This is a genomic window from Paenibacillus sp. YYML68, assembly GCF_027923405.1.
Classification (GTDB): Bacteria; Bacillota; Bacilli; order Paenibacillales; family NBRC-103111; genus Paenibacillus_G.
On the sequence record NZ_BQYI01000001.1, the window covers coordinates 1032501 to 1090171 of the forward strand.

Consider the following 57671-nt stretch of genomic DNA (forward strand, 5'->3'; position numbering starts at 1 on the left):
GTGGACTGCATACAAGTGAGAATGCCGGTATGAGTAACGAAAAGATCAGTGAGAATCTGATCCGCCGTAAGCCTAAGGGTTCCTGAGGAAGGCTCGTCCGCTCAGGGTAAGTCGGGACCTAAGGCGAGGCCGAAAGGCGTAGTCGAAGGACAACAGGTTGAAATTCCTGTACCACCGTGAACCGTTATGAGCAATGGGGTGACGCAGAAGGATAGTGACGCGGACTGATGGATGTCCGTCCAAGCAGCGAGGCTGGTTAGTAGGCAAATCCGCTAACCGTAAGGCTGAGCTGTGATGGGGAGGGAAATATAAGTACCGAAGGTCATGAGTTCAAGCTGCCAAGAAAAGCCTCTAGCCAGGGAGAAGGTGCCCGTACCGCAAACCGACACAGGTAGGCGAGCAGAGCATGCTAAGGCGCGCGGAAGAACTCTCGTTAAGGAACTCGGCAAAATGACCCCGTAACTTCGGGAGAAGGGGTGCCTCGGTAGGGTGAATAGCCCGAGGGGGCCGCAGTGAAAAGGCCCAAGCGACTGTTTAGCAAAAACACAGGTCTGTGCGAAGCCGCAAGGCGAAGTATACGGGCTGACGCCTGCCCGGTGCTGGAAGGTTAAGGGGAGCGGTTAGGAGCAATCCGAAGCTGTGAACCGAAGCCCCAGTAAACGGCGGCCGTAACTATAACGGTCCTAAGGTAGCGAAATTCCTTGTCAGGTAAATTCTGACCCGCACGAATGGCGTAACGACTTGGGCGCTGTCTCGACGAGAGATCCGGTGAAATTTTAATACCTGTGAAGATGCAGGTTACCCGCGACAAGACGGAAAGACCCCATGGAGCTTTACTGCAGCTTGATATTGGACTTTGGTACGATCTGTACAGGATAGGTGGGAGCCTGAGAAGCCGGAGCGCCAGCTTCGGTGGAGGCGCCGTTGGGATACCACCCTGATCGTATCGGAGTTCTAACCTGGTACCGTAATCCGGTATGGGGACAGTGTCAGGTGGGCAGTTTGACTGGGGCGGTCGCCTCCTAAAATGTAACGGAGGCGCCCTAAGGTTCCCTCAGAATGGTTGGAAATCATTCGCAGAGTGCAAAGGCATAAGGGAGCTTGACTGCGAGACAAACAGGTCGAGCAGGGACGAAAGTCGGGCTTAGTGATCCGGTGGTACCGTATGGAAGGGCCATCGCTCAACGGATAAAAGCTACCCTGGGGATAACAGGCTTATCTCCCCCAAGAGTCCACATCGACGGGGAGGTTTGGCACCTCGATGTCGGCTCATCGCATCCTGGGGCTGAAGTAGGTCCCAAGGGTTGGGCTGTTCGCCCATTAAAGCGGTACGCGAGCTGGGTTCAGAACGTCGTGAGACAGTTCGGTCCCTATCTGTCGCGGGCGTAGGAAATTTGAGAGGAGCTGTCCTTAGTACGAGAGGACCGGGATGGACGTACCGCTGGTGTACCAGTTGTTCCGCCAGGAGCACGGCTGGATAGCCAAGTACGGACGGGATAAGCGCTGAAAGCATCTAAGCGTGAAGCCCCCCTCAAGATGAGATTTCCCAGTATGTAAGACCCCTTGTAGACGACGAGGTTGATAGGTTCGGGGTGTAAGTGCGGTAACGTGTGTAGCTGACGAATACTAATCGGTCGAGGGCTTATCCTAAAAAATTATGGGATGTACATCTCATAAAGCTAATATAGAGCATCAGCGTGCTTGAGTTTCGTATCCAGTTTTCAAGGTGCAATAGCCTTGAGTTTTAAGCTGCATGTCCTTTTCAAGGTTGGATATTTTATTGTCGAATCTCGAAGAAGTGATGTCAGCATAAAAATCTAATGCTTTCGAAGTAGTTTTGCTTTGCAAAACTTTGAGGTTTGGTGATGATGGCGGAAGGGAACCACGCGTACCCATCCCGAACACGACCGTTAAGCCTTCCAGCGCCGATGGTACTTGGACCGCAGGGTCCCGGGAGAGTAGGACGTCGCCAAGCAAAAAAAAGAGTCTTTTTGGATAAAACCAAAAAGACTCTTTTTTGTATCTCATTCGAGCTATACCTCTGAAGCGAGTTGATGGACGTTATTTCGTCACCAGCTCAGTTCATGAAGCTTGTGAGCGTTCTAGCCTTTTGCAGCTAATGGGCTCGTTTGTGGAGACCAGTTTGTTAATTGATTCAGCTCATTAATAATGTCCTCCAGCTGCTTGGAGCTGGCCACCAGCTTATTAACCTGATCTTTCTGGAAGTTAATGTCCTTTGTCATATCAGACAGCTGACCGCTTGATTTCTCTGTAATCATAGATATGGACATAATCTTATGATAGATAGCGCTGAAGCTAGATTCAACATCATAGAAGAGCTCGTCAATTTCCTTCGTTTGAGTGGCAGCTTTAGACGTTTCGACCAATATGGTTTTGAATTTACCGCCTGCATCTTGACCGATGGATTTCCCTTGAAGGGCGGTTTTTTGCCCAATTCTAACTTGCTCCGTTACAAGCTCTGTCTGTTCCTGAATGAACTCGAGTATAGCCGTAATTTCGGCTGAGGATTGCTGGGAGCGGTTAGCCAGCTTGCGTATTTCGTGGGCGACAACCGCGAAGCCCGTTCCATGTTCACCTGCGCGAGCTGCTTCAATCGATGCATTAAGAGATAAGAGATTCGTCTGCTCGGAGATATCGCGAATGGTAGAGATCATGTGACTGATCTTATCATTTTGCTCGTCAAGCATTTCCAGAAGCTTAACAGTGCTCGTAATCATTTGAGCCAGCTCGTCGATTTCACTGAGCAATTGATTGACTTTGACATCGCCTTCATCGGTAACATTTGAGATTTCGACGGAAAGCTCACGAATGGTCTTGAATCGGTCTGCGACTAGCTGCACATTGTGATTGGTCGATTCAATGGATTGATTCGTTTCAATAATCTCCGTAGCCTGCCTGTTGAAGGCGCCAGACATAACCCCGAATCGATCCGCAATATGTGCGGAGGACTCGTCTGTTTTACGTACCGTATCTTGAAGCAAACTATAAAATTGGGTGAGGATTTCGAGCGATTTTTTAACTTGATGTAAAATTTCATTGCTCTTACGTTGATTGTCTTGAGCGAGCTTCTCGCTATTCAATACATCCTTAATAATCTTCCGTCCGATCAAGCAAACGGAGATGCCACTTAAGCCACACATTAGATACAGGCAGTTGATGACAATCAGGTCTATGAGCTCATACGTAAGAAAATAAGGATTGTACGTAAAGTGGATGGCCATACCAGCCATGCCGTACACGATAGAGAAGCACATGATTCTTGTGTGAAGATAGGGCAATGAAAATAACAACGTCATAAAAAAGGTCAGCCAAGCCATAGTTGAAGGAATGAACCAGATGACGATAAAGCTGAGTACAAAGGAAAACGCATTAAGTAAAAACTTGCCGACGGGCTTCTGATGGACGAGCCTGAAAAGGATATAGGTCATGACGCTCAAGGTGATCATCGTAATGTAGAAAGAAATGAACTGCTGCAGGTCCACCAGCTCAAGCATGTAGAAGATCACAAAGATAGGAAAGCAGCTCATGACCCCCATGCCGATCAGAGTGTAGGTCAGCAGCTTGGAGCTGAGACGTTCATAGATGTCGAGCAGCGTAGTTGGTACATTGGAACTGGCTATAGTGGCTGTGGTCATGAAGGACCTCCCGGTGTGATAATTAACGTAGGGCGTATTCTTTGGTTAACGAAATATTACGCTCTTGGAAAAACTTCATCGCTACGGCAAGCGCTCCGCAGCCCTTAGGGAATCCGGCATACGCGGTACAGTGCATAATGACCTCGACAATCTCTTCTGGAGTCAATCCCACATTCAATGCCGCATTCAGATGGAAGGGCAGCTGCCCCTCGGCTCCTTGTGTAATCAAGGAAGACAGAGTCAGCAGATTCCTCTGCTTCAGATCAAGCTGGGTACGAGAGTACACATCGCCAAAGCCGAATTCAATGATCATATGATAGAAATCGGGACTGAAGCGCTTGATGCTATCCAGAGGGTCTGTTCCTTGTCCGCCCGATAATTTGCGCAACGTCTCCATTCCACGGTCAAAACGTGTGTTCATATTCGTATACTCCCTCCTTATTTCAGCTGCACGACTCTGGACAGTGTTGGCGGAACCTCCTTGGGATCCACAATGGCCTCAATAACGACAGGACCATCGGCATTCAAGGAGGATGTGATCGCTTCTGCCAGTTCATGCTCTGTTGTGCAGCGGAACGATGGGACGCCCATGGATGCGGCAAATTGAGCTACGTCGAGCCTGGTCTCATAGATAGTTCCTACGGACCGGCCTGTAGAATAAGACATGCCCTTCTCGACCATATCGAGCTGACCGTTGTTCAGAACGATGAAGATAACGGGAATGTGATGATTCCTTGCTGTGGAAAACTCAGTGCCGTGCATAAATGTACAGCCATCCCCTGTTAAGCATACGATCGTCCGGTCAGGAGCACCGATCTTCGCTCCGATCGCGAACCCGATCGCATGTCCCATCGCACCAAACACGTCATCGAAGAAGAAGGTGCCTGGCTCGTAAATATCAAAATGACGAACTGCATAGAACGTATGACTTCCATCATCCCCGAACAGAATCGAATCTTGGGGTAAGAGGGCGCGCATGGTTTTGACCGTTTGTTTGGCTGTAAGAGCTGTTGTAATTGGAGCTTCGCTGGAATCTGGCTCGGTTAATGTCGCTGCGACTTCCGAGAAGGTTGTACAGTATGGAGGGGTGGCCACTTGGAGTAGTTTCTGTAGGTTGGCTTTTGCATCGCCAAGAACAACCTTGCTAGGAACGGGAATCGATTTGCCTGTAAAGGTTACATCACAATCGAAGTGCAGAACAGAGTGTGGGTACATCTCAGGAGTAAAGCCGGCTAGAGACATATCGCTGAGCTTCGTACCAATGACGATCATGAGGTCCGTACCGGATCTTAAATAGTGGGACGCATCCTCGGTCCCTCCAAGGCCAAAACCGCCTAAGCTTAGCGGATGAGTAGAAGGGAAGGCGCCTTTGCCACATGGAGTAGTGATAACAGGAATGTTCCAGCCTTCGGCGACTTGTCGCACTTCTTCATAAGCACCTGCAATGCCGACGCCCTTGCCTATAAAAAGAACCGGCTTCTTGGCATTGTTGATCAATGGTACGACGTTCTCAATATCGGACGACACGACAGAAGGAATATCCGTGGGCAGCGGAATATAGAACGATTCGACCTCTTCCATATAGACATCGTAAGGGATTGAGAGATGAACAGGTCCTCGCTTGCCAGTCATAGCCTGCTCAATCGCGTGCCTTAAGTATAGCATAAGTTGCTCCTTACGCTCTATACGTGCGCTGAACAAGGTCACAGGCTCGAACATTCGTGTCAGGTCCGTACCGAATTGGCTCGAATCTTGCCCTTGGGCTTTGCCTGTAGCTTCAATGGGCTGATGACCCGTAATGAATAGAACCGGCAGATGATATGCTTTGGCCTGCGCGGCTGCTGTGAGTAGGTTCGTACCGCCTGGACCAGTCGTGCCTACAGCTACACCCAGTGATTGGTGTGTGAGTGCATAGCCGGAAGCCTGATAACCTGCACCAGCTTCATGTCGGCTGAGGACGAAGGTCACATTTTCGTTTTCGAGCTCGAACAACAACGGACATACCGCTTTACCCGGTACGCCGAACACATGTGTAATTCCCCAACGATTGAAATGCTCTGCTAATAAAGCGGACACTTTCTTCTTCACTTTACATTCCTCCTTGGTGGTCGTACATATGCATCTTGGGGATTCGCGATGAACCGACAAAATATGAAGTTCCCCCGCCTAGATAAATGGTATTTCAGCACTACGTCTATATTATACTTCAGGAGTATGTCGAATAAGTTTATATGTTTTGTCGAATCCATATAAGATATTGTTGTAGTCGTGCATCGTTCGGCTTATATATGTATACATTGGAAATATTAAGGTGTTATTGCTTCTATATCCTGTATCTGAATACAACGGCTAGTCGGGTGGCATATTACACGCAAAAACAAGAAGGAGCCTGACATGAAAGCCGTTACGTATCAAGGGATTCAAAAAATAATGGTCAAGGACGTACAGGACCCGATGATCGAGAAGCGCGATGACCTAATCATTAGACTGACGAGCACGGCCATATGCGGCTCTGACCTGCACCTGTATCACGGGATGGTTCCCAATATGCCCAAGAACTTCGTTATAGGCCATGAGCCGATGGGCATTGTGGAGGAAGTCGGACCTGATGTTACCCATGTGAAAAAAGGTGATCGGGTCATTATTCCGTTCAATATTGCGTGCGGCCAATGCTTCTACTGCCAGCATCAGCAGGAGAGTCAATGCGATAATGCGAATCCGAACGGAGAGGTCGGTGCGTACTTCGGTTATTCGGATACGTTCGGTGGCTATGCTGGGGGGCAGGCTGAATACTTAAGAGTGCCATATGGCAACTTCGTGCCGTTCAAGGTTCCAGAGAGCTGTGAGCTTGAGGATGAGAAGCTGCTGTTCCTCTCTGACATTATTCCGACCGCCTACTGGGGAGTGGATAACGCAGGCGTCAAGCCGGGGGATACGGTTATTGTGCTCGGCTGTGGTCCTGTCGGTCTGCTGACACAGAAGTTCGCTTGGATGAAGGGGGCGAAGCGCGTCATCGCGGTCGATTACATCAACTATCGGCTGGAGCATGCGAAGCGCGTGAACGGGGTTGAGATTGTTAACTTCGAGAAGGAAGCGAACATCGGAAGCTACCTGAAGGAGCTAACAGGCGGCGGCGCCGAGGTCGTGATCGATTGTGTCGGGATGGATGGGAAGATGACGTTGGTGGAGAAGATCGAGACAGCGCTCATGCTTCAAGGCGGTTCGATGGGAGCGATCCAAATTGCGTCGCAGGCTGTGAGGAAGACCGGTACGATCCAGCTCATCGGCGTATATGGGCTGCGGTATAATGCGTTTCCGCTAGGAGACTTGTTCGCACGCAACATCGTATTGAAGATGGGCCAAGCTCCGGTCATTCACTACATGCCGCACTTGTATGAGCTTATCACGACGAACAAGCTGGACCCGACGGACATTATTACACATCGGGCGAGCTTGTCGGATGCGCCGCGGATGTATGAGCTTTTTGACGGGAAGAAGGATGGATGTATTAAGGTTGTATTGAAGCCGTGATAGGTACCTGGTCTAGCTAAAAAAGCAGGCTAGCTGTTATCAGCTAATCTGCTTCACTTCACTTAACAAGTTTAAGGAGCTAATACGTAAACCTTCACATCTTGAATGCCGAAGCGCCAAGCTTGATCTCTGGACTGTGGGACGAAGATGTCGACCTTGTTGCCCTTAATCGCACCACCGGTATCGGTAGCTGTACCGAACATGCCGCCGACCGGTAGCCCTTCATGCGTATAGCCTTCGATATATACTTGACTGCCGAGCGGAATGACAGACGGATCGACAGCGACGGTGCCTAGACTCAACGTGTTACCCATATAATCAAGCGCTGCATAACCGCCGTTCTCTAATGGAGTAGCGGTGTAAGCGGACGCCTTAGCTTTGATTACCTTCGTAAACGTGCGGTTATTGATTAGTGGTCGGTACCACGCCGGAGCGTAATAGCGTCCGTCTGTGCCAAGAATCGCGATTCGGTTCGTCGCATCCCATTGCGTCGTCGCTCCGAAGGTGTCGGAGATGAGTCGGAAAGGGACATAGACGCGTCCGTCGACGAGGCGCGGCGCACTCTCGACTTCGGTGGTCTGCTCGTTGACAGAGATGACCTTCTCGCCGGTTGTCAGCGTCAAGCTTGTCTCTTCGTTCTGAATGGTGACGGTTATTTGTTGACCGTCCATTTGCCATTCAAGGCTATAGCCGAGCTCGTCCACAATTGTACGTGCTGGCACCTGCAGCTTCGAATTGTCGACGACAACAGGCTTGGCGTCCTGGAATTGAACGAGCTTGTCGTTGATCTGTACTTTAATATCCGTCTGTACTGCTGCATAGGTGCCAGATGGTGAATATAGAGCAGCAGGCAGCACCAATAAAGCTGCGAGCAGCATTTTTTTCACAGAAGTATGCAATTGTATCCCTCCTATATAAGCCTCCGAGGTTAGTTGTCGGGTTCGGGAAGAGGATTTCCCTAGGCCGTCTTGTGCGCAAGGAAGATTCAAGCGCATGTCAACTGCCATTCACCCCAAGTAAAGAGTCCCCCGTACGAGCAGCATGAAGAAGCCTGTGCGATTCGGCTTAAATGAATTTATCATAAGCGTTCCTTATGAAGCAATACGCAAAAATATCCATGGGTTGAAAATGGAAATGATTATGCCCGTTTATGCTGAAAGACGTGCCTACCTTTACCTGTAATGGTACAATATATAGAAGCAGATCCGCGGAAGCTCGTGATGGATTAGCAGCATATTTCGCTCAACAGGTGCGGTGAGGAGGTCCAGGGGTGCCATTTACAGTCGATAGCTCGATCTTACTTTTCTCTACATTATTAATTGTGGGCGTCATCACCACGAAGTTCTCATCTCGGCTCGGCGTGCCGTCTCTTGTGTTCTTTATTGCAGTGGGCATGGTGCTGAGTAAGTTTATTTACTATGACAGCGCCTACCTGACGCAATTGTTCGGAATTGTGGCGTTGATCGTCATTTTGTTCGAAGGCGGACTTCAGACGAAATGGAGCAATGTGAAGCAGGTGATCGGTCCCTCAGCTACGCTAGCGACAGTGGGCGTGTTGATTACGACCGTCATTATCGGCGTGCTTGCCAAGTACATACTTGGATTGTCTTGGCTGGAAGGGCTGCTCTTCGGTGCAATCGTCGGGTCCACCGATGCCGCGGCAATATTCGCTGTCCTCGGGAACAAGAACATTCGTCCGAAGCTGACGGCGACGCTGGAGGCCGAGTCGGGAACGAATGACCCGATGGCGATCTTCTTGACCATCTCGCTGATCGAATTGATTCAGTACCCGGATGCCAGCTTGATGTCGCTCATCTGGGGCTTCGTGTGGCAGATGGGCTTAGGACTTGTGATGGGTGTACTCTTAGGTAAGTTATCTGTATGGATGATTAACAAAATTAATCTCGACTCGTCAGGGTTGTACCCGGTGCTGTCGATGGCGCTTGCCGTTCTGACCTACAGCGGAACAGCGATGCTCCAAGGAAGCGGCTTACTAGCCGTCTACGTGATGGCTGTTCTCGTCGGCAACTCGGATCTTACGTATCGGCACTCGATCTTCCGGTTTAACGAAGGCTTCGCTTGGATGATGCAGATTCTGATGTTCATATTACTGGGGCTGCTCGTGTTCCCGAATCAGCTGCTCTCCGTCATCTGGCAAGGGTTAGGCTTATCGATTCTACTGATGTTCGTAGCAAGGCCAATCGGCGTGTTCGCAAGTATGATCTTCACGAAATTCAGCCTCAAGGAGATCACGTTCATCTCTTGGGCGGGCTTGCGGGGAGCCGTACCGATTGTACTCGCCACCTATCCGATGATCGCAGGAATCGATAACAGCCAGCTGATCTTCAATGTCGTATTCTTCGTCGTTCTCACGTCGGCCTTGGTGCAAGGCTCAACAGTGTCATTATTAGCTGACAAGCTAGGACTATTAGGTGGTAAAAAAGCGACCGTTCCGCACACTCTGGAGCTCGTATCGATCGGAAGGACGAATGCGGAGATTATCGAGATCGATGTCGAGGAGAACTCTCCCGTCGAGGGTAAGCAGATCAGACATGCCGAGCTTCCGGAGGAAGCATTAGTGACGGCCATTGTTCGGGATGAAAAAATTATTACGCCAAAGGGAATGACCTTCATTCAAACGGGCGACATCCTCTACGTGCTAGTGCCGAAGCATCTGAGAGAGCAAGTGAAGGCGCAGTTTAGTAAGCAGGAAGAGTCTTAATGAACGTAGCTGGATGAACATGATCATTTCTCAGTAAGGGGGGATACGCTTGCACGTTGTGCTGCTTCGATTATCGATTAAGCTGTTAAAAATGAAAAGCTCAGCACTCATTGTTGGATGTCTGATCTTTGTGCTAGCTGCTACTACGCTGGCCTATTGGATGGAGCCTGACAACTTTGGCAGCTGGTTCAATAGTTTGTATTTCGTGTTGACGACGATGGCGACGGTTGGTTATGGCGATTATTCACCCGAGACAGTTTCAGGTAAAGTGCTTACGATCTTCATTTATATATTCGGCATCGGCTTGCTGAGCTTAGTCATTGGTAAAATTTTGGATGGAGTTGCAGCGTTTCATAGGAAGAGGGAGGCGGGTCATTTGAGATTTCATGGCAAGCGGCACGTGATCATCGCCAATTGGAGTAAGAAGGCCCAGTATGCGGTGGAGGAGATTATGTCCACAGACCCGACGATCGAGGTCGTTATTATTGATGAGCTGCCTAAGCATCCATACGATAAGCCGAATGTTCATTTCATCAGCGGAGACCCAAGCTCAATGGAAGTATTGGAAATGGCCGATATTGGCAACGCGCGGTCCGCGATCATATTCGCGGATTCGAGAATCGACGAGCCTTCGCTCGTAGATGGGAAGTCGTTGCTGCTCGCGTCCACAATCGAGAGCGTAGCTCCCCATGTGCATACGACTGTGGAGATTATGCTGGAGAAGCACATTCAGAACTTCAAGCATGTGCATGTCAATGAATTCGTGCTATCCCATGATGCTGTATCTAGACTGGCTGTCCGGTCGGCGATGAATGAAGGTAGCGTAGGTGTAATTACACAGCTGCTAAGTCGCCAACGAGGAGCGGACCTGCACCACATACCCGTAAGTCGCGAATGGAAGACGTACGAGGATGCGTTCTTAGCGTTGCTCCGACAAGGGGCTACATTAATAGCGGATAATCATGATATGAACATTAATAAGAAGCTGAAGGAGCCGATTCCAGCAGAGGCCAAGCTGTTCGTCATCTGTGATGAGGTAACCTATAAGCGTATTATGGAGGAGACACACTCCTAGGCGGGGGATATTCGTGTATCAACGGGATTATATCGTAAGGATGCTGCAGGATGCGGCGAAGGCGATTCATGAGGTGCTAACGAAGCATCAGCAAGAGGCGCTGCGTCAACGACTGGCGCTGCTGAACGAAGCAATGAAGCGGCTCGCCGGGCTTGACTCGAAGCTCGTGCGTGGTCTGTCGACGAACGATCTGCTTGCCTTGCTCGCTCAGGGCGGAGTTGTGGACGTAGGCAAGTCGCTCGTCATCAGCGATATGCAGCAGGTGCGCGCGGCTCTGCTCGTCGAGGCCGGTCTGCAGGAGGAGGCCGCGGCTGAAGGTGTGAAGTCGCTGGAGCTGCTGCTTGCCGTGCGTCTTCTTGAGGAAGGCAAGGAGTGGCTCAGCGAGATCGACCTGCGCGTGGAGGGAGCGATCACGCTGCTCGGCCGCGCACCGAGGTCGGCTGAGGTATGGGAGCAGCTCGTGTCGTATTACCGGGAGAATGAGCGCTACGACAAGTGTGAGGATGCACTGTATCACGCGTTGGACGGCTGGCTTGAGGGTGGAGAGCAGGAGCGAGGGCAGCAGCTGCTGGAGCTGGGGAGCGCGATGTACACCGGCTGGCTGGAGTTGTCAGAGGAGCAGCTCCTGCGCGGCGGGCTCAGTCGGGATGAGGTGCTCGCAGGAATGAAAGAGCTTTCCGAAATGAAAGCAGCAGCTGTAAAATGAAAGTAAATCAACGTGAAATATCGCGGGAAATGCGAACTATTTTTTGTGACAAAAACGAGAATGTTCGGATTTGCGAGTTGACAGCGCATGTTAATCCCTGCTAAACTGATGTAGTGAAAAGCTGGTAAAGAAATTGTAAAGGTGCTTGTACGTAGACCCTTGAAGGGTGCTGCGGGCGGCTACCGTTAACTAAATAATCTCGTATAATGTCGGGAATATGGCCCGAACGTTTCTACCCGAAAACCTTAAATTTTTGGACTACGAGCAAGCTACGAATAGAGAAGGTCAGTACCCTAGGTGCTTGACCTTAACTTGCGCTTAAGACCTGAACGATCAGGATTGAGTAACTTGTCGTCCTTCGATAGATGATAATGCTGTGTAAGCAGTGCTGAAGTCTATCTCAAGGGCGATTTTCATTTGTATACATTATGACGAAACATGTCGATAAACGGAGGATAATCATGTCTGTGCTAGTTGGTGTTATTATGGGCAGCCAGTCGGACTGGGAGACGATGAAGCACGCCTGTGACGTGCTGGACGAGCTTGAGGTGCCCTATGAGAAAAGAGTCGTGTCCGCGCATCGGACACCGGATCTGATGTTCCAATACGCGGAGGCAGCGGTGGAGCGAGGTCTGAAGGTTATTATCGCCGGAGCAGGCGGAGCTGCGCATCTGCCAGGCATGGTGGCGTCGAAGACGGTGCTGCCGGTTATTGGCGTGCCGGTCAAGTCGTCGACGCTGAGCGGGATCGACTCGCTGTACTCGATCGTGCAGATGCCAGGCGGCGTGCCGGTCGGCACGATGTCGATCGGGCAGGCGGGCGCGAAGAACGCGGGCTTGTACGCAGCGCAGCTGCTAGGCGCGTTCGACCCAGAGCTGCAGCAGCGTCTTGTCGAGCGTCGGGCGAAGGTAGCACAGGATGTTATTGAGAAGAGTGTGCTGGAGTGATGATGATGCAGCCAGACGCAAAGATAAAGGCTTATGACCCGCAGAAGGTGCTTGCGCCAGGCTCGACGATTGGAATATTGGGCGGCGGTCAGCTCGGCCGCATGCTGGCGCTCGCCGGACGGGCGATGGGCTATCGGTTCGTCACGCTGGAGCCGACGCCGGATGCGCCTTGCGCGCAGGTGGCAGACGAGCAGCTGGAGGCCGCCTACGATGATGTGGAGGCAGCGCGGAGGCTCGCTGAGCTGTCAGACGTCATCACGTACGAGTTCGAGAACGTGGATGCGAATGTGACAGCGTTGCTTATGCAAGAGTCTTATGTGCCGCAGGGCAGCACGCTGCTGTATACGACGCAGCATCGGCTGCGCGAGAAGCGGGCGATTGAGGCGACAGGCGTGAAGGTAGCGCCGTATGCCGAGATCGGCAGCGTCGATGAGCTCCGGGCAGCGGTGGCTCGCTTCGGCACGCCATGCGTGCTGAAGACGGCGACAGGCGGCTATGACGGCAAGGGCCAGTGGGTCATTCGAAGCGAAGAGGAGATTGCCGAAGCTTACGAAACGCTCAGTCAGGCGCGTACGGAGCTCGTGCTTGAACAGTTTATACGCTTCACCAAGGAAATATCCGTCATTGCGGCACGCAGTCCGCGCGGCGAGGTGAAGGTATTCCCTGCTGCTGAGAACGTGCATGTGAACAACATACTTCATCTGTCGTTCGCACCGGCACGAGTCGATGCGGACGTGCTGGAGCGTGCAGAAGCAATCGCCAAGATGATCGCCGAAGGGCTCGATGTGATCGGTCTGATCGCCGTCGAGCTGTTCCTGACCGAGGACGGCGAGCTGTTCGTCAACGAGCTGGCGCCGCGGCCGCACAATTCGGGGCACTACACGATGGAGGCGTGCCGGACGTCGCAGTTCGAGCAGCATGTGCGGGCGATCTGCAACCTGCCGCTCGGCGATCCTGCTCTCATGCAGCCGGTCGTCATGGTCAACGTGCTCGGCGAGCATGTGCAGCCGCTGCTTGATTGGATCGTGCAGCCACAGTCGGAGCATGTCGCTGGAGTGACAGCGAAGCTTCATCTATATGGCAAGCACGAGGCGAAGGAAGGCCGCAAGATGGGGCACGTCAACCTGCTGGCGAACACGCATGAGGATGCCATTCGCTGGATAGAGGCTTCACATATATGGGACGCTAATTAAAGAAAGAGTTAAATAGGAGGCTGCAATACAATGATCGATCGTTATACAAGACCCGAGATGGGCAACATCTGGACGGAAGAGAACAAGTTCAAGGCATGGCTGGAGGTCGAGCTGCTGTCCTGTGAGGCGTGGGCGGAGCTGGGCGTTATCCCGAAGGAAGACGTTGTCGAGCTGCGCAAGAACGCAAGCTTCAATATTGAGCGGATCTATGAGATCGAGCAGGAGACGCGTCACGATGTGATCGCCTTCACGCGTGCTGTATCCGAGACGGTCGGACCCGAGCGTAAGTGGGTGCATTACGGCTTGACATCGACAGACGTTGTCGATACGGCGCTTGGCTACTTGCTGAGACAGGCGAACGAAATTATCGAGAAGGACATCGTGAGCTTCATCGACATCCTGCGCGATAAGGCCATTGCATACAAGGATACGCCGATGATGGGACGTACGCATGGCGTGCATGCCGAGCCGACGACGTTCGGCTTGAAGATGGCGCTCTGGTACGAGGAAATGAAGCGGAACCTCGAGCGCTTCCGCCATGCAGCGGACGGTGTACAGTTCGGTAAAATCTCCGGCGCGGTCGGCACGTACGCGAACATCGATCCATTCGTGGAGCAGTACGTGTGCGATAAGCTCGGCACGAAGGCGGCGCCGATCTCGACGCAGACGCTGCAGCGTGACCGTCACGCCGAATATATGGCGACGCTGGCGCTCGTTGCGACGTCGCTAGACAAGTTCGCGACGGAGATTCGCGCGTTGCAGAAGAGTGAGTTCCGCGAGGTGGAGGAGCCGTTCGCGAAGGGTCAGAAGGGCTCGTCGGCGATGCCGCACAAGCGCAACCCGATCGGCTGCGAGAGCATCTCCGGTCTTGCCCGCGTCATTCGCGGCCACATGATTTCGGCGTACGAGAACGTGACGCTGTGGCATGAGCGCGACATCTCGCACTCGTCGGTGGAGCGGGTCATTTTACCAGATGCAACAATCTTGCTGAACTACATGCTCAATCGTCTGGGCAACATCATCAAGAACTTGACCGTGTTCCCTGAGAACATGAAGCGCAACATGCAGTCGACATATGGTGTGCCGTTCTCCGGCCGTGTCATGACGAAGCTGATCGACAAGGGCTTCAGCCGCGAGCAGGCGTACGACACGGTGCAGCCGCGTGCGATGCAGGCGTGGGAGGAGCAGCGCTCGTTCCGCGACATCGTGCTGAGCACTTCGGCGATTACAGACGTGCTGAGCGCAGACGAGATCGACGATGCGTTCAACCCGAGCTGGCATCTGAAGCATGTCGATACGATCTTCAAGCGTCTTGGCTTGAGCGAATAGGAGGCTGGCGCTCGTGGGTGAGAAGGAAGCAATCGCAATATCCAGCGCACAGTCGTATGTGACGGCTCCGCTGCTGTACAAGGGCAAGGTGCGCGAGCTGTACGACCTCGGTGAGCATTACTTAATCGCGGTTACCGACCGCATCTCGGCGTTCGACTGGGTGCTGAGCCCGGCGGTGCCGTACAAGGGCAGCGTGCTGAACTCGCTGAGCCGATTCTGGTTCGAGCAGACGGCGTCGATTCAGCCGAACCACGTTGTGCATACGGATGTGGAGCAGCTCGGAGACATCGTTACGGATCGCGACATCATGAAGGATCGCTTCATGGTGACGAAGAAGGCGGAGCGCATCGATATCGAGTGCGTGGTGCGCGGCTACATTACCGGCGGCGGCTGGAGACAGTACCAGCAGACCGGCGAGGTGAACGGACATAAGCTGCCTGCAGGCATGCGTAAGAACGAGAAGTGCCCGCAGCCGATCTTCACGCCAGCGGCGAAGAACGACGTCGGCCACGACGAGGACATCTCGATCGAGCGGATGAAGGAGCTGGTCGGCGCTGAGCTGACCGAGCAGCTGCAGGAGAAGAGCATTCGGCTGTACGAGTTCGCGCATGCGTTCTGTGCGGAGCGGGGCATTATACTCGCGGATACGAAATTCGAATTCGGACTTATTGATGGCGAGATTATTCTCATAGACGAAATCTTCACCCCGGACTCCTCGCGCTTCTGGGATCAGAATAAATATGAGCTGGACATCGAGATCGACAGCATGGATAAGGAGCCGGTACGCACGTACCTCGCCGGAACGAGCTGGGACAAGAACAGCGAGCCGGACCCGCTGCCGCAGCAGGTCGTCGAGGAGACGAGCCGCCGCTATCGTGACATTTATAACCGTTTGGTGCAAGGATAGATTACAATAAACCATTCCCCGGGAGGCACGGATTGAGATGTTGAAAGCGACCGTATACGTAACGATTAAGCAAAGCGTACTGGATGTACAAGGAACCGCCGTTCAAGGCGCGCTTCACTCGATGGGCTTCGACGAAGTTGGCAAGGTGCGTATTGGTAAATACCTGGAGGTCGATCTGAACACGAACGACCGCGCCGCTGCTGAAGAGCGTGTGAAGGCGATGTGCGAGAAGCTGCTGGCGAACACGGTCATTGAGGACTACCGCTACGAGCTCGTTGAGGCTTAACATAAAAGGGGGAGCAACGCATGAATTTCGCGGTTCTGGTGTTTCCAGGCTCGAACTGTGACATCGACTGCTTCAAGGCGGTTGAGGACACGATCGGACAGCCTGTTGAATATGTGTGGCATACAGCTACGGATCTATCCAAGTACGACTGCATTCTAGTGCCGGGAGGCTTCTCCTACGGCGACTACTTGCGCTGCGGCGCGATCGCACGGTTCGCTCCTGTCATGAACGCGCTCGTTGAGGCTGCGGCACAGGGCAAGTACGTGCTTGGCATCTGCAACGGCTTCCAGATCTTGACCGAGGCGGGTCTGCTGCCAGGCGCATTGCTGCGCAATAAGGCGCTCAAGTTCCGCTGCCACGCGGCGATGCTGGAGGTTGTGAACGCGGACAATCCGTTTACGAAGGAATATAAGCAGGGCGAGCTCATCAACATTCCGATTGCGCACGGGGAAGGCAGCTACTACTGCGACGACGCGACGCTGGCGGAGCTTAAGGCGAATAACCAAATTATTTTCCGCTATGAAGCGGGCAACAACCCGAACGGCTCGGTGGACGACATCGCAGGCGTCAGCAACAAGGCAGGCAACGTGGTCGGCATGATGCCGCATCCGGAGCGCGCCATTGCGGACATTCTTGGTTCGGCGGACGGAGCACGTATGTTTACATCGATCTTGAGCACTTGGAGGGAGAAGCATGGCGCAGCAGCTATCGGCTAAGGAGCCAACGGCTCAACAGATTGAAGAGCAGAAGATCTATAAGCAGTTCGGCGTATCAGACTCCGAATATGAGAAAATATGCGGGTTCCTCGGTCGCAAGCCGAATTACGTCGAGATTGGCGTATTCAGCGTCATGTGGTCGGAGCACTGCTCCTATAAGAACTCCAAGGTCGTGCTGAAGAAGTTCCCGACGAGCGGTCCACGCGTCCTGATGGGACCGGGCGAAGGCGCGGGTATCGTCGATATCGGCGATAACCAGGCGGTCGTGTTCAAGATTGAAAGCCATAACCACCCTTCCGCGGTGGAGCCGTACCAAGGCGCTGCTACAGGCGTAGGTGGCATTATTCGTGACATCTTCTCGATGGGCGCGCGTCCCGTAGCGGTGCTGAACAGCTTGCGCTTCGGACGTCTGACGAACGATCGGGTGAAATATTTGTTCGAGCACGTCGTGTCCGGTATTGCGGGCTACGGCAACTGTATCGGTATCCCGACTGTCGGCGGCGAAATTATGTTCGATGAGAGCTACGAGGGTAACCCGCTCGTTAACGCAATGTGCGTCGGCTTGATCGATCACGATAAAATTCAAAAGGGTGTCGCGAAGGGCGTCGGCAACCCGGTATTCTACGTAGGTCCAGCGACAGGCCGCGACGGTATTCACGGCGCGACGTTCGCCTCCGAGGACTTGACGGCGGAATCCGAAGCGAAGCGCTCTGCTGTGCAGGTCGGCGACCCGTTCATGGAGAAGCTCGTGCTCGAAGCATGTCTCGAGCTGATCGACTCCGGTATCGTCGTCGGTATTCAGGATATGGGCGCCGCAGGTCTGACGTGCTCCAGCTCCGAGATGGCGAGCAAGGCGGGCAACGGCATGGAGCTGTACCTCGACGAGGTGCCGCAGCGCGAGGAAGGCATGACGCCTTACGAGATGATGCTGTCCGAGTCGCAGGAGCGGATGCTGTTCGTCGTGAAGCCTGAGCATGAAGAGCAGGCGAAGGCGATCTTCGAGCGTTGGGGACTGCATTGCGCGAAGGTGGGTAAAGTGACGGACGACGGCAACCTGAAGCTGTACCATCAGGGCGAGCTGGTCGGCGATATGCCGGTGACAGCGCTCGTGGACGAGTGCCCGATGTACCACAAGCCTTCGCAGGTGCCGGCTTACTACGAGGCGAACGCATCGGTCGATACGACTCGCTATGCGGAAGTGACGGACCTGCAGGATGCGCTGCTGAAGGTGCTCGCTTCTCCTACTGTTGCAAGCAAGGAATGGGTATACAACCAGTACGACTACATGGTGCGCACGAGCACAGCCGTTCAGCCGGGCTCTGACGCAGCGGTTGTAACGATCCGCGGCTCCCGCAAGGCGCTGTCGATGTCGACAGACTGCAACGGACGCTACGTGTACCTCGATCCAGAGGTGGGCGGACGTATTGCGGTCGCGGAAGCGGCGCGTAACAACGTATGCTCCGGCGCTGAGCCGCTCGCAATTACCGATAACCTGAACTTCGGAAGCCCGGAGAAGCCGGAAATATTCTGGCAGCTGGAGAAGTCGGTGGACGGTATGGCGGAGGCTTGCCGCGAGCTGAACACGCCGGTTATCGGCGGTAACGTCAGCTTGTACAACGAGAACACGAAGGGCGCGATCTACCCGACGCCAGTGGTCGGCATGGTCGGCTTGATCCATGATGTGGATCATATTACGACGCAAGGCTTCAAGCGCGAGGGCGACGTTGTGCTGCTGCTCGGCGATACGAAGGCAGAGCTCGGAGGAAGTGAGTTCCAGTCCGTCATCCACGGCGTAACGGAAGGACGTCCTCCGGCGATCGATCTGGCGGTAGAGAAAGTATTGCTCGACTCCGTGCTTGGCGCGATCCAGCAAGGTCTGGTCGCTTCGGCGCACGACTTGTCTGACGGCGGTCTTGCTGTAGCGCTCGCAGAGAGCTGCATGAGCGGTCGTCTTGGCGCGAAGGTGAACGTCGAGACCGCACTGCGTCCAGACTTCGCTCTGTTCAGTGAGAGCCAGTCGCGCATCCTGCTCAGCGCTTCGCCGGAGAAGGCGGGCGAGCTCGAAGCTCTGCTTCGCGCGAAGGGTGTGCCGGTGCAGGTGCTCGGTACAGTCGGCGGCGACAAGCTGCAGGTCAGCGTTAACGGAAGCTCGGTCATTGATGCATCTGTCACACAACTAGAAAAGGTCTGGAAGGATGCGATTCCATGTCTGATGAGCTAATCGTCGCTGGACAAGGAGCACAAGTTCGCGTGAAAGGGTCCGGAGCTAGCCATCAGCTCTGGACCGGCAATTTCTACAACGAAGGCATTAACAGCCATGACGGCTTGTTCGATAAATTGCGAGAGGAGTGCGGCGTATTCGGCGTGTTCGGTCACGACGATGCCGCCTCTCTCTCGTACTACGGACTGCACGCGCTGCAGCACCGCGGCCAGGAGAGCTCAGGCATCTGTGTCTCGAACGGTCAGACGTTTAACTACCATCGCGGCATGGGGCTCGTGAAGGAAGTGTTCGACAACGACACGCTCGGCAAGCTGGTCGGCTCTGTAGCGATCGGTCATGTGCGCTATTCGACGTCGGGCGAGAGCAAGCTGACGAACGCGCAGCCGCTCGTGTTCAAGTACCGCGAGGGCGATCTGGCGATCGCGACGAACGGCAACTTGACCAACGCACCCGAGGTGAAAAAGCGTCTCGAGCGCGACGGCTCGATCTTCCAGACGACGAGTGATACCGAGGTCGTGGCGCACTTGATCGCCCGCTCGAAGCATGACGACATCGTGCAGGCGGTGAAGGATGCGCTCGTGCAGGTGGAAGGCGCCTTCGCTTTCTTGTTCCTGACGAACGATAAGCTGATCGTTGCGCGCGATCCGCACGGGCTTCGCCCGTTCGTCATGGGTGAGCTCGGCGGCGCGAGCCTGTTCGCGTCCGAGTCCTGTGCGTTCGACACCGTCGGCGGCCGCTATGTGCGCGACATCGAGCCGGGCGAGCTGCTCGTGCTGGACCGTGCGACTGGCAAGGTGACCGTCGATCGGTTCGCACCGCTCAAGCAGCGGGCGATCTGCGCGATGGAGTACATCTACTTCGCTCGTCCGGACAGTGATATTGATTCGACGAACATTCATTCGGCTCGTAAGCGGATGGGTCGTCAGCTGGCGATGGAGGCGTTTGTGGACGCGGATATCGTGACGGGCGTGCCAGATTCCTCCATCTCGGCTGCCATCGGCTATGCCGAGCAGACGGGTATTCCGTACGAGCTCGGACTGATCAAGAATCGGTATACAGGCCGGACGTTCATCCAGCCGAGCCAAGAGCTGCGCGAGCAGGGCGTGAAGATGAAGCTGTCGGCGGTGCGCAGCATCGTCGAGGGCAAGCGCGTCGTCATGATCGACGACTCGATCGTGCGCGGCACGACGTCGCTTCGCATCGTCAACCTGCTTCGTGAAGCAGGTGCGACTGAGGTACACGTGCGCATCAGCTCGCCGCCGTTCGCGAATCCGTGCTTCTACGGCATCGATACGCCGAGCCGGCAGGAGCTGATCGCCGCAGTGAAGTCGGTCGAGGAGATTCGTCAGGCGATTAATGCGGACTCGCTCCATTTCTTGACGAAGGACGGACTGCTTACGGCCATCGGCCGCGAGGGCGATGAGTACAACCGCGGTCACTGTACAGCTTGCTTCGACAACCAGTACCCGACAGCGGTGCCGGATGAGGCAGCTGCGATGATGGCTTGCGGCGGGTGCGATTAAGCGACTACAAGGACACATGTACACGATGAGGATTGGCGGTCGCCGCCGAATGGCTGGCCGCCTTCCCTTTTTATAGGAACCATAAGGTTATATATAGAAGTCACTCATAAGGAGGAATCCGCAATGTCCGATGCATATAAACAAGCCGGAGTCGATATCGCGGCCGGTAATGAAGCGGTAGAACGGATGAAGAAGCATGTGAAGACAACGTACCGCCCCGAGGTGCTGACGGAGCTCGGCGGCTTCGGTGCGTTATTTGGCTTGAATAAGGATAAGTATGAGGAGCCTGTGCTCGTGTCCGGTACGGACGGCGTCGGCACGAAGCTGAAGATCGCGTTCGCGATGGACAAGCATGACACGATCGGCATCGACGCAGTGGCGATGTGCGTGAACGATATTATCGTACAAGGCGCAGAGCCGCTGTTCTTCCTCGATTACCTCGCGTGCGACCGCGTCATCCCGGAGAAGATCGAGGCGATCGTCAAGGGCATCAGCGACGGCTGTGTGCAGGCAGGCGCGGCGCTCATCGGCGGCGAGACGGCTGAGATGCCGGGTATGTACAGCGAAGGCGAGTACGATATTGCTGGCTTCACAGTCGGTATTGTGGATAAAAAGAAAATCATCGACGGCAGCACGATCCAGCCGGGCGATGTGGTGCTCGGTCTGGCGTCGAGCGGCGTGCACAGCAACGGCTTCTCGCTCGTGCGCAAGCTGCTGCTCGAGCAGAAGGGCTACACGCTCCACGATACGATCGAGGAGCTGGGAGGCCGTCTGGGCGACGTGCTGCTCGCGCCGACGAAGATCTATGTGAAGCCTGTGCTGGCTGCGCTGCAGGAGGTTCCGCTGAAGGGACTGGCACACATTACAGGCGGCGGCTTCCTCGAGAACATTCCGCGCTGCTTGCCAGACGGTGTGAACGTCGAGATCGACTACGGCTCCTGGCCGATTCTGCCGATCTTCGAGCTGATGCAGCGTGAGGGTGCGATTACGAACAATGACATGTTCCGCACGTTCAACATGGGTATCGGCATGGTCGTGATCGTCGCAGAGGAGCATGCAGCACGCGCTGCGGAGCTGTTCGAGGCGAATGGCGAGAAGGCGTACACGCTCGGTCGTGTGACGGAAGGCACGAAGGTCGTTACATTCACTGGAGCGGAAGTATGAGCTTGAACGATAGAAGCCCGTTCCGCATCGCTGTGTTCGCTTCCGGTTCAGGAAGCAACTTCCAGGCGCTTGTGGACGCGGTGAAGGAGGGGCGGCTCGATGCTCGCATCGAGCTGTTAGTCTGTGATAAGCCCGAGGCGAAGGTCGTCGAGCGGGCGCATGCGGCAGGCGTTGCCGTCCATGCGTTCCGTCCGAAGGATTACGCCTCGCGTGAGGCGTATGAAGCGGAGATCGTCGAGCTGCTGAACGCGAAGCAGATCGATCTTGTCGTGATGGCTGGCTATATGCGGCTGATCACGAGCGTCTTGGTGGAGCCGTACTATGGACGGCTCATTAACGTGCATCCGTCGCTGCTGCCTGCCTTCCCTGGCATCAATGCGGTGAAGCAGGCGCTTGACTACGGCGTCAAGGTGACGGGCGTGACGGTGCATTATGTGGATGGCGGCATGGATACGGGGCCGATTATTGCCCAGCAGTCGCTTGCACTTGTGCCTGGCGATACGGAGGAGACGGTCGCGGAGCGGGTACACCGGATCGAGCATGAGCTGTATCCGAAGGTGGTCGGATGGATTCGTGACGGCAAGGTGCGATTGAACGGCAGACAGGTGGAGCTTAGTGAGGCTGCGCTGTAAGGGTTGAATGTTGTGGATGGATTGTCCACTTATATAGAAGTCTAGCAACTTGAAGGAGGAACAGTTACATCATGGCTATTCGTAGAGCGTTAATTAGTGTATCGGATAAGAGCGGCATTGTGGAATTCGCCAAGGAGCTGTCGAAGCTCGGCGTAGAAATCATCTCGACGGGCGGGACGCATTCGTTGCTGCAGCAGAACGACGTGCCGGTAGTCGGAATCTCGGAGGTTACGGGCTTCCCGGAAATTCTCGATGGACGCGTGAAGACGCTCCACCCGGCTGTACATAGCGGCCTCTTGGCGATTCGCGACAGCGAGGAGCACCAAGCAGCGATGAAGGAGCTCGGACTGGACTATATTGATCTGGTGATCGTAAATCTGTATCCGTTCGCGGCGACGATCGCGAAGCCGGATGTGACGTATGAGGACGCGATCGAGAACATCGATATCGGCGGACCGACGATGCTGCGCTCGGCGGCGAAGAACCATGCGTTCGTTACGGTCGTGGTGGATGCAGCGGACTATGCAGCAGTACTCGAGGAGATCAAGGCTGGCGGCGATACGACGCTCGAGACGCGCAAGCGTCTGACGGCGAAGGTGTTCCGTCATACAGCGGCTTACGACGCACTCATTGCGGACTACATGACGAAGCAGACGGGCGAGCCGCTTCCGGAGAAGCTGACGGTGACGTATGAGAAGGTCCAGGACTTGCGCTACGGCGAGAATCCGCACCAGAAGGCGGCGTTCTACCGCAAGCCGCTGGCACCTGCGGGCAACATTACGACAGCGGAGCAGCTGCACGGCAAGGAGCTGTCCTACAATAACATCAACGATGCGAATACGGCGCTGCAGATCGTGAAGGAGTTCAACGAGCCAGCTGTTGTCGCAGTTAAGCATATGAATCCTTGCGGCGTCGGCATCGGTACCGACATTCACGAGGCGTACCAGAAGGCGTATGCGGCTGATCCTGTGTCGATCTTCGGCGGCATTGTCGCGGCGAACCGGACGGTAGGCAAGGAGACGGCGCAGCTGATGAGCGAAATTTTCCTCGAGATCATCATCGCTCCGGATTACACGGCTGAGGCGCTCGACATTCTGAAGCAGAAGAAGAACATCCGTCTGCTCCAGATCGGCGCGATCAGCGGCGAGAAGAAGGCGGAGCCGTTCATTACGTCTGTCGAGGGCGGTATGCTCGTGCAAGACAGCGACGCTTACCAGCTGACTGAGGCAGACCTGAAGGTCGTCACAGAGCGCCAGCCGACAGAAGCGGAGCTGAAGCAGCTGCTGTTCGCATGGAAGGTCGTGAAGCACGTGAAGTCGAACGCTATTGCGCTCGCGGCAGACGATATGACGATCGGCGTAGGCGCAGGCCAGATGAACCGTGTCGGTGCGGCGAAGATCGCGATCGAGCAAGCAGGCGAGAAGGCGAAGGGCGCGGTGCTGGCGTCTGATGCGTTCTTCCCGATGGGCGATACGCTGGAGCTAGCGGCGAAGGCGGGCATTACGGCGGTCATTCAGCCGGGCGGCTCGATCAAGGACGAGGAATCGATTCGTGTGGCGAACGAGAACGGCATCGCGATGGTGATGACAGGCGTCCGTCATTTCAAACATTAAGAGCGAGAGGGGAACGAAGCCTGTGCGTATCTTGGTTGTAGGCGGCGGCGGCCGTGAGCATGCAATATGTTGGGCGCTGAAGAAGAGCCCGAAGGTAAGGGAGCTGTACTGTGCGCCGGGTAACGGCGGCATCGCTGCGGTCGCAGAGTGCGTGCCGATCGCAGTCAATCAGTTCGAGGAGCTGGCGCAGTTCGCGGTCGATCATACGATCGACCTCCTCGTGATCGGACCGGACGATCCGTTGTCCGAGGGCATCGTGGATGTGCTCGAAGCACGCGGTCTTGCCGTATTCGGACCGAGACAGAACGCGGCGATTATCGAAGCGAGCAAGGTGTTCACGAAGGAGCTCTTTAAGAAATATAACATCCCGACGGCGGCGTACGAGTCGTTCGATGCGTACGAGCCAGCGCGGGCGTATCTCGATCAACTGAAGCCTCCTTACGTCATCAAGGCGGACGGACTGGCAGCGGGCAAGGGTGTCATTATCGCCCAGTCGATTGAGGAGGCGGAGAAGGCCTTGTACGACATTATGGTCGTGAAGGTGTTCGGCGATTCGGGCAATCAGGTCGTGATCGAGGAGTTCCTGACGGGTCAAGAGATGTCGATTCTCTCCTTCGTCGATGGCGAGGTTGTACGTCCGATGGTGCCAGCGCAGGATCATAAGGCGGTGTTCGACGGCGATCAAGGCCCGAACACAGGCGGCATGGGTACATATACACCGCTGCCGCACATCCCGCAGTCGATCATCGATGAGGCGATCGAGACGATTATCAAGCCGACGGCGAAGGCGATGGTTGCCGAGGGCCGTCCGTTCCGCGGCGTTCTGTTCGCGGGGCTGATGATTACAGCTGACGGTCCGAAGACGATCGAGTTCAACGCTCGCTTCGGCGACCCGGAGACGCAGGTCGTGCTGCCGCGGCTGAAGACGGACCTGCTGGACATTTTCCTCGCGACGGTGAACGGCCGATTGGATCAGATGGACATCCAGTGGAGCGAAGAGGCGGCAGTATGCGTCATTCTCGCTTCACCGGGCTACCCAGCGAGCTACCCGAAGGGCTTGCCGATTGAAGGCCTTGACGACGCGGGCGATGCGCTCGTGTTCCATGCAGGCACAGTGCTGAAGGACGGCGGCTACGTGACGAGCGGCGGCCGCGTGCTCGGCATTACCGGCCTTGGCGCGGACATCGCGGAAGCGCGCGCGAAGGCATATGCCGCGGCGGATCGCATTCGCTTCGAGGGCAAGCATTATCGGACTGATATTGCGAAGAAGGCGCTGATGTAGGGGTTGAGCGTTAGAGGCTGCAGGCTCTTGCAGCAGTTGCTTAAGCTAACCGGAACAGCTTGAATAGACGAATAGCCCCCTGACAACGATCCGGTCGGATTGTTAACAGGGGGCTATTTTATTCGGATTAGGGAGATAGCTGGAAGCAGGCTTAAGCCGAATAAGGAATACTTCATGTACGGTTTGATGAGAAGGCGCAGAAAGTTATCGGCCCATCACTCTAGTGTGTTATAATATTGTAATCGTCGATGAGTTATATGATGAAAGTGGGAATCTGGAGTGGACACAAAGATAAAAGATGTCGCTAAAATGGCAGGCGTCTCCGTAGCAACTGTCTCCAGAGTATTAAACGGCAGTGAGTTAGTTACGGAGAAAACAAGGCGTAAAGTTCAAGAAGCGATCGATCAAATGAACTACCACCCTAATGCTACTGCAAAATACTTGCGATCCAAGAGAACGATGACGATTGGAGTTATCGTCTCCGATATTAACGTTTCTTACTATGCGGAAATCGTTAAAGGTATTGAGAACATGGCTTATTCCAGGAAATATAAGGTTATTATTTGTGATGCTCAGAACCAACAGGAGAGAGAGTTAGGATATCTAGAACTTTTGCTGAACCGTACGGTGGATGCAATGATTCTCATTACACCTATGGTTTCAGATGAAATCATAAACGATTTTTCTAATAAGGATTATCATATCGGCGTCATTGGCAGGTTTATCGATAGCCGTAAGGTTCCATGTATGTTTACGGATAATGTGAAATTTTCGAGAGAAGTGGTGCAGCATTTGATTGATAGGGGGCATCGGGATATTGCCTTTTTGAGCGGTTATCCTGATTCATTAGATAGTTACGAAAGATTAGAGGGCTACATGAAGGCACTTCGGGAGCATCAGATTGCATTCAAGCCAGAGCTGATTGAGAATGGCAATTTTAATGAGGACGGCGGATATCAAGCCTTTAAACGATTGATAAACAAAACGGTTTCATTTAGCGCCATTTATTCAGCAAACGATGAAATGGCTTTAGGCGTATACCGTGCTTGTGCTGAACTTGGAATCCAAATTCCAAACGATATGGCAGTTGTCGGGGTCGATAATAACAGAATCACCAAGTACATTCATCCTCAAATGAGTACGGTGAACCAGCCTAAATATACAATGGGGGCGTTGCTTACAGAGAAAATTATTGATCAACTAAATGAAGATGAATTTGATGATCAAAGAGTATTTAAGGTTGAATCTGAATTAATTATAAGGGAATCCTCTAACTTTAGCCGCATAACCTAATCTTTGCTTAAGTTAGTCCTCTTTTTTTGTTTGATAAGTAATCGATTACAATTTGCTTGAAAGGGAGGCGAAGTCATGAGAGTGATAAAAGGAATGGATGCGTTGGGGTATGATCCTAATGCATCAGTTGAAAATCTAGGCTCCCAAAAGTCAATAACAATTGGAGTCATTGTACCGGACATCGACATCAACGTTTTTACTTTTACTGATTTTATCAAAGGCGTAGAACGGGCTTCACAAATGTATAACTTTAACATTCTTATTTGCGCTGCGAGCAATAATATTGATAAAGAGATGAAATACTTGGAATTATTGAGGACTCATACGGTAGATGCTATGATTTTGCTACATCCAACCATCAAAAATGATAAAATTATTCAGCTTAATGATGAGGGTTATCATGTTGTAGTTGTAGGGTCGGTCATTGAACACGCTTGTATTCCTTGTTGTATTACGAATAATTTAGAATTCTCTCAAAGGGTCGTTACCCATTTTGCTGAGCAAGGCCATCGAGAGATCGCATTTATTAATGGGTCATTATCAACAAGTGAAAGTATGGATCGTTTAGAAGGGTATATTCAAGGATTAAAGGTAAATCGACTCCCCTTTTACCCAGAACTAATTGAGCATGGCGATTATAATGAGGAAAAAGGCTATCAAGCATTCATAAGACTAATCAACAAAACTCCCAGACCAACGGCCATCTATACAGCGAATGATGAAATGGCCCTGGGTGTGTACAAAGCTTGTAAGGAGTTGGGCTTAAGGATCCCTGAAGACATCTCCGTTATGGGAGTAGACGACAACAGGATCGGGAGGTATATAGAGCCGCCTTTAAGTTCAGTGAAACCACCTAATACAGAATTAGGGTATTTAGCTGCGGAAATGATCATGTGCTTGGTGAACAAAAAGGATATAAATAACAGAATAGTTACCATTGAGTCAACGATGTTATTTCGTAAATCATCAATGAAATTCGTTTAAACATGTTGTAATCGATTACAGTCGATGTTATAATCTGAGATGTGAAAAGGTTGAAGAACACCTAACTAACCAGGTTTGAAACAATGTTGCATCAAAAATGTAATCGATTACAGCGATTCATATTCATTGGGAGGTAATGCGAGTGAGAAAAACAATGACGTTCATGTTAGCTTCGGCTTTAATGGTTGTTACTGCTGCTTGTGGCGGAAGTAACATTGGTGACAAAAACAATAACAATGTGGTAAATGAAGCGAATGCTGATGGTAACAATGCGGAGAAGGTTAAGCCGCAAACTCTTTCTTTCTGGGTTTATGAGCCAGAAACGAAAGAGCGCAAGGATGTTCTGGTGAAACTGCTTAAGAAGTATGAAGAAACAACAGGTCATACCATTAAAACAACTTTTGTACCAAAGGATGATTTTAATACAAAATTAAACAGTGCCATTGCTGTGGGGCGAAATCCGGATGTTTCGTATCTAGACCAGCCGCTGGTACCTAAGTTTGCGAGAGACGGTGTGCTTCTTGAGGTGGAACAATTCGCAAACGGAGCAAAGGGTATTAATAAGGCGGAGTATTATCAAGGAGCCTTAGGAACGGTGATGGTTGGTGGCAAGCTGTATGGTTTGCCGATGAACCAAACGACAGTTGCGTTATTCTATAATAAAGATCTGATGCCAACCCCTCCGAAGACTTGGGAAGAATGGATTAAGATGTCCAAGGATGTATACAAAGCGAATAAAGTCGCAGCATTTGAAGGTCTTGGTACAGGTGGTTGGGGCGCTTGGCTGTTGCCTGCATTAGTACATAGCGGCGGCGGTACGATGGTATCCAAGGATGAGAAGACTGCGACTTTTGGTGACGATAAGGGCATAGCTGCAATTCAACTAGTCAATGAATTGCTCAAGTATTCCGACAAATCTGTCAGAGAAAGTAACAACGCATTCGGTAACGGTTTGATTGCAACGAAAATCAGTGGACCTTGGGAGATGGGCGGATTCAAAACGAATTTCCCGAACCTGAAATACGGTGTAGCTTTAATCCCGCATAAAGAAGGGGAGCAATCTTTCTCAAATATTGGTGGTGACGATCTTGTCATCTATAAAAATACGAATTCGCCGGAAGCTGCTTGGGACTTCATCAAGTTTTTAACAAACGATGAAAACTCTGTAATAATGGCTGACGTAACAGGCAACTTCCCAGTTCGTTTGAAAGCTGCTCAAGATCCGAAATTCGCAAACGATCCGGATCTAAGTGTATTTTTGAAACAAATGGAAACAGCAGTGGCACGACCGACGATCACAGAATGGCTAAAGATAAATGATGAGATTATCGGTAAAGCATTGGAAAAAGTGTTTATTGGTGGCGGAGACCCAGCGGAGATCATTAAGAAGGCTTCAGATGATGCAACGAAGGTTATCAATCAATAACCTTTCGTGTTTTGAAGAGAGGGGGAATCGAGTAGATTCCCCCTTTATCTAAATAAAGATTGGGTGATTTTATGCTAAACGTACAGAAGCCGAAGAGAAAAAGTTTTCTGTCATGGATTAGAAGTGAATCAGGGGCGGGAGTCATATTTATCGCTCCGCTGTTGATCTACTTTTTGGTTTTTCAAATATTCCCCATATTACTCTCGTTTGGTGTTAGTTTTACAGAATGGAATTTAAGAACGTCACCCGAATGGGTAGGGTTGGATAATTATCAAAACTTACTGTTTGATGATGTTCGATATCCAGACTTTTGGCCATCTCTCCTCGTTACTCTGAAATACATTGTATATAGTGTACCGTTAGGTATTTTTATCGCTCTTGTATTGTCAGCCATGCTCAACTCGAATGTTAAAGGTGAAGGTTTCTTTAAAGTAGCTTATTATATACCAAATGTTACCGCGGCGGTAGCTGTAGCGGCAATGTGGGTATTTCTCCTAGATCCCAGAATTGGCTTAGTCAATCAATTTCTTTCAGCCATCCCTGGGTTAGAGCAGTATTCTACTACCTCTTGGTTAAACAATGAGAGTACAGCTCTTCCCGCATTAGGGGTAATGGCTATTTGGGGCGGATTAGGGTATAACGTACTGATTATTCTTGCTAGTATGAAAGGAATTCCGGAAGATTTGTACGAAGCGGCTAGGATCGATGGTGCGAACACAGCGCAGCGGTTCTTGCGGATTACTCTTCCGATGATACAGCCTACCATCTTCTTTTTGATTGTAACGGGTTTGATTGCATCTTTTCAGGCATTTGATCAAATGTACTTAATGACCAAAGGCGGGCCTAATGGCTCTACAACAACGTATTTGTTCAGCTTATACAACCATGCGTTTAAGTACTTCGAGATGGGAACTGCAGCTGCAATGTCCTACATACTGCTTCTCGTGATTCTTGTAGTTACATGGCTGAACTTTAAATTCATACCTCAACGTCTTGATGAATAGGGAGGAGTCGAAAAAATGGGTGGAAAGAAAATAGAACGTATCCTCACCTACTTGATCTTATGCTTATTTGTTGTAGTGTTAGTGTTTCCCTTTATCTGGCTTTTGTCATCATCTTTTAAGGATAGTAGAGGTATTTTCTCGCCTGAATTTTCATTGATCCCGAGGGATATGGATACAGGTGAAATCTCTTTCAGCCTAGATAACTACAAAGCTGCTTTTGAGCACATGGACTTCGCTGTATTATTCATGAATACTTTCTTGGTAGCCACTATCAATACCGTTGCGAATACATTTCTTAATTCTTTAGCGGGATATAGCTTCGCCAGACTTCGTTTCAAAGGCAGAGACTTGATGTTCAAATTAATTTTGACCTCTATGATGATCCCGGGCACGGTACTGCTTGTGCCAAACATGATTATTATTAACGAATTAGGTCTCTATGATCATCTAGGTGCACTGATTCTTCCTTTTATGATGTCTGTATATAACATTTTCCTTATGAGGCAGCATTTCTTAACCTTGCCTAGGGAGTTAGAGGAATCAGGAATTGTTGATGGAGCGAGCTGGTATACGGTGTTCCTCAAAATTGCGCTTCCACTAGCCCGTCCGATTCTAGTGACACTGGGCATCTTCACTTTCATGTGGAATTATAATAACTTCCTCTGGCCGCTTGTTGTTATTAATAGCCCTGAGAATTATACGATTGCACTAGGGCTAGGAGCACTTCTCTCTACACTGAAGCAAGCGGAGAATTATCCGATTATGATCGCTACTTCTGTTATTGTAGCTGTTCCACTTATTATCATCTTTATGTTCCTCCAGAAGCACATCATGAAGGGAATAAGTGCCGGTGGAGTAAAGGGCTAATACCAAAATGAGAGGCTTCGTTAATTTTTAAGTGGAATATCATGTAATACACGGACGAGAATGATGACAACAGCAGTTGGAGGGGTGCAAATGGAGACGCACATTAACCAAAATCCGCTAGAGAGCGAACTCAAGGGACCGTATCTTCAAACGACACTTTCATTGAAGAAGATCAACAGCATGGCTGTTCCGTTTCAGAACGGTATCCCCTTACCAACCTTTGAGCCTCAAGAGAGAGAGATTCTTCCGCTAAACGGGAATTGGGACAAAATCCGGTTTCAAGCTGATCATGATATAACGATGTCTTCAAGAGACCTGGCATGGTTGAATAAAATTGAAGAACTAGAATGTAAGTACCTTAAAGAAGATTCCGATGATTGGAAGGGGCATACCATTCCATTGCCAGAGAACCATTTGACTGGCAAAGAACAGGCGAATTCTGCCGAAACGTATGAGGATGGTGTCTGGTATAAAAGGATATTTGATGTTTTCAAGAAGGAAGGGAAGGTTTACACCCTTAAAGCGTTAGGAATCAGTTATGTTGCCGATGTTTGGCTGAATGGGAAGTGGGTGGGATTCCATGAAGGCGGATTCACGCCTTTTGCTTTGGACTTGTCTCCTTTTCTTCATGATGGCAAAAATGAAATTCGGATACGAGTTGATAATCCGCCTTGGGGAAGTAGAACCGAAGTAATTCCTGCATTAGCATCTACCGATTTTTTGAATTACACTGGAATCATTCATGATTTGTACATCGAAGTGTCGAATTGTGTACTTATAGCTAGGACAGATGTGGTGCCTTTGGATACAAAAGGTACGCTTCAGGTCAAGGTTGTTGTGGAGAACCGAAGCAATAAAAAGCAAGCTGTCCGACTAGATGGAGAAATTTATGAAGCTAATCCCAATTCCCCTAACTTTCTGAGTTCCCCCAGCGCAGCAGAAATTATTGGTGACAAAGCGAGTATAAGTGGCGATATTTTACAATATATGGATTTAACTCCTCTAGAAGTAAGGGCTATCTCCTATGAAGTACAGGTGGATAAACCGAAACTATGGTCTATAGGTAAACCGAACCTTTATGTAGCAAAGCTATTACTCGTAGACTTGGAGGATTCAAATATAACGGATAGGTACTATACTCAATTCGGTATTCGAACCTTGGGTACTGCGAAGAACCAGATCATGATGAATGACTCCGCAGTATTTCTAGCGGGGATAGCAAGGCACGAAGAATGGCCTGAATATGGCAGAACGGCAACATGGGATCGTATTCGAAGTGATCTCCAACAAATTCAACAGTTAAATGCCAATATGGTAAGAACGGGTCATTATCCGAATCATGTGTACACGTATTTGTTATTAGACAGATTAGGGCTTGCGGCAATGAGTGAGATTCCGTTATGGCAATTTGAGACCGTCCATTATGAAGCACAGGAAGAACGTAAATTTGCTGACCAAATGTGGAGAGAGATGGTTTTCTCACAATATAACAGACCTTCCGTCATTATGTGGAGCACACAGAATGAATCCAAGGATGTCTATTTAAGATTGAAATACAATACACGACTGGTTGAAGATCTGCACAAGTATTATGACGACGGCCGATTAATAACACAAAGCGCTGCAGCTGATCAGCCTGGTTTTGATGATCCATCCATGGAACCACTGGATGTTGCAGGCTGGACGATGTATTTTGGTGTTTTCCATGGAAGCACTTATTATGAAGGCACTCGATTGTTTCTAGAGAAGGCCCATCGTGCGTTTCCGGATAAACCGATATTGAACACGGAGTATGGAAACTGGACGGGTGAGCTCAATCTAGAATCAGATAAGCAGATTGAGACTTATCAAGCTACACTGCAGGCTTTGATGGAGAAATCGACGGTATCAAGTAAAGGTAATCTCAATCAAGATGGCTATGTAGCAGGAATTGACTTTTGGATTATGTACAACTGGTACGTGAACCATAATAACTGGATTGATACGTTCGGTATTTATCATATGAATCGTTCCTCGAAAAAACCAATAGCATGCTTAATCCAAGCAGATTATCAAGCGTTTACAAGCAGTAATCATGGCTTTGCTCTAAACGTAGAGCCGACTGAAGATGTAGGATTATACATACAAGATGAATTGTCAGTAACAACTCAGTTGACGTTAGACTTGAAGGAGCCTATGAATGTAACACAATTTGATTATATTCAAATTGTTCTGATTAGTGATCAACTAATCGGCGGCTTAGATGTGGACATCAAAGATGAATCAGGCGGTACATGGTCATATTGTTCATATGATATTGTGACGCAGACTTGGTACCCTGTGTATGTTCCATTGTATAGAGCGGAGGGAATTGAGCTGCAAGCAATAAAGTCTATCCATATTCATAGCAGGAATGAGATCGCTCTTAGCTTCAAATCGATTAAGGCAACAGTTGCAGGGACAAAATAGTTGGATGTCTGACCCTTCAGTCCCGAGCCCCTTATTCAAATAAAATGACAAGAGGTGAGAACATGAGGAGAAAACGAAGCTGGATCAGTGTCGTATTAGCCATATTGGTAGTCGTATCACTGTTCCCAAGTATTGTAGCTCCTACGGCATCAGCTGCAGGAGAGCGTGTTAGCGTATGGTTGACGACGGGAGACAAGAATAAACTGCTCAGTTCAGAAGCTGACTTAACGTTCGGCCCGGATCCTACACCACTAGAGTATACCATTAATATTGATGAGAATGTAACGTACCAGCAAATGGACGGGTTCGGTGCTTCCATGACTGATTCATCGGCATGGGTACTATTTCATGCGTTAGATGAGTCCAAGAGAGTAGAAGTCATGAAGCAACTATTTGATCCAGTGGATGGAGCGGGATTTAGCTACATTCGCGTACCCTTGGGTGCAAGTGACTTTGCTCTTAGCCATTATACTTATAATGATGTACCTGAAGGAGAAAGTGATCCGAATTTAGAACGATTCTCTATTGATCATGACAAAGCATACATTATTCCTCTTCTTAAACAAGCTCTTCAGTTCAATCCAAGTCTGAAATTTATGGGAACCCCATGGAGTGCTCCGGCTTGGATGAAAGAGAATCAATCCTTGTTTAAGGGCAAGCTGAAACCGGAGAATTATGCTGTATATGCGCAATATTTTGTGAAAACGATTCAAGCTTATGAACAAGAAGGTATTACATTTGATGCGGTAACATTACAGAATGAGCCTCATTACGAACCAAGTAACTATGCAGGGATGAGAATGGAGCCGGAAGATCAAGCTGCATTTGCTAAACATTTGGGACCTGCTTTCGAAGCAGCGAATATGGATACGAAAATTATCATCTGGGATCATAACTGGAATGAATCAGGCTATCCAATTGAGGTCTTGAACGATGCAGAGGCGAAGCGATATATAGCAGGGTCAGCATTCCATGGTTATGCAGGCTCTGTGGAGAGCCAATCTTTCGTCCATGACCAACATCCTGATAAAGGTATTTACTTTACTGAGAGCTCAGGTGGAGCATTTGCTCCAATCTTCGGGGACAATTTGATCTGGGACGTTCAAAATCTAATCATCGGAGCTACTAGACATTGGGCCAAAACATCGTTGAAGTGGAATCTGGCATTAGATCAAAATCATGGTCCATTTATAGGCGGGTGTGAGGACTGCAGAGGCGTAGTTACGGTGAATACAGACACAGAAGAAGTCACTTACAATGAAGAATATTACGCTTTTGCACATGCAAGCAAATTCGTGGTCCCAGGAGCGGTAAGGATTAAGTCTAATACTTATGGCGCTGGAAGCATTGAGGACGTAGCGTTCAAAAATCCCGATGGCTCCAAAGTGTTAATCGTTTTAAACTCCTCCAAGGAATCCAAGCTGTTCAAGGTGCGCTGGGGTGGACAGAGCTTCAACTATGAACTTCCGGCTGGTGCTGTTGCTACATTCAAGTGGAACGGTATGTCTGAGGCAGCAGCAATGATCTCGCCATACAGCATCGTTGAAGCCGAAGATTATAGCGAAATGAATGGAATCACTACTGATATAAGCACTGATACGGCAGGTGGCAAGTTCGTTGGCCAGACCAATGATGGTGATTATATCGCATTTGATAATGTTGAATTCGTAGATGGAACTGCCAGTCTCAAAGTTAGAGTTGCATCTGAGCAGGATGCCCGTATTGAGTTCAGGCTGAATCGTGCTGACGGCCCTGTGGTGGGTAGTGTAGATGTCGCGAATACAGGCGGTTGGCAGGCATGGAAGACCAGGACTGCCCCAGTTGAAGGAGCAAGTGGAACCCATAAGCTGTATCTGGTTTTTAAGGGAAGCGTTAACCTAAATTGGTTTCAATTTAGTAAAGACTATTACCAGGATAGTCTGAATTATTTGTCTTATAATGGTGGTTTTGAGGAAGGAGCCTTGGATTCATGGAGTGGATGGAATCCAGAAGGGCAGGCGTCAGCCCATAAGATAGATGGTAGTGAGCCAAGAAGCGGCCATTATAAGCTTACTCATTGGGCAGCGGACGCTTATCAACAATCAACGTACCGTACCGTGAAGGTACCTAATGGAACGTATAAAGCATCAGTATGGCTTCGCAAAGGTAACGGAATTCAAACTCGATTAGAAGTGGAAAATTATGGAGGCCCCGATTTAACCGCTGAGGCGAGTACTGAATTCATTGGATCCTGGGTGCAATTGAATATCGAAGATATTCGAGTGACGAACGGGCAAGTAGAGATTGGCGTGTATTCGAATTCTCCAGCAGGTGAATGGGCGACATTCGACGATTTCGGGTTAAGTCCGGTTACTACGAAGGCACCAGCTGTCACAACGTCAGCCGAATCGCCTGCTAGTCCACAGAATCTTACGGCCAATATTGAGGGAGACAACAACATTCAATTGACATGGGATCCGGTAGTCAGTGCTGGCGGCTATAAGATTTACCGCTCTGTGAAAAATATCACAGAAGCTACAGTTGTAAACTCAGTGTATGTAGACTTAGCAGAATTAAGTATCACATCATCGGCTTCTACTAGTTATCGAGATTATGGGTTACAGGGTAATAAAACATATTATTATGTCATTACCGCTTATAATAGCAACGGAGAATCCAATGTCTCCAACTCCGTGTACGGAACAACCGGAACTGGAGTAGATGCAGTTGCTCCGGCTAAACCAGTAGGTCTGCGTGCTATGACAGGAAATGAGCAGATCCAATTGTACTGGGAGCATAATCTAGAAAAAGATTTCTTGAAGTATAACATTTACATGAATGAAGCAAGAATTGCATCTGTAGATCCTGTCACTGAGACACAATATATTGTGAAGAATCTGGTTCCCGGGATAGCCTATCAGTTTGCAGTGAGTGCTGTAGATAAGACGGGGAATGAATCCATTCTTAATGATTCTGTAACAGCGTCTCCAAATGCATCTGGAGTTAAGGTACCCTTTGCCAATCTGGATTTTGAATCGAATTCGCTGGAAGGCTGGTCAGAATGGCATCCGGATGGCCAAGGCATTGCACACTTCGTTGATAATGACAATCCAAGAGGAGCCTACAAGCTCACCCACTGGGGACCGACAGATTACTTGCAATCCACCTATCGTACGTTAGAAGTTCCTAACGGAATATATAAAGTTCAGGTATGGGTGCGCACAGGTGGAGGGCAGAATGCCTTCAGATTAGAAGTGAAGAACTACGGCGGTGATCAGCTTACCAAGGACATGAGAAGTGCTGACGGAGGAACATGGACACCGTTCGCCATTGATAATGTACGAGTAACCAATGGTCAATTAGAGGTTGGTGTATTCTCTGATGCCAAGGCGGGCAATTGGTCGGCAATTGATGACTTTGAAATTTATAGCTATGCTCCATCTGTACCTGCGGGTCTAAAAGGAATCGGAGGCCATCAAAGCGCAACCTTGCAGTGGACTGGAAATACTGAACATGACATTGCGTCGTATCATATTTATCAGAATGGCAATTTCCTTAACAAGGTTACAAGCCGTACTACAACCATATCAGGTCTTAATAATGGAGAATTATATCGTTATTCCATAAGTGCTCTAGACAGCGAAGGCAATGAATCTATGAAGAGTGCAGAGATTGAGATAGTTCCTAACCCACCTGTAGAAGGCGCGAATCTAGGCTTTGAACTCGGTGATACAACAGGCTGGGGCGGATGGAATCCTAATGGTAATGCGCATTATGTAGATCAAGACGGACCTAGGACAGGATCACACAAGCTTACGCATTGGGCAGCTAGTGATTATATGCAGACAACATATCAAACGATTAAGTTAGATAACGGGTCATATCAGGTTTCGACTTGGGTTAGAACAGGTGGGGGGCAAAATGCGCTCCGAATGGAATTGAAAAAATTCGGCAGTTCAGGGCAAACGGTCGATTTAAAAAGTGCATCTTCCACCGAGTGGACGCTGTTCCTAAGTGAACCGATTGAGGTCACAACAAACGAACTTGAGATCGGGCTTTTCTCAGACGGGAAATCCGGTAACTGGACAGGATTCGATGATGTGCAAATTATGAAGCTACCGGGAAACGCTGCCCCAGTCTGGGATTCTGTAGAACCTCAAACGGTAGTAGTGGGTCATGAATTGACATTCACCGTGACAGCTAACGACGTAGACGGTGATTCCATGACCTATACAGCACTGAACTTGCCGCAAGGTGCAAGCTTTGATTCGGTGAAGAAAGAGTTCAGATGGATAGCAGCAGTTCAAGGCGAGCATACTGTTATATTTATTGTAACCGACCAGCACGGACAAAGCTCTGAGCTAGAAGTGAAGATAACTGTGCAAGCGGGTCCGGTAGTAGACAGCGGTAACGGGAATGCCGACGGAGGTACAAGTGACGATGATGGAAGCGTCGTAGATGAAGTTGAACAACAGAATGGAGGGGACATAATCGTATGGAATGAAAATTCGCTTCGCAGCCAGGCGGAGAAAGGCAAAGTCGTCGTTACTGTTGGCGGAGTAAGAGGCAAGAAGGAAGTCGTACTTCCAGTACAAGCTGCAGAGATCATTGGGCTGCGTCCAATAACAGTCCAATCTAATGATATTGCAGTTGAGATTCCAAGCTCAGTACTAAGCGGTCTTCAACAATCACTGATTGAGAAGGAAGCGGAAGGTGCGACGATTCGATTCACACTTGAGCTTGTTGGAGTCGAGCAAGCGCAGCAGCTTCTCTCAAGAGCCGAAGGACAGAGCGGTGCGACACTTACAGCTGCAGGAAATATTTATAGCTTTGAACTGTTCGCAGTAACGGCTAGTGGCAAGATCCATGAGTTAACAGAGTTCGAAGAACCGATTGTACTGACGTTTCATGTTGATCCTAACACGAATCTTGATCTGCTGGGTGTGTATTACTTGGACGTGAATGGCGACGTGGAGTATGTTGGCGGCAAAATCGAGAATGGGAGAATGGTTGTCAAGATCCATCACTTCAGTAAGTATGCTGTGCTGGAATTCACTAAATCGTTCAACGATCTAAGTGATTCACACTGGGCTATAGATGCCATTCAAGTGCTTGCGGCTAAGCATATCGTTACCGGTAAAACAAGCAGCATGTTTGATCCGTCCGGCCGTGTGACACGTGCTGAGTTTGCGGCGATGATCGTGAGATCGCTTGGCATAGACACTGAAGGCAACTCTACAAGCCGATTTAGCGATGTGGAAGCAAGCGCTTGGTATAACGCCTATGTTGTTGCAGCCTCAGATGCGGGCATCGTGATCGGTTCAAGCGCGTCTCATTTCGAACCTGAGGCTCTGATTACAAGGGAAGAAATAGCGATAATGCTCGTCAGAGCCTTGGAGCTGCATTCGGGACAACAGCTGAATACGGCAACGCCAGCATCATTTGAGGATCATACGGCAATCAGCAAATGGGCCGTATCTGCGGTGAATACGGCAGTTGAGCTGAAGCTTCTCCAAGGTGACGAAGTAGGCTTCCGACCCCAGGATACAGCAACACGCGCCGAAAGTGCACAAGTGGTCTACAACTTATTAGGGCGCATGAAACATTAATGTCAATGGAAAGCTGATGGGTTTGAAGCCGACCGAGCAGATTCTTCAGGTTTTGCTCAGATCAAAGGAGGTGATACAGATGTAACTGTAAATCTTCTCATGCAATGCTTGGTAATTGCCTTAGTTTATTAAAAAACGAAAGGATCGTGAAATGATGACCAAAAGGAAACCGATTGTCGGCATTACTGCTTTAGCACTGGTGTTATCGATTGGGGGAGCATCGATTCCTGCTTCTACTCATGCAACTGGAGAATCTGTTCAGGTATGGCTTAGCAATCCAAATAACAATACTTGGTTAGCTCGGCAAGCAGATGTAAGCTTCGCAAACACTAGCGCAAATGCAGATTACACGATCACGGTAAATAGCGGTACAACCTATCAAACGATGGACGGTTTCGGAGCATCTCTGACAGACGCGTCAGCTTGGCTTCTGTTCAACCAACTTACAGCAGCTAAACGTATGGAAGTGATGAGCAACCTGTTCGGACCGTCCGGCATTAACATTAGTGCTCTTCGACAGCCGATTGGGGCCAGTGACTTCAACTGGGAAGCTTGGACGTATAACGATACAACCAACAATGTGGATGATATGAACTTATCCGGGTTCTCCTTGTGGAGAGAAGACGCTTATATCCGCCCGATGCTGGATCAAGCATACAATGTGAATAAAGGCCGTATCAAAATTTTCGCTGCGCCGTGGAGTCCTCCAGCTTGGATGAAAACAGTAAAAAACTTATATGGCAACAGTGGTGGAACCCTACGCACGGATGCCTACAACGCTTATGCTGATTATTTAGTGAAATACCTTCAGCAGTACAGCGCGAAAGGAACGCCGGTATACGCGATCTCCGTTCAGAACGAACCTAAGTTCGCTCCTAATTGGCCGGGTATGCTAATGTCGACAACGGAACAAATCAACTTTATCAATGTGCTTGGACCAAAGTTACAACAGAACAACTTGACCACCAAGATTATGGCTTATGACCACAACTATGATGATATCAACTATCCTGCCACCGTCTTGGGATCTAGTGCTTCAACACATGTGAGCGGGAGTGCGTTCCACTATTATTCTGCTCTCACCCATTCGAACCTAACAACGCTTCATAACCAGTATCCGAACAAAGATATTTGGTTCACAGAAGGCGGAAGCGGCACATGGATTGGTGGCGGTACGAATAAAGGAATGTTCCAGGATCTGATGATGCATACGATCCGCTTCCCGAGAAACTGGGCGAAGTCCTATATTATGTGGAATATCGCCTTGGATCAGAATAGCGGTCCGGCCCTGCACGGAATTGACGCTACCAACCGCGGGCTGCTTACCATTCGCTCCGATACTACAGACAACGTGACCTATAACCCGCAGTACTATGGGCTTGGCCATAGCAGTAAATTCGTAGATCCCGGCGCGTACCGTGTCAATTCGAATACATTCCAGGATAATATGGAAAGTGTCGCGTACCGCAATCCGGATGGCTCCATTGCGCTCATCCTATCTAATCGCTTAACAAGCGCGAAAACAGTCAAGATTCAGTGGGGCTCCCAGTCATTCACTTATCAGGTGCCGGCAGAAGGGGCAATTACGTTCAAATGGGTAGCAGGGAACAGTGGTGGTGGCAGTCAATATCTTGAACCAGCAGTTGGGCAAACGTACCGCATCCTAGCCAAATCGAGCGATAAGGCAGTAGATGTAGCAGGCGTATCTACTGCAGACGGGGCTAACGTACACCAATGGGAGTATGTTGGCGGCAACAATCAGAAGTGGACTTTGAGAGATGCGGGAGGTGGATATTACAATATTGTAAACGTAAACAGCGATAAGGGGCTTGATGTAGCAAATGCATCCTCTGCAGATGGAGGGAACGTTCAGCAATGGACAGTGATCGGAAGCGGGGGATACAATCAACAGTGGCAGATTATATCCGCTGGGAACGGCTACTATCGAATTGTGAATAGGAGCAGCGGAAAAGTGCTGGCCATCGCGGACAATTCTACAGCAAATGGCGGTAATGTGCACCAGTGGACCAATAATGGAGCGGACAATCAATTATTCTACTTCCAGGCTCCTTGATCAATAACGAGAATAATTAGCTTAACTCTTGCAAATGGACACCTAAAACAACACAAACAGGCAGACGAGTTGAGCTGTTGCTCGGCAACTGTTATGCGCTGAGCCTCAATTCGTCAAGAAGTTCGGCCAAAGGTCAGTTGGCTAGAGCTAGCTGATACACGTAGACGACAGTTTGGTCGAATATATTGGTAAATCGTGGCACTTCATCAACAATCCGTGTGTATTGTTGATGAAGTGCTAGTTTTTTAACTGGGGTACCGAGTTATGCAGGTATCGTGGAAAGACGAGCGTTTTCGCGAAGTTGTGCAGTGTCTAGGGACATTCTCCATTATAGATTTGGTGAAAAACTTAAAAGGTAATGAATCTACCGTTGAGTGTATGCAACACCTATAATCGGTTAAACTCCTGAAACTGTTCATACGTGTATAGCCTATATCCATCATCAAGTACGGTCGTTGCATATCTTCTCATGAACCGCTTGCAGAACTTACGAGCTAGTTGAACACTTCTGCTGTGAGAGCTCAGATCGACAGCCACGATACGTTTAACCTGTATACCGGCTTCCTCCAATAGCTTAGCTTCATCTTCATCATAATGCTGCTCAATTTTATCTACCACCCTGTAATAAATCCAGATTACTGGCCCGTGTCTTCTCCCGATGATACCTTGATTACGCGAATGATCAATAACACCACCTGCTGCTAGTACTACATCATATACCTCTTCCCTGCTTACTTCGTGAGCTGTAGCCAGCTCTACTAATCGTCCCATACTATGTAGCAACTCCTTGTCATTCTAGCAATCCCGACTTCATCAGGTGCAACAATTGGCGTTAGGTCTTCAAGCTCATGAACATCATATTCCAAGTGCAGGGCAAGCTGCTAATCTTGCCTTCCTTCACAATTCATAGCGTGTGGCTGTGTCAATCCCCCCCTTCACCAAACATTTAAAATCTCTTAACATTGAACCAATTGATTCCCGATCATATGAAGCTATACTGAGATAGGGTCAAATTTCATACTTTTGGAGGAATGAACACGAATGAGAACTATGCTTCTCAGAAAATGGTCCTGCATCGTCATGGCCATGGTCCTGGCTATGTCCGGATTGTTCGGGTATGCGCCTAGTACCACAGTCGCAGCAAGTGCAGATGGTACCTTGACCGTAGCAGAAGTAATTGCTGCGAACAACAACAACAGCGTCAGCACCGTAGAAGGCTTCATCGTTGGACATGCGACTGGCTCGATGTCAGCGAACTTCAAGCCAAGCTTCAGCAACGACTTCAACATCCTCATCGCCGACAAGAGCGGCGAGCAAGACAAGAGCAAGCTCGTCAACATTCAATTGTCGACAACAGCCGACCGCAACACGTTCGGATTGAAGACGAATCCGACCATTATCGGCAAGAAAGTGAAAGTAACAGGTACGTTAACCGCGTACAACTCGTTCCCGGGCGTCAAGTCGATCAAGTCGATCGCATTCGTGAGCGATACCCCGCCTCCTGAGCCTGGCATCGTCTCGATCTCCAGCGCCAAGAGTGCAACAGGTACAGTCAAAATCGCCGGAATCGTAACTGCAGACAATGCTGCGATTGGCGGCGGCAAGCTGTCGACGTTCGTCCAGGACGCGACAGGCGGCATTAACATCTTCAGTCAGTCCACAGCCGGCTTCCCCGACCTGAAGGAAGGCGATCAGGTTGAGGTGACAGGCTCCATTACCTCCTACAAGGGCTTAACCGAAATTGTTCCTACCTCCATCATTGTACAAGCCAGCAACCAGACGCTCCCAGCTCCAATCAGCCTGACCGTAGCAGACCTGCAAAGTGCAGCTACAGCAGAAGCCTATGAAGGCCAACTCGTTAAGCTTACCGCTTACTTCAAGACCGTTCCGGCCACACCAGCGGGCGGCGGTTACAATATTCAAGCTGTAGACGCGCAATATGCGCCAACGACTGTACGCGTTGTAGACGGCTCGATCAACATGTCCGGCATTCAGCAGGACAAGTGGTACGATGTCGTCGGTATTCTCGGACAATACGATTCGTATCAGGTCATTCCGCGTAAAAATGCGGATCTCGTCCTCTCGGCGAATCAACCGCCGCTCTATCCGACGAATCCGACCGAGTATGAAGCTACGGTTGAGCGCATCGTAGACGGCGATACAATCGTCCTCACCAGCTCAGTGCTCGGTGCGACTAATGTTCGCTTCTTGAACATCGATACACCGGAATCCGATGACTATATTCGTCTTAATGGCGGCGTTAAGACGCCTGCGGACCAGAATCATCTGGATTATGGTCTTGCTGCGAAGCAATACATGGGCACACTGCTGCAACCAGGTGACCAGGTCGTGCTGAAGGTAGGCGCAGAGGCGATCGACAGCTACGGCCGCCTGCTTGCCCAAGTTGTACGTAAGTCGGATGGACTTAATGTCAACCTGGAAATGGTAAACAAGGGCCACGCCGTCACGTACTTCATTTGGCCGATTGGCACAGTTGAAGAGTACAATATGTATCAAGCTGCCGTGAAGACGGCGAAGGATCAAGGTCTCGGTATCTGGTCCGCTACGAACCCGCTTCAAGAGCTTCCATTCGTCTTCCGCGCTCGCTTGTCCGGAGCTGGATTGACACGTCCTGTTGGACATTCCGATACGAAGGTGTATGTAGACAAGGAGCAATGGGCAACCGTTCCTGTAGAGAAGCGTATCTTCTTCAACACGGAGCAAGACGCAATCTCGAACGGCTATGTCAAGTTCGGTCAAGTTCAACCGACACCGCTTCCGGACGGTACAGGTAAGAAGGTATTGTTCGACAATACCCATGGACAGACAGCCGGTGCAGCGGACTGGGTCATTGACGGCGCGTTCTCCGACTTCGCGGACGGTCTGCGTGGAGCAGGCTTCACCGTAGAGTCGCTCGAGCGCACGATCCCTTACACGTTCGGTGAGCAAGCGATCACACTGGAGAAGCTTCAGGGCTACGATGTATTCGTCATCGCTGAGGCGAACATTCCATTCAAGACGTCCGAGCAAGCCGCAATGGTTCAATATGTACAAGGCGGCGGCAGTATCTTCTTCATCTCCGACCACTACAATGCCGACCGTAACAAAAACCGTTGGGACAGCTCCGAGGCGATGAACGGCTACCGTCGCGGCGCGTGGACGAATCCGGCGAAAGGCATGTCGGCTGAGGAAGCAAGCTCCCCGGCGATGCAGGACGTTGTGAGCAGCGACTGGCTCGCTCAGAACTTCGGCGTACGCTTCCGCTTCAACTCGCTCGGCGATGTCGACCATATGACCGACGTCGTAGCTCCGAACCAGACGTTCGGCATTACGCAGGATGTAGGCTCGCTCTCGATGCATGCGGGCTCCACGCTCGCGATTATTGACCCGGCGAAGGCCAAAGGTCTTGTCTACCCACCGGCGCCTGTCTCCAAATGGGCGCATGCAGTAGACAGCGGTGTATACAACGGCGGCGGACGTGCAGAAGGTCCATATGCAGCCGTAGCGAAGCTCGGCGCAGGTAAGGCTGCCTTTATTGGCGATTCGTCCCCGGTTGAGGATGCGACGCCGAAATATTTGCGCGAAGAGAACGGCTCGAAGAAGACGACGTATAACGGCTTCAAGGCTGAAGCTGACAATGATACGTTCCTGGTACAAACGGTAAGATGGCTGGCTCATCGCGAGAACTACTCCAGCTTGACTCAAGTTGCAGGTCTGCAGCTGGATCAGCCGACGCAGCTTCATGCGTACGAGCAGCCTGCTCAGACGACGGAGCCACAGCCAGAGCCATGGGCTGCACCAAGCGCAGGCTACAAGTGGTACGACCCGTCAACGTTCAAGTCGGGCTCGTATGGCTCCTCCCAGCAGCCACCCGTGCAAGCGCAATATTCCTTCTTGCACCAGAGCACATTGCCGAACGCGGTTGAATTCCAGATTCGCGTGAAGGCGGACAAGCTTCTTCCAGGCCAGACAGTATCGGGTCTGTCTGCAGGCATTTATTTGCCAGGCGGCACTCAAGTGGCCAAGATTCGTAACGAGGATGGAACGTGGCCTTCCAGCTACGGCTACAGCTCGAGCTTCTCGATTACAGCTGACGCACTAGGCCGCGGCTATAAGGACCTTACGGTACAGATGAATCCGTCTGCCAGCGGTGCAGCAAGTCTGCGACTGAAGGCGAACGGCAATAACGAAGTGACGAATGCTGTCACGATCGGCAATGTTCCTGCAGAGCCGCTGCCGGCGGACAAGCCTCCAGTGCCGGAGAAGACGTCGATTGCGAACGTTCGTCTCCAGCCTGACGATGCGGTCGTAACAGTAGAAGGCATCATTACGTCGGAGCCAGGTGCATTCGGCAGCCAGGCGTTCTACATGCAGGATGACACAGCCGGCATCTATGTGTACCAAGCGACAGCTGGCTTCCGCGCAGGGGATAAGATCAAGATCTCTGCGAAGAAGACGACGTATAACAATGAGCTGGAGCTGATCGATCCGATCGTAATCGAGAAGGTCGGAACAGCACCGATTCCAGCAGCGATCGTACAGACTGAGCTGAATGAGAGCAACCAAGGCGAGCTCGTCAAGCTGGAGAAGGTTACGATTCAGAATTATATCACTGCGACTCCGGCAGGCTCCTTCGAGTTCGACGTCATTAGCAGCACGGGTTCGACGCATGTTCGTGTCGATGCGCGTACAGGCATCAGCATGACCGAATTCCAGAGCAAGTATCCAGCTGGCGCGGTTGTGAATATTACAGGGATCTCGGCTATCTTCAAGACGACGTACCAGCTGAAGCCGCTCGCGATGTCAGCGGTAGAGCCAGCGACGATCATGTCCAAGGCTCCGTCAGCATCCAGCATCGCAGTCGTGAACCACAAGCTGCCGATGGTTGACGAGATCTCGGTATCGGATGTAACGCCGGGCGATGTTATCAAGGTGTACGATGCACCTGCAGCAGGCTCCCTGCTCGGGTCAGCATCTGCAGACAGCAGCTCGACAACCGTGACGATGCACGTCTATCAGCTTGGTCAAGCGGCAGGCACGATCTATGTGACGGTGACAAGTAGCGGCATGGTCGAGAGCGAGCGTACAGCGAAGGCTTACGATGCTGAGCCTGCAGATCAGCTTGCACCTGTGACGAAGTATCGCATGGATCCAATCTTCGCGAAGTCGAAGTCCGGGGCGCAATATGTGTCTGGCTTCAACATCTCGCTCAAGGCTGAGGACAACGCAGGCGGGTCTGGTGTGAAGACGACACAGTACCGTATCAATGGCGGCGCGTGGAAGACGTATACAGGTCCATTCACCGCTACAGCTGGCACGACGCAGACCGTCGAATATTACAGTGAAGACAACGCAGGAAATGTGGAGAATCCAGTCAATAAGATGGACTTCATGAAGGGTACATTCACTGGCGCAGGTTCTTATTAATACGAACTAACGATAAAGGAGTCGATTACGATGAACAAGCAACAGCCAATCAGAGCCGTCGAGCAGACGAAGAAAGCATGGGTACAGCCTGAAATTAGTGAGCTGGGCGTAGAGTATACCGAATACTGGAGCTTCCAGTATGACAGCACAACAGGCTTCTGGAAGACGGTTTGGATCGATAGCTAGTATCAGGTCCTATTTGGACGCAACAAGCAGGCTCTCCTTTCCATAAGGGGAGCCTGCTTACTTCATATAGGGATTACATATATGCTCGTATCCGGATTACGTTGCAATCATTAAGGTACGCTCATCACCGTATCGCAGCTAAGCTTCATCTCCTTCTTATTCGCATACATACGGTTCTCGGCCTCGCTGAACAGCTTGGAGAAGTGCGGCTCCTTGCCGGGGCTGCTGGTAGCAGAGCCGATAGCCATATAGATGGGAATATCGTCGTCCATCGTATTGCGCATCGCTTCGCGGATGCGGCCAATGACCGATTCTGCATCTGCCTCGGTCGTACTCGGGAGCAGCAGGATGAACTCGTCTCCACCGACACGGAACAGCTCGTCGTGCTTGCGGCACTCTGCTTGAATCATTCTGGCGGCCTTCACGATCAGCTGATCACCAACCAGATGTCCTCTTACATCATTAGTCACCTTCAAATTATTAACGTCCATGACGACGATGGAGAGCGGGTACGACGATTGATCAAGACCTGACAGCTGATTCTCGAGATATGCACGGTTGTACAAGCCCGTTAACGTGTCATGATAGCTAAGGTAGGATAGACGCTGCATAAGCGTCTCCTTCTCCCGAAGTGCAACGATAAATCCGATCACGATGAGAATAAATCCGACCGTAATCGGAGCGCTCTCGAACGTAATCTTGTACCATCTAGTCATCTCAATCCTTTCAAACTGGCTGACAGCGTCGTGAAATGCGCCAATGGTGTATAGCAGCGAGCCATAGAGCAGGAAACGTTGCCTCGTACCATATACATGGATAAACAGGCCAGTGGAAAATACAAACAGAAGCCACTTCGGGATAGCATCTTCCACGTCCAGCTCCCATTGGTACAGCCCTGAGATGATGAGTAGCAGGATGCACAAAAAAGCTACTGCGCCTGTAGCTGTTAACTTCAGCTTCATAGGATACACCCCCTGTTAGGCATAAGATCCTATATCGAAATCGGTATGTGAATTTGATGTGATATAATTCTACACGATTCGCCATAATCTCTTAACAGTTAATATACCATCAGGGGTGAGCCGTATCCATATATTTTTATTAATATCTCCAAACAGCTAAACACCCGCCCCAAGCCATAGCGGCTGAAGCGGGAGAACACAATCTTCATTATTCGTGAATCAGCAGCTCATGGTCATACCACAGCACGGACGTATTGTCCGAATAGTTGGCGAGGTCATTGTTCTTGCGAATTAAGTACAGCTTCCCGTCAACCGACCTGTAGAACGGCCAATGTCCGGGATCATCGGGAATGGTTCGAATTTCGGCGGCGAGCGGATCGAGCGCTTCCACTCTTGTTAACTGAAGGCTGGTATCCACCAAGTAGAAGCCAGGCGAATAAGGCAGCGTCTCCTGCTCAAGTCTCGGCCAAGAATGATACATATAAATCAACAGCTTGCCCTCAGCGTCCAGCAAGCTCTGGATGCGTGGATTGTATGCGCCCGGCACGATCACATCGGCTCCAGTCATCAGATCGTTCACGTGACGCAGCTCGCCTTCCGCAGTCACGAGCGCCACTTGACGGCTGCCGGGAATGACCGTACTCTTTCGCATAATCATGCCGTTCGACACAAGCCAGTAGCTGCCATCTGCATTCGGAATAACACGGTCAGGCGGCTGAGGGAACTGAGGCATAGGACGAGCCTGGTCGTTCTCCAGCATATAGGAATAATGAGTGGTCATGCGTTGTCCCACGTTGTAAGCTACAACCTTGGTGATCGACAAGTAAGAACGCGATGCCCCCAGACGGAATAATTGACCCTTCAGCTCTGCGATTTGCGGGTGGCCAGCATCGTTCGGGTTCACCGTAATGTCGCTCTTCTCCAGCAGCTTCAGCTCGTTATAATACAGACCGTCCGCCCGTTCAATCAGCTCAATCTCTTCTCCGCTGTACCCCTTGAACTCTTCCTGCAACCGACCACGTAGACCATCGGCTTCCTCGGCTGAGATCCATACGGGTGCTTCCTCCATCGACTTGCTTACCTTAAGCCCGCCCTGCTCTTTATTCGTAATGAATGTCGGGGTCACGTACAGGTACTGCTCATCGTCATAAAAGATACGCTCCAGCACCTGCTGCTGCCCGCCGATAATCTCTAGTCCGTCGTTGCCCCGCCAGCGCAATGCAAGCCCAAGCTTGTCGTGCGCGTACGTCCACGTGAGCGGCATGTACGTCACCCCGTTCCAGACGAGGAACGGATACGGCTCACGTCCATTGTCTATAGAGGAGTCGTTAATCTGGATGGCGAACGCTGGAAGAGCAGCTCTGTACTTCTGCTTCGCGCTATGCGAGCCCGCCAGCTCAAGAGGATACTGCTCCTTACGCCAGTCTGCCCAGAGACCGTTTAGTTGAATGTGCTCCTTATGAATCGATAAGCCACCTTGATCGAACTTGAGCTGCAAGCCCAGCGTTCGAGTGATGCCGAAGGTCAGCGGCACGTACGTAATGTCCTTGTAGACGAAGAACGGGTACGTCAGGCGATGATTATCGACCGCTTTTCCATTGATCATCACGGAAAAGGTGGGCAGTGTCACATTGTTCTGCACGGCAGCAGCGGCGCTACTAGGTATCGCAGGCATGCAGGTGAACAGCAGGGTGATGAGAGACAGTATAATGAGAGACAGTATGATGAAGCTTCGATTCCATAGCAATGCGATCACATCCTTCTTATGGTTAATTCTTCTACGTTAGACTCCATATCCTGAAGAAGGTTGCGTATGAAGTTAATTCCACTTGGCGCAGGAGCGGTTCAACCTCATTTACAAAATCTTCTTATTCTCTTAATCTCGCTCTTACAAAATATGACTACGATAGACAAGATCAAACATATTGAGCAATCGATACTAGGGGGAGCAAGAGAATGAACAAGAAGTGGATGATGAGCGCCGCAGCGCTGCTGGCGTTGACGACAGGAACTAGCGCGGTAACCGCAGCTAATGTGCAAGGAACAACCGCAGAGACGGTGAAATATTCGAATAACGGACAAGCTGTAGCTCCTTCCGCTGCAGCTGTTAATATTGATGGCAGCCTCTACTTGCCGGTGCGCGCCTTCGGCGAAGCGACGGGCAAGTTCGTCGATTGGGACGAGTTCCGCGGTACCGTATCGCTGACAGATAAGCCCGAGCTGACGGGCAAGTACAAGCTGACGGCTCCGAATTTGGCAGAAGGGATCAAGATGGGCGTTGGCTCGTCGCTGATTCATCTGCCTGGCGACCCGGACAACGTATTCTACACGACGGCGGACCGTGGTCCGAACGGTGAAGTGACGGTGAACGGCAAGACGGTTCGTACGTTCCCGCTCGCTGAATACACCCCAACAATTTACAAGATCGAGATTAACAAGGGTGAGATCAAGATTCTCGAGCAGACGCCTCTGAAGGTTAATGGCGTGAACCCGACGACAGGCAAGGCGAACATTACAGGTCTTCCGAACATTAAGGGTCGTGACGAAGCTCCGTTCGATGCCAAGGGTGAGAAGGAATTGGCTTACGACCCATACGGTCTGGACGTTGAGGGCATCGCATATAACGCTGCAGACGATACGTTCTGGCTGTCTGACGAGTACGGACCGTCGATCGTACACGTGAAGCGCGACGGTACCATCATCGAGCGTATCGTGCCGAAGGGCTGGGCAGCGCAGGTTGCAACTCCGCTCGTACCGGCTCGCGAGACGCTGCCGGAGGCGTACAACAAGCTTCGCATGAACCGCGGCGCTGAGTCGGTAAGCATTACGCCGGATGGCAAGTACATGTTCATGGCGATGCAGAGCCCGCTGCGCAACCCGGATAAGGCGACGGACAACTCCCGCCAAATCCGCATCGTGAAGTTCGATCTGAAGACGCTGGAAGCGCAGGCAGAGTTCGTCTATGTGACAGAGAATGCGAAGTCGTTCAAGGATCTGATTCAAGCGGACATCGTTCTGTCGGATATGATCGCACTGGACGAGAATACGCTGCTGATCGACGAGCGTGACAAGTATGCGGGCGACAAGGCACAGCTGAAGCGCATCTATGCGATCGACCTGACGGATGCTACGAACGTGCTCGGCAAGTATGACACAGCTGCGAACGGCGGCAAGACATTGGAGCAGATGAGTGCGGCGGATCTGAAGGCTGCATCCATTATGCCTGTAGCGAAGCGCACGATCGTTGATTTCGTTGAGTTGAAGTTCCCGTATGAGAAGATCGAAGGCTTGACGCTTGTAGGCGACGACACGCTCGTGATCGTGAACGACAACGACTTCGGCGTAGGCAGCGACTTGGCTGAGAATGGCACCGAGCTGTGGACGGTGAAGCTGCCACAGCCGATTGTGAAGCAGTAATTGAAAAAAAAAAGCAGCCAGCCTACTTGCGGCCGCTGCCCTTGATGACGATACGACTCCAGCTGCGGTATACCGCATAACCGGCAAGCACGGCGCCGAGCACGAGTAAACCCGACAGCCAGTAAGTCGACATGTAATATGCGATTGTCTCCAAGACCATAAGCCCTCCTTCCCGGAATAAGCTAATCATAGCTTACCCGAGAGGAGGGCTTATTTAATCCGAGTCGGATGAGGCGTGTAGCGGCCGCACATCGTTATGATGTCGTTACGAGCCGAGCTAGCTAAGATCGTGCAACGGCGAATTCAGCTGAAGCGCGCTGCTGGAGCCGATTCGGGCTGCACAGCCTGCGGCTGCTTGCCCCTGCCCTTGCCGAACGGGACAACCATGGGACTACCGAATAGTGGATCCTCCATAATGCGGCAGTCGAGGTCGAATACTTGCCGAATGAGCTGCTCGTTCACGATGTGCTCGGGCTGCCCCTCCGCATACACCTTGCCGTTCTTAATTGCCACGATGTTGTGGGCATAACGGCAGGCAAGGTTAATATCGTGCAGCACCATGACGATCGTCCGCTGCTCGTATTCGTTCAGCTCATGCAGCAGATCCAGCACCTCGATCTGATGCGCGAGATCGAGATAGGTGGTCGGCTCGTCGAGCAGAATGGTCGGCGTTCCTTGGGCGAGCGTCATCGCGATCCATGCCCGCTGCCGCTGGCCACCGGACAGTGAGTCGACGGTGCGGTCGGCGAGCGCGGCCATGTTCGTCAGCTCCAGAGCGCGCCGAACCATCGTCTCGTCCTCGCGTGACCATTGCTGCAGCCAGCTCTGGTATGGATACCGCCCCTGCTTCACCAACTGCAGCACGGTCAGCCCTTCGGGTGCCGCTGGTCCCTGCGGCAGGATGGCCATTCGCCGAGCGATCTCCTTCGTCGGGAGCGATGCGATGTCGCTGCCGTCCAGTACGACCTGTCCGCTCTGCGGCTTCAGCAGCCGCGCGAGCGAGCGCAGCAGCGTCGACTTGCCGCAGCCGTTGCTGCCGATGAAGACGGTGATTTGGCCCTTGGGGAGGCTGAGGCTTAAGTCTTGGAATATGCGCGTCTCTCCATAGCTGAGGCACAGGTCGTTCGATTGCAGGGCGTACATCGTCATCGACTCCTTCGAGTTGGGTAGATTCATGGCTGGGGTATCGGCGTGATATGGACAAAGTCGAGCTTCTCACGCAACAGTGGAACGATAGCTCTACCGTCTCTGACTGCGATAGAGCAGGAACACGAACAGCGGCGCGCCGACGCTCGCTGTGAATACGCCCGCCGGTATGTCAAGCGGCGGGACGAGCATGCGCCCGGCCAGATCGGCCAGCAGCAGCAGGATAGCGCCGATCAGCGCCGACACAGGCAGCAGCGCGCCAAAGGACGGCCCGACAAGCCGTCGCGCCATATGCGGCGCCATGAGGCCAATGAAGCTGATCGCGCCGCCGAAGGCGATCGCGGCGCCGCCCAGCGCCACGCTCAGCAGCAGGAGCAGGAACCGCTGCCGCTGGACGGTGCTGCCGACGCTGCGGGCGACGTCCTCGCCCAACTCCTGGACGTTGATGTGCCGCGCATAGACGAGCAGGAGAGGCAGCAGGGCGGCGACCCAAGGGAGCAGAGGCTGTACAGCCTTTTCCCAGGAGACGCCGTATATGCTTCCGGTCATGAACGTCAACGAATGATTCGCCAGCACGGCGGGGCCGGTAATCATCATCATATAGGAGAGGGCGTTCAAGGCCGCTGTGACAGCGATGCCGATCATGACGAGGCGCAGTGGAGACGCACCCTTCTTCCAGGCGAGCATATAGATGAGCAGCGTGGCAGCGACCGCACCCGTGATCGCCCACAGCGGCAGCCAATGAATGCTTAGCTTATCGGCGAAGAAGAAGAAGAACGACACCGCGCCGAGCACCGCGCCGCCAGTAATGCCGATATTGTCAGGAGACGTCAGCGGATTGCGGATGACGCCTTGCAGAATCGCTCCTGACACCGCCAGCGAAGCGCCGATCAGCACAGCGGTCACGACACGCGGCAGACGGAGGGAGCGTATGATCAGCTCATGCGTCTCTGCCCCGTAGCCGAAGATCGAGCGAATGACGTCGAGAGGCGCAACGAAGATGCTGCCGATTCCCGTGCATAGAATCATGACAATCAAGGTGCTGGTGAAGAGCAGCAGCGTAAGGAGCAGCGCCTTCCTCGCTATCAGGAAGGAGAAGAACAAGCCGCGCAGCGTGATATAGCGGTTAGTCAAGCTGTTCATCCGAGTTGTCCCCCCTTGCGCGCGATATAGACGACGAACGGCACGCCCATCAACGCGGTCGTCACACCGACGTGCACCTCGGTCGGCATCGCGATGTAGCGAGCGCCGACGTCTGCGGCGACGAGCAGCAGCGCGCCGAGCACTGCGCAGTACGGCAGCACCCACCGGTAGTCGACCCCGACGAGAAACCGTACGATATGAGGAATGATGACGCCGATGAACAGAATCGGTCCTGCGACAGCAACAGAGCCGCCTGCAAGGAGCACAATGACGAGCGCGGCAGCCGCCTTGATCAATATCGTGCGTTGACCGAGCCCCTTGGCGACGTCGTCGCCCATCGTGAGCACATTCATATGTGGTGACAGCAGCATGGCGCCCACGAAGGCGATCGCCATGTAGGGCAGCACCGCTTCGAGCATCTCCATCGTTCGCCCAGATACGGAGCCGACGAGCCAGAACAGCACCTGATCGAATGCCTTGCCGCTGGAGAGCAGAATGCCCTGCGTGAGCGAGAAGAAGAACGCGGCGATCGCAGAGCCCGCGAGCGTAATCTTGATCGGCGTCATGCCGTCACGTCCGAACGAGCCGAGCATGTAGACGATACCAGCGCTCACCGCAGCGCCGAGGAAGGCGATCCACGTGAACGTCGTCAAGCCGGATACGTCGAAGAAGGCGACGGACAGCACGATCGCGAACGAGGCACCAGCGTTTACGCCGAACAAGCTCGGCGATGCGAGCGGATTGCGGGTAATCGCCTGCATGAGCGCCCCTGCAACAGCAAGGCTGCCTCCGACTGCAGCGGCAATGAGTGCTCGAGGCACACGTGCCGTGCGGATGATGATATGATCATTCGTTTCCGTATAGGCGGTGAATGAAGTGACAACGCGGTCCCATGAATAGTAAGCGACCCCGTATTGCACGCTGGCCAGCATTGCGAATGCCAGCAGTGCGATCGCGACGAGCAAGCCTGCCAAGCGCAGTACAGTAGGAGTGAAGTATGAAGGCATCTGTTTACGTCCTGCTTCCTGTTATAGCGTGATGTGCGACTTCGATGGTAGAGGCTACCACTAGCGAGGTCGTGACAAATAGCAGGCTTAGGCCTGCTACGTTTATCCATTGTAGGAGATGAGGTAGTAGAAGTCAATGAATTTGAGAATCATTATCAAAAAAAGGTTTGACAATCGTACACTGAGCGAGTAGGATAGGTGATGGTCATCCGAGTGATAATCATTATCACTGAGAAAGTATCGGTACATACATCAATCAGGGGGTACGGAAACATGAAATCGTGGAGCTTCAAATGGAATAGCTCAGCTGCAATGGCTCTTATTCTAATGATCGGGCTGCTGCTCAGCGCCTGCGGGGCGAAGGATAACGGTGCGACGGGGTCGAGCCCGGCTGCAGATGCGAAGAAGGAGCCAGCCGCAGCGGCCGATGCGACGCGCAAGGTGAAGCATGCGATGGGCGAGACGGACGTTCCCGCGAATCCGAAGCGTGTCGTCGTCTTGACGAACGAAGGTACGGAAGCGGTGCTGTCGCTGGGCATCAAGCCGGTCGGTGCGGTGAAGTCGTTCACTGTAAGCCAGTGGTACGATCATATTAAGGCAGACATGGAAGGCGTCGTGGAGCTCGGTCAAGAGTCGCAGCCGAACCTCGAGCAGATCGCGGCGTTGAAGCCGGACCTCATTCTCGGCAACAAGCTGCGTCAGGAGAAAATATACGAGCAGCTGAAGGCGATCGCCCCTACGGTGTTCTCCGAGACGCTGCGCGGCGAGTGGAAGAACAACTACAGTCTGTATGCAGAGGCTCTAGGCAAGAAGGAAGAGGGCGACAAGGTTATCGCGGCATTCGACAAGCGGATTGAGGACTTCAAGTCCAAGGCCGGCGACAAGCTGCAGCAGAAAGTATCGGTTGTACGCTTCATGGCGGGCAAGACAAGAATTTACTTAGCAGACACCTTCACAGGCGTCATCTTCAACCAGATCGGCATCGCGCGCCCGACAGTGAACAGCAAGAACACGTTCGCGGAGGAGATCACGAAGGAGCGTCTGCCTGAGGCCGATGGCGACATCATTCTGTACTTCACGTACGAGACAGGCGATAACAAGGCGAATCAGCAGGAGCAGGAATGGCTGAACGATCCACTGTGGAAAAACTTGAACGGCGTAAAGAGCGGCAATGTGCACAAGGTCGACGATGCGATCTGGAACACAGCCGGCGGCGTGAAGGCAGCGAATTTGCTGTTGGATGGTCTGTACAACATTTACGGTATTCAACCTTAATAGAAGGCTCGCAACCGACACGGCTGCGTGCTCGAAGCAGGCTTCATGGCGTCTCCCCGTTTGGGGAGGCGCTTTTTGCGTACAATGTACAAGCCAGGCATGCTGTCTTGCATAGTTGCGGACACAGTTATGCACAATAGGATGGGCTATCAAGACGACCCGACTACAGAGGAGGCTTATCCACATGTACATGATGAACAACAACGCGGTCACGCAGCAGGTTAACCAGGCACAGCAGATGATTCAGCAATTGATCCAGCAGACGCACATGGCTAGCCAAAACTATGAGAGAATGCTGCAGCAGCAGCAGCAAAACGCACAGCAGCTCGAAATGATCGCTCAGCGTGAGCGTCAAGCGGCGCAGGTCATCCAAACGGCGCTGCAGGGCCACCAGTCGGCGGTACATCAAATGCAGCAGCTTGCGCACATGTGCAGCCAGCTGGAGCGTACCGTTGCCCAAATGGCAACGTTCCAGATGAACATGATTGGCGCGCAGCAGCCGAATGCGTTCGTGCGCAGCGGAATGTACCAATAATTCCAGCTTACCCGTGCTCGTGTACAGAATGAAAAGACAGCCTAGGCTGTCTTTTTTTAACGGCGTGCCCAGCTAAGCACACATCTTCTAGCCGGTGCAGGTCCGGTCGCGGGAGGGGCAAAGCCCCCACGTAGCTAGGATATATGCGTATGGCGAAATCTGTGTGTAGAAGCGTATTGACAAAAGTACCTGTTAGAGACAGGGCGAGCGACATATCAGGCCGTAACATAAAGTGAATCCTGCCGCGTCGTCAAAGAGGCCTCGCAAGAGGAAAGAGAGGAAGCCGAGTCTCGCGTAATGGACGAAGGCCATGGAAGCTGTTCAGAACTTGGAACGACAGCGAAGAATTCTCCGGCATATGGGGACAAGGCTACTTCGACAACATCAATCAGGAGAAGCTCATGAAGCTGGTCGAAATGCGAATCAGTGACAGGCGTATTCTGAAATTGGTGAGGAAGTGGTTAGGTGCGGGAGTTGTGGAAGAGGGAAACGTCAGGCGCATCGTCGGATTATGGACAGGAGAAGAAGGTTTTGACTTCCTCGGTATGATGGCAAGGCTGGATTGGTACAGTCTTCAACGGTTCGCAAGATGGTATGCCAAAAAGCGCCAACGGTCTCGATGGATGAGTTCGTTACGCGAAGTGAACTCAATGTCCAAACAATATGGCCTCAAAACGCTTTTGTAATCTGCATGCACATGAATGACGAACATCGGAAAGCTGTATGGATGCCCGAGTTGGCTTTTTTTGGTATCCACCTCTAAGTGAAATATGGAACAAATAAGTGCTACGATATTGACATCATAGCCTAGTGCTGTTAGTTGCCTGAAGACACGCTTCACTTTATTATCCTTTGAAACATTCTCTAAATAATCTTCGCCTAGCTCTTGGTAAGGCTTATGACGAAGCAACAAGTGGTAGATAGTCGTCAACATTTTGTGAGCTACAGCGAGAAGAGGGTGCTGGCATTAGGATAAAACTTCTAAATAAGGGTACAGTATAAAGGCATTCGCTCGAATATTGAACGGCTACGGAGGAGCTTCGATGAACTTGGGTAAGCTGTCTATGCTTCAAATCGCTTTCGTTGTGATGCTGTCTTCGGGAATGACGAATCACGTGGTGCTGATCCCCCTGCTGCTGGATAAGGCCGGGAGGGACGCGTGGATTACGGTGATTATAGCCATGGGCTTCACCGTGTTAATGGCCCTCTTGCTGTACTATGTATCCAGAGGTATCGGCCAGCAAGGTCTGATGGATTGGGCTCTTGCTCAATACGGGAGACTCTTTACAAGGCTGCTCGCAGCAGCAGCATTGATCTATGTAATCCCGATGGGCTTGACGACGCTGAACAACACGGTGCTGTGGACGGTTGCGGCCTATCTTCCCG

At 51.5% G+C, this 57671-nt stretch carries 42 protein-coding genes, 2 rRNA genes and 2 riboswitches (2 of these 46 cut by a window edge); of the genes, 33 read left to right on the top strand and 11 right to left on the bottom strand.

Going from position 1 to position 57671, the window contains the following annotated elements; genetic code table 11:
* Positions 1–1650, top strand: a 23S ribosomal RNA gene (locus PAE68_RS04680); it begins 1397 nt to the left of the window's first position.
* Between the two features lie 208 nt (positions 1651–1858).
* Positions 1859–1975: ribosomal RNA gene (gene rrf / locus PAE68_RS04685) — 5S ribosomal RNA — on the top strand.
* Positions 1976–2102: 127 nt separating this feature from the next.
* Here rrf and PAE68_RS04690 read toward each other — a convergent pair.
* The 3 genes from PAE68_RS04690 to PAE68_RS04700 are packed head-to-tail and all read right to left on the bottom strand — an operon-like array spanning position 2103 to position 5744.
* On the bottom strand, positions 2103–3656 hold the full coding sequence (locus PAE68_RS04690; RefSeq protein ID WP_281884575.1) for a methyl-accepting chemotaxis protein: 1554 nt from the start codon (positions 3654–3656) through the stop codon (positions 2103–2105).
* A 22-nt stretch (positions 3657–3678) separates the two neighbouring features.
* Positions 3679–4077, bottom strand: a complete 399-nt coding sequence (locus PAE68_RS04695) for a carboxymuconolactone decarboxylase family protein (protein WP_281884577.1) — start codon at positions 4075–4077, stop codon at positions 3679–3681.
* 17 nt (positions 4078–4094) lie between these two features.
* On the bottom strand, positions 4095–5744 hold the full coding sequence (locus PAE68_RS04700; RefSeq protein ID WP_281884579.1) for a thiamine pyrophosphate-binding protein: 1650 nt from the start codon (positions 5742–5744) through the stop codon (positions 4095–4097).
* Positions 5745–6050: 306 nt separating this feature from the next.
* On the opposite strand from PAE68_RS04700, the gene PAE68_RS04705 reads away from it, so the two are divergent.
* Positions 6051–7187, top strand: coding sequence for a zinc-dependent alcohol dehydrogenase (locus tag PAE68_RS04705; RefSeq protein WP_281884581.1), 1137 nt, complete (start codon positions 6051–6053; stop codon positions 7185–7187).
* 71 nt (positions 7188–7258) lie between these two features.
* On the opposite strand, the gene PAE68_RS04710 is transcribed toward PAE68_RS04705, so the two are convergent.
* Positions 7259–8086, bottom strand: coding sequence for a stalk domain-containing protein (locus PAE68_RS04710; protein ID WP_281884583.1), 828 nt, complete (start codon positions 8084–8086; stop codon positions 7259–7261).
* A 3-nt stretch (positions 8087–8089) separates the two neighbouring features.
* A riboswitch (cyclic di-AMP (ydaO/yuaA leader) is annotated at positions 8090–8263 on the bottom strand.
* A 194-nt stretch (positions 8264–8457) separates the two neighbouring features.
* Here PAE68_RS04710 and PAE68_RS04715 point away from each other — a divergent pair.
* The 23 genes from PAE68_RS04715 to PAE68_RS04825 all read left to right on the top strand — a co-directional run bounded on the left by PAE68_RS04715 (position 8458) and on the right by PAE68_RS04825 (position 41187).
* Positions 8458–9909 (top strand): potassium/proton antiporter, encoded by a 1452-nt coding sequence (locus tag PAE68_RS04715; protein WP_281884585.1) that lies wholly within the window; start codon positions 8458–8460, stop codon positions 9907–9909.
* A 58-nt stretch (positions 9910–9967) separates the two neighbouring features.
* Positions 9968–10984, top strand: a complete 1017-nt coding sequence (locus PAE68_RS04720) for a potassium channel family protein (protein ID WP_309299352.1) — start codon at positions 9968–9970, stop codon at positions 10982–10984.
* 13 nt (positions 10985–10997) lie between these two features.
* Complete coding sequence (locus tag PAE68_RS04725) at positions 10998–11690, top strand: DUF6483 family protein (protein ID WP_281884589.1); 693 nt, start codon at positions 10998–11000, stop codon at positions 11688–11690.
* A 179-nt stretch (positions 11691–11869) separates the two neighbouring features.
* Positions 11870–11971, top strand: a riboswitch (purine riboswitch).
* A gap of 180 nt (positions 11972–12151) precedes the next feature.
* Positions 12152–12637, top strand: coding sequence for a 5-(carboxyamino)imidazole ribonucleotide mutase (gene purE, locus PAE68_RS04730; RefSeq protein WP_281884591.1), 486 nt, complete (start codon positions 12152–12154; stop codon positions 12635–12637).
* 5 nt (positions 12638–12642) lie between these two features.
* Positions 12643–13830 (top strand): 5-(carboxyamino)imidazole ribonucleotide synthase, encoded by a 1188-nt coding sequence (gene purK / locus PAE68_RS04735; protein ID WP_281884593.1) that lies wholly within the window; start codon positions 12643–12645, stop codon positions 13828–13830.
* Positions 13831–13860: 30 nt separating this feature from the next.
* Positions 13861–15159 carry an adenylosuccinate lyase gene (purB, locus tag PAE68_RS04740; RefSeq protein WP_281884595.1) on the top strand — a complete coding sequence of 433 codons (1299 nt, stop codon included), beginning with the start codon at positions 13861–13863 and terminating at the stop codon, positions 15157–15159.
* Between the two features lie 13 nt (positions 15160–15172).
* Complete coding sequence (locus PAE68_RS04745; RefSeq protein WP_397378167.1) at positions 15173–16066, top strand: phosphoribosylaminoimidazolesuccinocarboxamide synthase; 894 nt, start codon at positions 15173–15175, stop codon at positions 16064–16066.
* Between the two features lie 37 nt (positions 16067–16103).
* On the top strand, positions 16104–16352 hold the full coding sequence (gene purS / locus PAE68_RS04750) for a phosphoribosylformylglycinamidine synthase subunit PurS (RefSeq protein ID WP_281884597.1): 249 nt from the start codon (positions 16104–16106) through the stop codon (positions 16350–16352).
* Between the two features lie 20 nt (positions 16353–16372).
* A complete protein-coding gene (purQ, locus tag PAE68_RS04755) occupies positions 16373–17068 on the top strand; it encodes a phosphoribosylformylglycinamidine synthase subunit PurQ (RefSeq protein WP_281884599.1) in 696 nt (231 codons plus the stop codon).
* On the top strand, positions 17046–19289 hold the full coding sequence (purL, locus tag PAE68_RS04760; protein WP_281884601.1) for a phosphoribosylformylglycinamidine synthase subunit PurL: 2244 nt from the start codon (positions 17046–17048) through the stop codon (positions 19287–19289). Before purQ ends, purL begins: the two co-directional genes overlap by 23 nt.
* Positions 19274–20812, top strand: a complete 1539-nt coding sequence (purF, locus tag PAE68_RS04765; RefSeq protein WP_281884603.1) for an amidophosphoribosyltransferase — start codon at positions 19274–19276, stop codon at positions 20810–20812. Before purL ends, purF begins: the two co-directional genes overlap by 16 nt.
* Positions 20813–20935: 123 nt before the next feature.
* Positions 20936–21976: a phosphoribosylformylglycinamidine cyclo-ligase gene (gene purM, locus PAE68_RS04770; RefSeq protein WP_281884606.1), complete on the top strand. Its 1041-nt coding sequence runs from the start codon at positions 20936–20938 to the stop codon at positions 21974–21976.
* Between the two features lie 2 nt (positions 21977–21978).
* Positions 21979–22608 (top strand): phosphoribosylglycinamide formyltransferase, encoded by a 630-nt coding sequence (gene purN / locus PAE68_RS04775; protein WP_281884607.1) that lies wholly within the window; start codon positions 21979–21981, stop codon positions 22606–22608.
* Positions 22609–22679: 71 nt separating this feature from the next.
* Positions 22680–24221, top strand: a complete 1542-nt coding sequence (purH, locus tag PAE68_RS04780; RefSeq protein WP_281884609.1) for a bifunctional phosphoribosylaminoimidazolecarboxamide formyltransferase/IMP cyclohydrolase — start codon at positions 22680–22682, stop codon at positions 24219–24221.
* Between the two features lie 22 nt (positions 24222–24243).
* Positions 24244–25503 carry a phosphoribosylamine--glycine ligase gene (purD, locus tag PAE68_RS04785; RefSeq protein WP_281884612.1) on the top strand — a complete coding sequence of 420 codons (1260 nt, stop codon included), beginning with the start codon at positions 24244–24246 and terminating at the stop codon, positions 25501–25503.
* A gap of 279 nt (positions 25504–25782) precedes the next feature.
* The gene (locus tag PAE68_RS04790) at positions 25783–26796 is read left to right on the top strand and encodes a LacI family DNA-binding transcriptional regulator (protein ID WP_281884614.1); all 1014 of its coding nucleotides are present in this window, start codon (positions 25783–25785) and stop codon (positions 26794–26796) included.
* A gap of 75 nt (positions 26797–26871) precedes the next feature.
* Positions 26872–27780, top strand: coding sequence for a LacI family DNA-binding transcriptional regulator (locus tag PAE68_RS04795; RefSeq protein ID WP_281884616.1), 909 nt, complete (start codon positions 26872–26874; stop codon positions 27778–27780).
* Between the two features lie 142 nt (positions 27781–27922).
* Positions 27923–29206 carry a sugar ABC transporter substrate-binding protein gene (locus tag PAE68_RS04800; protein ID WP_281884618.1) on the top strand — a complete coding sequence of 428 codons (1284 nt, stop codon included), beginning with the start codon at positions 27923–27925 and terminating at the stop codon, positions 29204–29206.
* Positions 29207–29277: 71 nt separating this feature from the next.
* Positions 29278–30210 (top strand): carbohydrate ABC transporter permease, encoded by a 933-nt coding sequence (locus PAE68_RS04805; protein ID WP_281884620.1) that lies wholly within the window; start codon positions 29278–29280, stop codon positions 30208–30210.
* Between the two features lie 15 nt (positions 30211–30225).
* Complete coding sequence (locus tag PAE68_RS04810) at positions 30226–31077, top strand: carbohydrate ABC transporter permease (protein WP_281884622.1); 852 nt, start codon at positions 30226–30228, stop codon at positions 31075–31077.
* Between the two features lie 90 nt (positions 31078–31167).
* Entirely contained in the window at positions 31168–33525 is a 2358-nt protein-coding gene (locus PAE68_RS04815) for a glycoside hydrolase family 2 protein (RefSeq protein ID WP_281884624.1), read from the top strand.
* A 62-nt stretch (positions 33526–33587) separates the two neighbouring features.
* Positions 33588–39113: a carbohydrate-binding protein gene (locus PAE68_RS04820; protein ID WP_281884626.1), complete on the top strand. Its 5526-nt coding sequence runs from the start codon at positions 33588–33590 to the stop codon at positions 39111–39113.
* A gap of 154 nt (positions 39114–39267) precedes the next feature.
* Positions 39268–41187 carry an RICIN domain-containing protein gene (locus PAE68_RS04825; protein ID WP_281884628.1) on the top strand — a complete coding sequence of 640 codons (1920 nt, stop codon included), beginning with the start codon at positions 39268–39270 and terminating at the stop codon, positions 41185–41187.
* Between the two features lie 387 nt (positions 41188–41574).
* On the opposite strand, the gene PAE68_RS04830 is transcribed toward PAE68_RS04825, so the two are convergent.
* Positions 41575–41958: a hypothetical protein gene (locus PAE68_RS04830; RefSeq protein WP_281884630.1), complete on the bottom strand. Its 384-nt coding sequence runs from the start codon at positions 41956–41958 to the stop codon at positions 41575–41577.
* A gap of 270 nt (positions 41959–42228) precedes the next feature.
* Between PAE68_RS04830 and PAE68_RS22695 the strand changes: the two genes are divergently transcribed.
* Complete coding sequence (locus PAE68_RS22695) at positions 42229–46614, top strand: DUF6359 domain-containing protein (RefSeq protein WP_397378176.1); 4386 nt, start codon at positions 42229–42231, stop codon at positions 46612–46614.
* A 30-nt stretch (positions 46615–46644) separates the two neighbouring features.
* Positions 46645–46800 carry a hypothetical protein gene (locus tag PAE68_RS04845; protein ID WP_281884632.1) on the top strand — a complete coding sequence of 52 codons (156 nt, stop codon included), beginning with the start codon at positions 46645–46647 and terminating at the stop codon, positions 46798–46800.
* Positions 46801–46910: 110 nt separating this feature from the next.
* On the opposite strand, the gene PAE68_RS04850 is transcribed toward PAE68_RS04845, so the two are convergent.
* Both PAE68_RS04850 and PAE68_RS04855 read right to left on the bottom strand, forming a co-directional pair.
* Positions 46911–47762: a GGDEF domain-containing protein gene (locus PAE68_RS04850; RefSeq protein WP_281884634.1), complete on the bottom strand. Its 852-nt coding sequence runs from the start codon at positions 47760–47762 to the stop codon at positions 46911–46913.
* A 208-nt stretch (positions 47763–47970) separates the two neighbouring features.
* Positions 47971–49509, bottom strand: coding sequence for a hypothetical protein (locus PAE68_RS04855; RefSeq protein WP_281884636.1), 1539 nt, complete (start codon positions 49507–49509; stop codon positions 47971–47973).
* A gap of 209 nt (positions 49510–49718) precedes the next feature.
* Here PAE68_RS04855 and PAE68_RS04860 point away from each other — a divergent pair, with 209 nt between their 5' ends.
* Positions 49719–51179 carry an esterase-like activity of phytase family protein gene (locus PAE68_RS04860; RefSeq protein WP_281884638.1) on the top strand — a complete coding sequence of 487 codons (1461 nt, stop codon included), beginning with the start codon at positions 49719–49721 and terminating at the stop codon, positions 51177–51179.
* A gap of 22 nt (positions 51180–51201) precedes the next feature.
* Here the strand turns inward: PAE68_RS04860 and PAE68_RS04865 are convergent, their stop codons facing one another.
* The 4 genes from PAE68_RS04865 to PAE68_RS04880 all read right to left on the bottom strand — a co-directional run bounded on the left by PAE68_RS04865 (position 51202) and on the right by PAE68_RS04880 (position 54475).
* A complete protein-coding gene (locus tag PAE68_RS04865) occupies positions 51202–51333 on the bottom strand; it encodes a hypothetical protein (protein WP_281884640.1) in 132 nt (43 codons plus the stop codon).
* 149 nt (positions 51334–51482) lie between these two features.
* Positions 51483–52322 carry an ABC transporter ATP-binding protein gene (locus PAE68_RS04870; RefSeq protein WP_281884642.1) on the bottom strand — a complete coding sequence of 280 codons (840 nt, stop codon included), beginning with the start codon at positions 52320–52322 and terminating at the stop codon, positions 51483–51485.
* Positions 52323–52418: 96 nt separating this feature from the next.
* Positions 52419–53468 (bottom strand): FecCD family ABC transporter permease, encoded by a 1050-nt coding sequence (locus PAE68_RS04875; protein ID WP_281884644.1) that lies wholly within the window; start codon positions 53466–53468, stop codon positions 52419–52421.
* Positions 53465–54475, bottom strand: coding sequence for a FecCD family ABC transporter permease (locus PAE68_RS04880; protein WP_281884646.1), 1011 nt, complete (start codon positions 54473–54475; stop codon positions 53465–53467). The genes PAE68_RS04875 and PAE68_RS04880 overlap by 4 nt, the downstream gene beginning before the upstream one ends.
* Positions 54476–54748: 273 nt before the next feature.
* On the opposite strand from PAE68_RS04880, the gene PAE68_RS04885 reads away from it, so the two are divergent.
* From PAE68_RS04885 to PAE68_RS04900, 4 genes are all read left to right on the top strand, one after another.
* Entirely contained in the window at positions 54749–55750 is a 1002-nt protein-coding gene (locus PAE68_RS04885; RefSeq protein ID WP_281884648.1) for an ABC transporter substrate-binding protein, read from the top strand.
* Between the two features lie 184 nt (positions 55751–55934).
* On the top strand, positions 55935–56285 hold the full coding sequence (locus PAE68_RS04890) for a hypothetical protein (protein ID WP_309299310.1): 351 nt from the start codon (positions 55935–55937) through the stop codon (positions 56283–56285).
* 401 nt (positions 56286–56686) lie between these two features.
* A complete protein-coding gene (locus tag PAE68_RS04895) occupies positions 56687–56971 on the top strand; it encodes a hypothetical protein (protein ID WP_281884650.1) in 285 nt (94 codons plus the stop codon).
* Positions 56972–57328: 357 nt separating this feature from the next.
* Positions 57329–57671, top strand: partial view of a GerAB/ArcD/ProY family transporter gene (locus PAE68_RS04900; protein WP_281884652.1) — the 5' portion only. 743 nt of this gene lie beyond the right edge of the window; 343 of the gene's 1086 nt are visible here — the first part of the coding sequence; its start codon is at positions 57329–57331; the stop codon falls past the right edge of the window.

Coding starts and splice junctions, on each gene's coding strand:
- PAE68_RS04690 (WP_281884575.1), bottom strand. CDS start 3,656: ATGACCACAGCCACTATAGCCAGTTCCAATGTACCAACTACGCTGCTC.
- PAE68_RS04695 (WP_281884577.1), bottom strand. CDS start 4,077: ATGAACACACGTTTTGACCGTGGAATGGAGACGTTGCGCAAATTATCG.
- PAE68_RS04705 (WP_281884581.1), top strand. CDS start 6,051: ATGAAAGCCGTTACGTATCAAGGGATTCAAAAAATAATGGTCAAGGAC.
- purE (WP_281884591.1), top strand. CDS start 12,152: ATGTCTGTGCTAGTTGGTGTTATTATGGGCAGCCAGTCGGACTGGGAG.
- purK (WP_281884593.1), top strand. CDS start 12,643: ATGCAGCCAGACGCAAAGATAAAGGCTTATGACCCGCAGAAGGTGCTT.
- purB (WP_281884595.1), top strand. CDS start 13,861: ATGATCGATCGTTATACAAGACCCGAGATGGGCAACATCTGGACGGAA.
- purS (WP_281884597.1), top strand. CDS start 16,104: ATGTTGAAAGCGACCGTATACGTAACGATTAAGCAAAGCGTACTGGAT.
- purQ (WP_281884599.1), top strand. CDS start 16,373: ATGAATTTCGCGGTTCTGGTGTTTCCAGGCTCGAACTGTGACATCGAC.
- purL (WP_281884601.1), top strand. CDS start 17,046: ATGGCGCAGCAGCTATCGGCTAAGGAGCCAACGGCTCAACAGATTGAA.
- purF (WP_281884603.1), top strand. CDS start 19,274: ATGTCTGATGAGCTAATCGTCGCTGGACAAGGAGCACAAGTTCGCGTG.
- purM (WP_281884606.1), top strand. CDS start 20,936: ATGTCCGATGCATATAAACAAGCCGGAGTCGATATCGCGGCCGGTAAT.
- purH (WP_281884609.1), top strand. CDS start 22,680: ATGGCTATTCGTAGAGCGTTAATTAGTGTATCGGATAAGAGCGGCATT.
- PAE68_RS04795 (WP_281884616.1), top strand. CDS start 26,872: ATGAGAGTGATAAAAGGAATGGATGCGTTGGGGTATGATCCTAATGCA.
- PAE68_RS04805 (WP_281884620.1), top strand. CDS start 29,278: ATGCTAAACGTACAGAAGCCGAAGAGAAAAAGTTTTCTGTCATGGATT.
- PAE68_RS04810 (WP_281884622.1), top strand. CDS start 30,226: ATGGGTGGAAAGAAAATAGAACGTATCCTCACCTACTTGATCTTATGC.
- PAE68_RS04815 (WP_281884624.1), top strand. CDS start 31,168: ATGGAGACGCACATTAACCAAAATCCGCTAGAGAGCGAACTCAAGGGA.
- PAE68_RS04820 (WP_281884626.1), top strand. CDS start 33,588: ATGAGGAGAAAACGAAGCTGGATCAGTGTCGTATTAGCCATATTGGTA.
- PAE68_RS04825 (WP_281884628.1), top strand. CDS start 39,268: ATGACCAAAAGGAAACCGATTGTCGGCATTACTGCTTTAGCACTGGTG.
- PAE68_RS04830 (WP_281884630.1), bottom strand. CDS start 41,958: ATGGGACGATTAGTAGAGCTGGCTACAGCTCACGAAGTAAGCAGGGAA.
- PAE68_RS22695 (WP_397378176.1), top strand. CDS start 42,229: ATGAGAACTATGCTTCTCAGAAAATGGTCCTGCATCGTCATGGCCATG.
- PAE68_RS04845 (WP_281884632.1), top strand. CDS start 46,645: ATGAACAAGCAACAGCCAATCAGAGCCGTCGAGCAGACGAAGAAAGCA.
- PAE68_RS04850 (WP_281884634.1), bottom strand. CDS start 47,762: ATGAAGCTGAAGTTAACAGCTACAGGCGCAGTAGCTTTTTTGTGCATC.
- PAE68_RS04860 (WP_281884638.1), top strand. CDS start 49,719: ATGAACAAGAAGTGGATGATGAGCGCCGCAGCGCTGCTGGCGTTGACG.
- PAE68_RS04870 (WP_281884642.1), bottom strand. CDS start 52,322: ATGTACGCCCTGCAATCGAACGACCTGTGCCTCAGCTATGGAGAGACG.
- PAE68_RS04875 (WP_281884644.1), bottom strand. CDS start 53,468: ATGAACAGCTTGACTAACCGCTATATCACGCTGCGCGGCTTGTTCTTC.
- PAE68_RS04880 (WP_281884646.1), bottom strand. CDS start 54,475: ATGCCTTCATACTTCACTCCTACTGTACTGCGCTTGGCAGGCTTGCTC.
- PAE68_RS04885 (WP_281884648.1), top strand. CDS start 54,749: ATGAAATCGTGGAGCTTCAAATGGAATAGCTCAGCTGCAATGGCTCTT.
- PAE68_RS04890 (WP_309299310.1), top strand. CDS start 55,935: ATGTACATGATGAACAACAACGCGGTCACGCAGCAGGTTAACCAGGCA.
- PAE68_RS04895 (WP_281884650.1), top strand. CDS start 56,687: ATGAAGCTGGTCGAAATGCGAATCAGTGACAGGCGTATTCTGAAATTG.